The organism is Humitalea rosea (assembly GCF_003253705.1).
GTDB classification, from domain to species: domain Bacteria; phylum Pseudomonadota; class Alphaproteobacteria; order Acetobacterales; family Acetobacteraceae; genus Humitalea; species Humitalea rosea.
Genome location: NZ_QKYU01000014.1, coordinates 1 through 57,671 on the forward strand (window position 1 = coordinate 1; position 57,671 = coordinate 57,671).

47 protein-coding genes (1 of these 47 running past the window's edge) are annotated in these 57,671 nt (G+C 70.0%); 21 read left to right on the forward strand and 26 right to left on the reverse strand.

Annotated elements, in window-relative coordinates; translation table 11 throughout:
- Nucleotides 1-415: 415 nt before the first annotated feature.
- Nucleotides 416-2,986: an ATP-dependent chaperone ClpB gene (clpB, locus tag C8P66_RS12950; protein ID WP_111398699.1), complete on the reverse strand. Its 2,571-nt coding sequence runs from the start codon at nt 2,984-2,986 to the stop codon at nt 416-418.
- A 120-nt stretch (nt 2,987-3,106) separates the two neighbouring features.
- Between clpB and C8P66_RS12955 the strand changes: the two genes are divergently transcribed.
- A complete protein-coding gene (locus C8P66_RS12955; RefSeq protein ID WP_111398700.1) occupies nt 3,107-3,862 on the forward strand; it encodes an MOSC domain-containing protein in 756 nt (251 codons plus the stop codon).
- A gap of 141 nt (nt 3,863-4,003) precedes the next feature.
- On the opposite strand, the gene C8P66_RS12960 is transcribed toward C8P66_RS12955, so the two are convergent.
- From C8P66_RS12960 to C8P66_RS12995, 8 genes are all read right to left on the reverse strand, one after another.
- Complete coding sequence (locus tag C8P66_RS12960; protein ID WP_245903494.1) at nt 4,004-4,627, reverse strand: DUF4167 domain-containing protein; 624 nt, start codon at nt 4,625-4,627, stop codon at nt 4,004-4,006.
- A gap of 170 nt (nt 4,628-4,797) precedes the next feature.
- The gene (prmC, locus tag C8P66_RS12965; RefSeq protein ID WP_111398701.1) at nt 4,798-5,682 is read right to left on the reverse strand and encodes a peptide chain release factor N(5)-glutamine methyltransferase; all 885 of its coding nucleotides are present in this window, start codon (nt 5,680-5,682) and stop codon (nt 4,798-4,800) included.
- On the reverse strand, nt 5,679-6,734 hold the full coding sequence (prfA, locus tag C8P66_RS12970) for a peptide chain release factor 1 (RefSeq protein WP_111398702.1): 1,056 nt from the start codon (nt 6,732-6,734) through the stop codon (nt 5,679-5,681). The genes prmC and prfA overlap by 4 nt, the downstream gene beginning before the upstream one ends.
- Nucleotides 6,731-7,969 carry a histidine--tRNA ligase gene (gene hisS, locus C8P66_RS12975; RefSeq protein ID WP_111398703.1) on the reverse strand — a complete coding sequence of 413 codons (1,239 nt, stop codon included), beginning with the start codon at nt 7,967-7,969 and terminating at the stop codon, nt 6,731-6,733. Before hisS ends, prfA begins: the two co-directional genes overlap by 4 nt.
- A 44-nt stretch (nt 7,970-8,013) precedes the next feature.
- Nucleotides 8,014-9,138 (reverse strand): flavodoxin-dependent (E)-4-hydroxy-3-methylbut-2-enyl-diphosphate synthase, encoded by a 1,125-nt coding sequence (gene ispG, locus C8P66_RS12980; RefSeq protein WP_111398704.1) that lies wholly within the window; start codon nt 9,136-9,138, stop codon nt 8,014-8,016.
- Between the two features lie 77 nt (nt 9,139-9,215).
- Entirely contained in the window at nt 9,216-10,259 is a 1,044-nt protein-coding gene (locus C8P66_RS12985) for a helix-turn-helix domain-containing protein (protein ID WP_111398705.1), read from the reverse strand.
- A 63-nt stretch (nt 10,260-10,322) separates the two neighbouring features.
- On the reverse strand, nt 10,323-11,306 hold the full coding sequence (locus C8P66_RS12990) for an NAD(P)H-dependent flavin oxidoreductase (RefSeq protein WP_111398807.1): 984 nt from the start codon (nt 11,304-11,306) through the stop codon (nt 10,323-10,325).
- A gap of 38 nt (nt 11,307-11,344) precedes the next feature.
- Nucleotides 11,345-12,586, reverse strand: a complete 1,242-nt coding sequence (locus tag C8P66_RS12995; protein WP_111398706.1) for an aspartate kinase — start codon at nt 12,584-12,586, stop codon at nt 11,345-11,347.
- 98 nt (nt 12,587-12,684) lie between these two features.
- On the opposite strand from C8P66_RS12995, the gene ubiG reads away from it, so the two are divergent.
- Nucleotides 12,685-13,386 (forward strand): bifunctional 2-polyprenyl-6-hydroxyphenol methylase/3-demethylubiquinol 3-O-methyltransferase UbiG, encoded by a 702-nt coding sequence (ubiG, locus tag C8P66_RS13000; protein ID WP_111398707.1) that lies wholly within the window; start codon nt 12,685-12,687, stop codon nt 13,384-13,386.
- A 4-nt stretch (nt 13,387-13,390) separates the two neighbouring features.
- Here the strand turns inward: ubiG and C8P66_RS13005 are convergent, their stop codons facing one another.
- The 5 genes from C8P66_RS13005 to C8P66_RS13025 form a co-directional block, all read right to left on the reverse strand.
- Nucleotides 13,391-13,846, reverse strand: coding sequence for a DUF1178 family protein (locus C8P66_RS13005; RefSeq protein ID WP_111398708.1), 456 nt, complete (start codon nt 13,844-13,846; stop codon nt 13,391-13,393).
- A gap of 77 nt (nt 13,847-13,923) precedes the next feature.
- Nucleotides 13,924-14,178 (reverse strand): glutaredoxin 3, encoded by a 255-nt coding sequence (gene grxC, locus C8P66_RS13010; RefSeq protein WP_111398709.1) that lies wholly within the window; start codon nt 14,176-14,178, stop codon nt 13,924-13,926.
- Nucleotides 14,179-14,242: 64 nt separating this feature from the next.
- The gene (locus C8P66_RS13015) at nt 14,243-15,022 is read right to left on the reverse strand and encodes a ComF family protein (protein ID WP_245903496.1); all 780 of its coding nucleotides are present in this window, start codon (nt 15,020-15,022) and stop codon (nt 14,243-14,245) included.
- Nucleotides 15,019-16,566 (reverse strand): rhodanese-like domain-containing protein, encoded by a 1,548-nt coding sequence (locus C8P66_RS13020; protein WP_111398711.1) that lies wholly within the window; start codon nt 16,564-16,566, stop codon nt 15,019-15,021. Before C8P66_RS13020 ends, C8P66_RS13015 begins: the two co-directional genes overlap by 4 nt.
- A complete protein-coding gene (locus C8P66_RS13025; protein WP_111398712.1) occupies nt 16,563-17,150 on the reverse strand; it encodes a cysteine dioxygenase family protein in 588 nt (195 codons plus the stop codon). The genes C8P66_RS13020 and C8P66_RS13025 overlap by 4 nt, the downstream gene beginning before the upstream one ends.
- 74 nt (nt 17,151-17,224) lie before the next feature.
- Between C8P66_RS13025 and C8P66_RS13030 the strand changes: the two genes are divergently transcribed.
- Together C8P66_RS13030 and map are read left to right on the forward strand one after the other, a co-directional pair.
- Nucleotides 17,225-18,127: a class I SAM-dependent methyltransferase gene (locus tag C8P66_RS13030; protein ID WP_111398713.1), complete on the forward strand. Its 903-nt coding sequence runs from the start codon at nt 17,225-17,227 to the stop codon at nt 18,125-18,127.
- Nucleotides 18,128-18,190: 63 nt separating this feature from the next.
- On the forward strand, nt 18,191-18,994 hold the full coding sequence (map, locus tag C8P66_RS13035) for a type I methionyl aminopeptidase (RefSeq protein ID WP_111398714.1): 804 nt from the start codon (nt 18,191-18,193) through the stop codon (nt 18,992-18,994).
- Here the strand turns inward: map and C8P66_RS13040 are convergent.
- A complete protein-coding gene (locus C8P66_RS13040) occupies nt 18,985-19,731 on the reverse strand; it encodes a glycerophosphodiester phosphodiesterase family protein (protein ID WP_111398715.1) in 747 nt (248 codons plus the stop codon). The genes map and C8P66_RS13040 overlap by 10 nt on opposite strands.
- A gap of 313 nt (nt 19,732-20,044) precedes the next feature.
- Between C8P66_RS13040 and C8P66_RS13045 the strand changes: the two genes are divergently transcribed.
- From C8P66_RS13045 to C8P66_RS13055, 3 genes are all read left to right on the forward strand, one after another.
- A complete protein-coding gene (locus C8P66_RS13045) occupies nt 20,045-21,091 on the forward strand; it encodes a TRAP transporter substrate-binding protein (protein ID WP_111398716.1) in 1,047 nt (348 codons plus the stop codon).
- A gap of 10 nt (nt 21,092-21,101) precedes the next feature.
- Nucleotides 21,102-23,960: an ATP-binding protein gene (locus C8P66_RS13050; RefSeq protein WP_111398717.1), complete on the forward strand. Its 2,859-nt coding sequence runs from the start codon at nt 21,102-21,104 to the stop codon at nt 23,958-23,960.
- Between the two features lie 70 nt (nt 23,961-24,030).
- Complete coding sequence (locus C8P66_RS13055) at nt 24,031-24,792, forward strand: SDR family oxidoreductase (RefSeq protein ID WP_111398718.1); 762 nt, start codon at nt 24,031-24,033, stop codon at nt 24,790-24,792.
- A gap of 3 nt (nt 24,793-24,795) precedes the next feature.
- Here the strand turns inward: C8P66_RS13055 and C8P66_RS13060 are convergent, their stop codons facing one another.
- Genes C8P66_RS13060 through C8P66_RS13070 form a run of 3 tightly spaced genes read right to left on the reverse strand, consistent with a single transcriptional unit; the run spans nt 24,796 to nt 28,384 of the window.
- On the reverse strand, nt 24,796-26,229 hold the full coding sequence (locus C8P66_RS13060; protein ID WP_111398719.1) for a dihydroorotase: 1,434 nt from the start codon (nt 26,227-26,229) through the stop codon (nt 24,796-24,798).
- A gap of 14 nt (nt 26,230-26,243) precedes the next feature.
- Entirely contained in the window at nt 26,244-27,155 is a 912-nt protein-coding gene (locus tag C8P66_RS13065; RefSeq protein WP_111398720.1) for a nucleoside hydrolase, read from the reverse strand.
- On the reverse strand, nt 27,152-28,384 hold the full coding sequence (locus C8P66_RS13070; protein ID WP_245903498.1) for a M20 aminoacylase family protein: 1,233 nt from the start codon (nt 28,382-28,384) through the stop codon (nt 27,152-27,154). The genes C8P66_RS13065 and C8P66_RS13070 overlap by 4 nt, the downstream gene beginning before the upstream one ends.
- Nucleotides 28,385-28,433: 49 nt before the next feature.
- On the opposite strand from C8P66_RS13070, the gene C8P66_RS13075 reads away from it, so the two are divergent.
- From C8P66_RS13075 to C8P66_RS13110, 8 genes are all read left to right on the forward strand, one after another.
- Nucleotides 28,434-30,002, forward strand: coding sequence for an ABC transporter substrate-binding protein (locus tag C8P66_RS13075; RefSeq protein WP_245903500.1), 1,569 nt, complete (start codon nt 28,434-28,436; stop codon nt 30,000-30,002).
- Entirely contained in the window at nt 29,999-31,762 is a 1,764-nt protein-coding gene (locus tag C8P66_RS13080; protein ID WP_111398722.1) for an adenine deaminase C-terminal domain-containing protein, read from the forward strand. The genes C8P66_RS13075 and C8P66_RS13080 overlap by 4 nt, the downstream gene beginning before the upstream one ends.
- 34 nt (nt 31,763-31,796) lie before the next feature.
- Nucleotides 31,797-32,705 carry an NAD(P)-dependent oxidoreductase gene (locus tag C8P66_RS13085; RefSeq protein WP_111398723.1) on the forward strand — a complete coding sequence of 303 codons (909 nt, stop codon included), beginning with the start codon at nt 31,797-31,799 and terminating at the stop codon, nt 32,703-32,705.
- Between the two features lie 91 nt (nt 32,706-32,796).
- Entirely contained in the window at nt 32,797-36,120 is a 3,324-nt protein-coding gene (locus C8P66_RS13090) for a transglutaminase family protein (protein WP_111398724.1), read from the forward strand.
- Between the two features lie 102 nt (nt 36,121-36,222).
- Nucleotides 36,223-38,721: a circularly permuted type 2 ATP-grasp protein gene (locus tag C8P66_RS13095; protein WP_111398725.1), complete on the forward strand. Its 2,499-nt coding sequence runs from the start codon at nt 36,223-36,225 to the stop codon at nt 38,719-38,721.
- A complete protein-coding gene (locus C8P66_RS13100) occupies nt 38,718-39,584 on the forward strand; it encodes a transglutaminase family protein (protein WP_111398726.1) in 867 nt (288 codons plus the stop codon). The genes C8P66_RS13095 and C8P66_RS13100 overlap by 4 nt, the downstream gene beginning before the upstream one ends.
- An 82-nt stretch (nt 39,585-39,666) precedes the next feature.
- The gene (locus C8P66_RS13105; RefSeq protein WP_158537240.1) at nt 39,667-40,731 is read left to right on the forward strand and encodes a phytanoyl-CoA dioxygenase family protein; all 1,065 of its coding nucleotides are present in this window, start codon (nt 39,667-39,669) and stop codon (nt 40,729-40,731) included.
- A gap of 77 nt (nt 40,732-40,808) precedes the next feature.
- The gene (locus C8P66_RS13110; protein WP_111398809.1) at nt 40,809-42,068 is read left to right on the forward strand and encodes a sensor domain-containing phosphodiesterase; all 1,260 of its coding nucleotides are present in this window, start codon (nt 40,809-40,811) and stop codon (nt 42,066-42,068) included.
- A 15-nt stretch (nt 42,069-42,083) separates the two neighbouring features.
- Here the strand turns inward: C8P66_RS13110 and C8P66_RS13115 are convergent, their stop codons facing one another.
- Nucleotides 42,084-42,989, reverse strand: coding sequence for a LysR family transcriptional regulator (locus C8P66_RS13115; protein ID WP_111398728.1), 906 nt, complete (start codon nt 42,987-42,989; stop codon nt 42,084-42,086).
- A 113-nt stretch (nt 42,990-43,102) separates the two neighbouring features.
- On the opposite strand from C8P66_RS13115, the gene C8P66_RS13120 reads away from it, so the two are divergent.
- Genes C8P66_RS13120 through C8P66_RS13145 form a run of 6 tightly spaced genes read left to right on the forward strand, consistent with a single transcriptional unit; the run spans nt 43,103 to nt 49,978 of the window.
- Nucleotides 43,103-44,227: a mandelate racemase/muconate lactonizing enzyme family protein gene (locus C8P66_RS13120; protein ID WP_111398729.1), complete on the forward strand. Its 1,125-nt coding sequence runs from the start codon at nt 43,103-43,105 to the stop codon at nt 44,225-44,227.
- The gene (locus tag C8P66_RS13125; RefSeq protein ID WP_111398730.1) at nt 44,224-45,309 is read left to right on the forward strand and encodes a mandelate racemase/muconate lactonizing enzyme family protein; all 1,086 of its coding nucleotides are present in this window, start codon (nt 44,224-44,226) and stop codon (nt 45,307-45,309) included. The genes C8P66_RS13120 and C8P66_RS13125 overlap by 4 nt, the downstream gene beginning before the upstream one ends.
- Before the next feature lie 56 nt (nt 45,310-45,365).
- Nucleotides 45,366-46,559, forward strand: coding sequence for an ABC transporter substrate-binding protein (locus tag C8P66_RS13130; RefSeq protein WP_111398731.1), 1,194 nt, complete (start codon nt 45,366-45,368; stop codon nt 46,557-46,559).
- 26 nt (nt 46,560-46,585) lie between these two features.
- Entirely contained in the window at nt 46,586-47,446 is an 861-nt protein-coding gene (locus C8P66_RS13135; RefSeq protein WP_111398732.1) for a branched-chain amino acid ABC transporter permease, read from the forward strand.
- Nucleotides 47,447-47,502: 56 nt separating this feature from the next.
- The gene (locus tag C8P66_RS13140) at nt 47,503-49,248 is read left to right on the forward strand and encodes a branched-chain amino acid ABC transporter ATP-binding protein/permease (protein WP_211314134.1); all 1,746 of its coding nucleotides are present in this window, start codon (nt 47,503-47,505) and stop codon (nt 49,246-49,248) included.
- Nucleotides 49,229-49,978, forward strand: a complete 750-nt coding sequence (locus C8P66_RS13145; protein WP_111398734.1) for an ABC transporter ATP-binding protein — start codon at nt 49,229-49,231, stop codon at nt 49,976-49,978. The genes C8P66_RS13140 and C8P66_RS13145 overlap by 20 nt, the downstream gene beginning before the upstream one ends.
- A 7-nt stretch (nt 49,979-49,985) precedes the next feature.
- Here the strand turns inward: C8P66_RS13145 and C8P66_RS13150 are convergent, their stop codons facing one another.
- The 7 genes in view from C8P66_RS13150 to C8P66_RS13180 are tightly spaced (at most 60 nt apart) and all read right to left on the reverse strand, a layout consistent with a single transcriptional unit that may run on beyond the window.
- Nucleotides 49,986-50,306, reverse strand: coding sequence for a hypothetical protein (locus tag C8P66_RS13150; protein ID WP_111398735.1), 321 nt, complete (start codon nt 50,304-50,306; stop codon nt 49,986-49,988).
- A 60-nt stretch (nt 50,307-50,366) separates the two neighbouring features.
- Entirely contained in the window at nt 50,367-51,341 is a 975-nt protein-coding gene (locus tag C8P66_RS13155; protein WP_111398736.1) for a tripartite tricarboxylate transporter substrate binding protein, read from the reverse strand.
- The gene (locus C8P66_RS13160; protein ID WP_211314135.1) at nt 51,338-52,939 is read right to left on the reverse strand and encodes a hydantoinase B/oxoprolinase family protein; all 1,602 of its coding nucleotides are present in this window, start codon (nt 52,937-52,939) and stop codon (nt 51,338-51,340) included. The genes C8P66_RS13155 and C8P66_RS13160 overlap by 4 nt, the downstream gene beginning before the upstream one ends.
- On the reverse strand, nt 52,936-54,801 hold the full coding sequence (locus C8P66_RS13165; RefSeq protein ID WP_158537241.1) for a hydantoinase/oxoprolinase family protein: 1,866 nt from the start codon (nt 54,799-54,801) through the stop codon (nt 52,936-52,938). Before C8P66_RS13165 ends, C8P66_RS13160 begins: the two co-directional genes overlap by 4 nt.
- Nucleotides 54,798-56,039 (reverse strand): NAD(P)/FAD-dependent oxidoreductase, encoded by a 1,242-nt coding sequence (locus C8P66_RS13170; RefSeq protein WP_111398738.1) that lies wholly within the window; start codon nt 56,037-56,039, stop codon nt 54,798-54,800. The genes C8P66_RS13165 and C8P66_RS13170 overlap by 4 nt, the downstream gene beginning before the upstream one ends.
- Nucleotides 56,040-56,052: 13 nt before the next feature.
- The gene (locus tag C8P66_RS13175) at nt 56,053-56,790 is read right to left on the reverse strand and encodes an ABC transporter permease (protein ID WP_158537242.1); all 738 of its coding nucleotides are present in this window, start codon (nt 56,788-56,790) and stop codon (nt 56,053-56,055) included.
- 38 nt (nt 56,791-56,828) lie between these two features.
- Nucleotides 56,829-57,671: the 3' portion of an ABC transporter substrate-binding protein gene (locus C8P66_RS13180; protein WP_158537243.1), read on the reverse strand. 123 nt of this gene lie beyond the right edge of the window; only the last 843 of its 966 coding nucleotides appear in the window; the start codon falls outside the window, past its right edge; it ends in the stop codon at nt 56,829-56,831.

A 57,671-nucleotide genomic window follows, 5' to 3' on the forward strand; every position in this document is an offset into this window, starting at 1 on the left:
CCAACATAGAAACACCAGCCGCGCATCCCACCCCTTAATAAAGGTAGAATACATCCACCAGAACATGAACCAGTCAGCCCCAAGTCAACCCACACCAGGCCAACCAGAACTTGCAAGTTCCTTCCAGAAAACCGATCCACAAGGTCAAACAGCAATTCCGAAGCGCGCCTATACTTGGCCGGGTAGGCCGTGTCTAGCCACTCATTCGGAGACTTCCCCGACCGATTTTGCGGCGGGGGAGAGAATCTAACCGCACCAGTCGGTGGGGTCAAGTCCTTTCTTTCGCCGCCCGGTCTGGGGCGCCACCGGAGCGGAAGGTTGTGCCCTCCGCTTCGGTGAGGCGGTGTTTAGGCTGACTGTTCGATACTGTCAAATGCTTGAAACCAAGGGTTCCTGATTTCAGTCGTATGACAGCCTAGCCCAAAACGCGCAGCTCAAGCCCTTCCGTCCCGGCCCCCACTGTGACGTGGGCGCCATCGGGCAGGCTGCCTTCTAGCAGCAGCCCGGCCAAATGGTCCTGAAGGTTGCGTTGAATCACGCGTTTCAGGGGCCTCGCGCCATAAACCGGGTCATATCCGGCCTCCGCGAGCCAATTCCGCGCCGACTCGTCCAGGGTCAGGGTGATCTTGCGATCCTCCAACAGGGACCGCAGGCGGCCGAGCTGGATATCCACGATCGCACCCATCTCCTCCCGGGCCAGGCGCCGGAACAGCACGATCTCATCCAGGCGATTCAGGAATTCCGGCCTAAACCGCCCGCGCACTTGCGCCATCACCTGCCCGCGGACCAGTTCCACATCCGCCCCATCCGGCTGTGCCGCCAGAACGTCGGAGCCGAGGTTGCTGGTCAGCACGATCAGCGTGTTGCGGAAATCGACCGTTCGCCCCTGTCCATCGGTCAGCCTGCCGTCGTCCAGCACCTGCAGCAGGATGTTGAACACATCCTCATGCGCCTTCTCGACCTCGTCGAAGAGGATCACCTGATAGGGCCGGCGCCGGACCGCCTCGGTCAGCGTCCCGCCTTCCTCGTAGCCGACATAGCCCGGAGGGGCGCCGATCAGCCGGGCGACCGCGTGTTTCTCCATGAATTCGCTCATGTCGATCCGCAGCAGCGCCCGTTCGTCGTCGAACAGGAAATGCGCGATGGCCTTGGTCAGCTCGGTCTTGCCCACACCGGTCGGGCCCAGGAACAGGAAGCTGCCCATCGGCCGGTTCGGGTCCTGCAAGCCTGCCCGCGCCCGGCGGACGGCCTTGCTGACCGCCTCCAGCGCCTCCTGCTGGCCGACGACCCGCTTGCGCAGCTCATCCTCCATGCGAAGCAGCTTCGACCGCTCGCCTTCCAGCATCCGTTCCATGGGAATGCCGGTCCAGCGGCTGACGACGCCGGCGATGCTCGCCTCGGTCACCGCCTCATTCACCAGGCGGCCCTCGGTGCTGTCGGTCGCGATCTTGCGTTCCAACTGCGGGATGACGCCGTAGAGCAGCTCGGACGCCCGCCCCAGATCGCCGCGGCGCTGGGCCACCTCAACCTCGGTGCGCGCCTTGTCCAGCTCCTCCTTGGCTTTCTGGGAATCGGCCAGGGTCGCCTTCTCGGCCTGCCAACGGGTGGTCAGGGTGCCGCTGCGCTCCTCCAGATCCGCCAATTCGCGGTCCAGCTTCTCCAGCCGGTCGCGACTCGCCGAGTCTTCCTCCTTGCGAAGGGCGACCTGCTCGATCTTGAGCTGCAGCACCCGCCGATCCAGCTCGTCCAGCTCCTCGGGCTTGCTGTCCACCTGCATCCGCAGCCGGCTGGCCGCCTCATCCATCAGGTCGATGGCCTTGTCGGGCAGGAACCGGTCGGTGATGTAGCGGTTGGAGAGGGTGGCGGCAGCCACCAACGCGCTATCGGCGATCCGCACCCCGTGGTGCAGCTCGTACTTCTCCTTGATGCCGCGCAGGATGCTGATGGTATCCGCGACACTCGGCTCACCGACGTAGACCGGCTGGAAGCGGCGGGCCAAGGCCGCGTCCTTTTCCACATGCTTGCGGTATTCATCGAGGGTGGTGGCGCCGATGCAATGTAGCTCACCGCGGGCCAGCGCGGGTTTCAGCAGGTTGGAGGCATCCATGGCCCCATCCCCCTTCCCCGCCCCGATCAGCGTGTGCATCTCATCGATGAACAGGATCACCCCATCCTTGGCGCCCTCGATCTCGGTCAGCACCGCCTTCAGCCGTTCCTCGAACTCGCCGCGGTATTTGGCGCCGGCGATCAGGGAGCCGAGGTCGAGCGCCAGCACCTGCTTGCCCTTCAGCGCCTCCGGCACGTCGCCGTTCACCACGCGAATCGCGAGGCCCTCGACGATCGCGGTCTTGCCCACGCCGGGCTCGCCGATCAGGACGGGGTTGTTCTTGGTGCGGCGGGCCAGGACCTGGATGGCGCGGCGGATCTCCTCATCGCGGCCGATCACGGGGTCGAGCTTGCCCTCGCGGGCGGCGGCAGTCAGGTCGCGCGCGTATTTCTTCAGCGCGTCGAAGCTCGCTTCCGCACCGGCGCTATCCACTTTGCGGCCCTTTCGCAGGTCGGCCACCGCAGCCTCAAGGCGCTGCGGGTCGGCCCCGGCGCCCTTCAGCGCGCGCCCCGCGGTGGTGTCGGAGGCTGCCAACGCCACCAGCAGCCGGTCCTGCGCCACGAAGCTGTCACCGGCCTTCTGGGCGGATTGTTGGGCGGCATCGAGCACGCGGACCAGATCGGGCGTCACCTGCGGCTGGCCGGCGCCGGCGCCGCTCACCTTGGCGATGCGGGCAAGGTCGGTCTCGACCGCAAGGCGCGCGGCCTGCGGATCGCCGCCCGCCGTGCGGATCAGCCCAGCGGCGGCCCCTTCGGGATCATCGAGCAGCGCCTTGAGCAGATGCTCGGGCTGCAGCCTCTGATGGAATTCGCGTATGGCGATGGTGGAGGCCGCTTGCAGAAAGCCGCGCGACCGCTCGGTGAATTGCTCGATATCCATATCCGTCCCTCATGATGGAGGCGACCGGAGGTGCCGCCCCTCAGGAGGCAACGGCATCTCCACTGTCCGTGCATTGATCTGGTAACTGACTGCCCAGGCATTCAAGGGGAAACACCATTCATGCGGATCGAGCAGCTGTACCGCTACCCCGTGAAGGGGTTGACCGCCGAGGCGCTGGAGGAGGTGGTCGTGGAGGAAGGGCAGACCCTGCCGCACGACCGGCGCTTTGCCCTGGCCCAGGGGGATTCGGGCTTCGACCCCGAGGCGCCCCGGTTCCGGCCGAAGCAGAATTTCGCCTGCCTGATGGCGAATGCGAAGGTCGCACTGGTGCAGGCCGGGTTCGACCCACGCAGCGGCATCCTGGCCCTGGCGGCCCCTGGGCGCGCGCCCCTGGCCGCCCAGGCCACGACGCCCGAGGGCCGCGCCGAGATCGCCGTCTGGCTGAGCGAATTCCTGGCGGATGAGGCGCGCGGGACCATGACGTTCGTGGAAGCGCCGGGCCATGCCTTCACCGATCAGGTGAAGAAGGGCGTCTCACTGATCAACATGGCCAGCCTGCATGCGCTGGAAGCGGCGATCGGGCGGAAGCTGGACCCGCTCCGGTTCCGCGCCAACATCTACTTCACCGGCCTGCCGGCCTGGGCGGAGTTCGACTGGATTGGCAGCCGGATCCAGGCCGGGGGCGCGACCTTGGAGGTGTTCAAGCGCACCATCCGCTGCCCCGCGACGCAGGTCGATCTGGCGACCGGCACCCGTGACCTGGATATCCCGGCGCTGATGCGGCAGCACTTCGGCCATGCCGACCTGGGCGTGCATGCGACCGTGGTGGAAAGCGGCCGCATCGCGCGCGGCGATGCGATCGAACGCCTGCCCTGATGGAAGAAGCGGCCAAGCCTCAGGCTTGGCCCCAAAAACCCGAAAGAGACGGCCAAGCCTCAGGCTTGGCCCCAAAAAACCCGAAAGAGACGGCCAAGCCTCAGGCTTGGCCCCAAAAAACCCGAAAGAGACGGCCAAGCCTCAGGCTTGGCCGTGGGGCTCCATCTGCTCATCCTGATCGCCGTTGCCGCCGCTCAGGTCCTGAATCTCGATCTGGCCGTGGGACCGTTGGCCCTCATTCTGCTGCCCGTTCTGGGGCTGGCCATTCTGGGGCTGGCCGTTCTGAGGCTGGTCGTTCTGGTAACCGTCCTGGTCGCCCGGCTGCTCCGGCCCATTGCGCCAGCGGCCCTGCTGCTGCTGCGCCGCCGCCTGCTGCGGGGCGTGCTGGGTCGCGGCCTGGGCCATGGCGTTCAGGATACGGAAATAATGCTCGGCGTGCTGGAAGTAGGATTCCGCCATCACCCGATCGCCGGCACCGGTCGCGTCGCGGCCGACCTGGAGATACTTCTCGAAAAGCTGCTGCGCGGTGCCGCGCATCCGCATATCGGGGCCGCTGCTGTCGAAAACATGGTTCCGGTTGAGGGGCTGCTGTCCGCCGCCGCTCTGCCCGGCGTGACGGTAGGCGCCACCGCCAGCACCGCCGCCGCTGCCACCACCACCGCCCCCGCCGTGGCGATTTCCGCCGCGGCCGCGCATGCGCTTCATGTTCATCGTGGTCTGGTTCGCCGCTCTGTGCCCTGCCACGCCGGCGCGCATCGCGCGCATCGGGAGGGGCTTCGTTGATACCCGAGTTGGGAGAATCGTATTGGGGTCGTCAATACGGCCTGCCGGTTCGGCGAGGATGGGGCGGCTCCCGCAGGATCGAACGACCCCGATAGCCCCGGACAACAAGCCTCGCCTGCCTAGCGGGGGAATCCCCTCACCGCGACGCCACCCTATCGGCCCAGGCCTGCGTCCGCAAACGGTTTTCTCAACAAAACTGCCCTGTCGTGACCGCCTAGGTCGGCCCGCGCCTCGCCGGAGACCAGCCCGGCCGCCGTGGCGATGGCCTCCACCGCCGCGCGCTGCCCGGCGCCGAGTTCCAGCACCGCCACCCCGCCCGGCACCAGCAGGTCCGGCAGCTGCGCGCAGACGGCGCGATAGGCGACCAGCCCATCCGCCCCGCCGTCCAGCGCCGAGGCCGGTTCGTAGCGCGCGACACCGGGTTCCAGGCCGGGGATGGCCTCGGCCTCGATATAGGGCGGGTTGCAGAGGATCAGGTCGAAGCCTCCCGCCAGCGCCGCCCCCCAATCCCCGGCGAGGAAGGCGGCGCGGTCGCCGAGCCCATTGGCCACGGCATTATCCCGCGCGAGGGCGGCGACCGCAGGCACCCGGTCGATCCCGATCCCGAAGGCGCCCGGCCGTTCGGCCAGCACCGCCAGCAGCAGCGCGCCGGTGCCGGTGCCCAGATCCAGGACGCGACGGGGCTCGGGGGCCACCTCCAGCGCCAGTTCCACCAGGGATTCGCTGTCGGGGCGCGGGATCAGCGTGGCGGGGGAGACGGCGAGGTCCAGCGACCAGAACCCCTGCCGGCCGAGCAGATAGGCCATCGGCTCATCGGCCAGCCGCCGCTTCAACAGGCCGCCGAACGCCGCCACCGCCGCGTCCGGCACGGTCTGGCGTGGGTCGCGCAGCAGCGCGTCGGGGGTGGTGGCCATGGCGTGGGCGAGCAGCGCGCGGGCTTCTGCGCGCGGATTGTCCACCGCCGCCGCGCGCAAGACCTGCCCGGCCTGGCAGAGGAAGGCGCCCACCGTCCCGCCAGGGTCGGTGCAGGGGGTCACACGCCCTCGGCGGCCAGGCGGGCGGCCTCATCCTCGGCGGTCAAAGCGTCGATGATCTCGTCCAACTCGCCCAGCATGACCCGGTCGATCTTGTGCAAGGTCAGGCCGATGCGGTGGTCGGTGACGCGGCCTTGCGGGAAGTTATAGGTGCGGATGCGTTCGCTGCGGTCGCCGGTGCCGATCTGGCCGCGGCGATCGGCGGCACGGGTATCGGCCAGGCGCGACCGCTGCTGCTCGAACATCCGGGCGCGCAGGATCTTCATGGCCTTGGCGCGGTTCTTGTGCTGGCTGCGCTCCTCCTGCATCGCCACCACGATCCCGGTCGGCAGATGGGTGATGCGCACGGCGCTGTCGGTCTTGTTCACATGCTGCCCGCCGGCGCCCGAGGCGCGGTAGGTGTCGATCCGCAGATCATTGTCGTTGATCTGCACGTCCACCTCCTCGGCTTCCGGCAGCACGGCGACGGTCACGGTCGAGGTATGGATGCGCCCCTGGGTTTCGGTGGAGGGCACCCGCTGCACCCGATGCACGCCGCTTTCGAACTTCAGCTTGGCGAAAACGCCCTTGCCGCCGATTTCGGCGGTGCCGCCCTTCAGCCCGCCGAGTTCGGTCTCGTCGTATTCCAGCACCTCGAAGGTCCAGCGCCGGTTTTCGGCGTAGCGGCGATAGGCGCCGAACAGCTCCGCCGCGAACAGCCCCGCCTCATCCCCGCCCGCCGCCGGGCGGATTTCCAGGATGGCGTTGCGCTCATCGGCCAGGTCGCGCGGCAGCAGCATCAGCCGCACCTCGCGTTCCAGCGCCGGCAAGGTTTTTTCGATGTCGGCGAGGTCGGCCTCGGCCAGTTCCCGCATCTCGGGGTCGTCCAGCATCGCGCGGGCCTCGTCCCGCGCCTGTTCGGCGGCGCGCAGGGCGTTCACGCGCGCGACCAGCGGTTCGAGGTCGGACAGTTCCTTGGACAGCGTGCCCACGCGGGCGCCATCGGCGGTCTCCAGGCTCGCGCGCAATTCCTCGGCGCGCGAGACCAGCACGTCCAGCTTGTCCGCGAGGCTCATCGCAACAGCGCGGCCAGCTCCGCCAACGGCACCAGCATCTGTTCGCCGGTGGTGAGGTCCTTCAGCTGGGCATTGCCGGCGGCGACCTCATCCTCACCCAGGATGACGGCGGCGCGGGCGCCGATCCGGTTGGCGCGTTCCATGCGGCGTTTCATATTGCCCTTATAGCCGATTTCCGCCGCGATCCCCGCCGAACGCAGCAGCCGCAAGGCGGCCAGGGCCTGGGGCTCCTGCGCCTCGGTCACCGGGATCACCGCCACGGGGCGCGGGGCGGGGGGGGCTTCGGGCAGCAGCATGGACAGGCGCTCGACGCCCGCGGCCCAGCCGACGGAAGGGGTGGCGGGGCCGCCCATCTCCTCGACCAGACCATCGTAGCGGCCGCCGGCCATGACCGTGCCCTGGGCGCCGAGGCGGTCGGTCACGAATTCAAAGGCGGTGTGGCTGTAGTAGTCGAGGCCCCGCACGATCCGCGGGTTTTCCCGCCAGGGCACCGCGAAGGCGGTGAGGTAGCCGGTGACGGCGGCGTAGAAGGCGGCAGCGCTCGCGGTCAGATAGGGGTGGATGTCGGGGGCGGTGGCGACGATTTTCCGGTCGCCCTCATCCTTGCTGTCCAGGATGCGCAGCGGGTTCTTGGCGAGCCGCACCTGGCTGTCGGCCGAAAGCGCCGTGGCATGGGCGGAAAAATGCGCGACCAGAGCCTCGCGATAGGCGTCGCGGCTTTCCGCATCGCCCAAAGTGTTCACCTCCAGCACCACGCCCTCGGTCATGCCGAGCGCCTGCTGGATGTGCCAGCCACAGGCGATCACCTCGGCATCCGCCAAGGGTTCGGCCGCACCCAGGATTTCGCAGCCGATCTGGTGGAACTGGCGGTAGCGGCCCTTCTGGGGGCGCTCATAGCGGAACATCGGGCCGGCGTAGAACACTTTTCGGGGCAAATTCGCCTGGGCCAAGCCGTTGGAGACCAAAGCGCGGCAGACGCCGGCGGTGTTCTCTGGCCGCAAGGTCAGGCTGTCGCCGCCACGGTCGGTGAAGGAATACATCTCCTTGGACACCACATCCGAGGTGTCGCCGAGTCCGCGCGAAAACACGCGGGTGTCCTCGAAGATCGGGGTGGTCCATTCCTCGAAGCCGTAAAGGGCGGCGATGCGGCGGGCGGTGTCGATGACCTGGGTGTGGCGCCGCTGGTCCTCGCCGATCAGGTCGCGGGTGCCTCGGACAGGTTGGAGCTTTTCCATGGGCGGGCGTTAGCGCCGGGATGGCGCGGGGGCAAGCGGGGGGGCTACTCCGCCGCCAGCTTCTCCGCCTCCTTGGCCGCCTTCATCACCGCAGCCCGCGCCTCAACCAGCCCGACGATGTGCTCCACCATCTCCTCGGTCTTCACCGTATGGCTGGTCTTGCCCATGCCATAGACCATATGCGTCCCCGCCCCGCCGCCGGTCAGGCCGATATCGGTCATCAGCGCCTCGCCCGGCCCGTTCACCACGCAGCCGATGATCGACAGGCTGATCGGCTGGTCGATATGCGCGAGGCGCTCCTCCAGCTTTTCGACCGTGCGGATCACGTCAAACCCCTGCCTGGCGCAGGAGGGGCAGGAAATCACCCGCACCCCGCGGTGGCGGATGCCGAGCGACTTCAGCATCTCCCAGCCGACATGCACCTCTTCCGCCGGCTCCGCCGACAGCGACACGCGCAGGGTATCCCCGATGCCCGCCCAGAGCAGCGAGCCCAGCCCGATCGCGGATTTCACGGTGCCGGTGCGTTTGCCGCCCGCCTCGGTGATGCCGATGTGCAGCGGGTGGTCGCAGACCTCGGCCAGCTGCTGGTAGGCCGCGACCGCGAGGAAGACGTCGGACGCCTTCACGCTGATCTTGAACTCGTGGAAATCCAGCTCCTGCAAATGGGCGGCGTGCCACAGCGCGGATTCGACCAGCGCCTCCGGGTTCGGCTCGCCGTATTTTTCCAGCAGATGCCGCTCCAGCGAGCCCGCATTCACCCCGATGCGGATCGAGCAGCCATAATCGCGCGCCGCCTGCACCACCTCCTTCACCCGCTCCTTCGAGCCGATGTTGCCGGGATTGATGCGCAGGCAGGCGGCACCGGCGCGGGCGGCCTCGATGGCGCGGCGGTAGTGGAAATGGATGTCGGCGATGATCGGGACATTCACCTCCCGCACGATCTCCGCCAGTGCGGCGGTCGATTCCTCGGTCGGGCAGGAGACACGGACGATGTCCACGCCGGCGATCTCCGACAGCCGGATCTGGGCGATGGTCGCCGCGGCATCCTCGGTCGGCGTATTGGTCATGGTCTGGACGGTGATGGGCGCATCCCCGCCCACCGGCACTTTTCCGACCATGATCTGCCGGGACTTGCGGCGGATAATCTGCTGGTAGGGACGGTAGGACATGCGGCCTGCTCCGATCACGCGCCCCCGATATGGCACCGGCAGGCTGACAACAGAAGGCGTGGCGCCGTGTTGGCGCCTCAGCGGGCGGCGGGGCGCGCCGCCTTCAGGGTATCGGGCACCAGCGGCACATCTCGCAGCACGCCATTGCGGCCTTCGAGCGCCTGGGTCACCTGGCCATCGACGATGACCTCCAGCGCCTGCGAGCGGCCGGTGGTCAGCACCAGGCCTTCGGTCGGCGGCACCTGGAAGCTTTCGCCCGCACGCAGCACACGGTTCACGATGATCTGGCCGCTACGCGGGTCGCGCACCTGGATCCAGCACTCATCCTGCGCCTTGAGCGTGATGCGGGAGGCCAGGCTCGCCCCCACCGCGGGGGTCGCCGGCGGCGGAGCCGACGCGGCGACGGGGGCGGCGGGCGCCGGAACATTGGGGCCGGTCGGGACCAGCGTCCCGGCCGGGGCCGCGGCGGTCGAGCGCGGCGCCTGGCCAGCCGGCGTGGCACTGGCCGGCGTGGCACCGGGCGGCGTCGTTCCAGCGGGGGGTGGCGTCGCGGGGGCCGGAGGGCTGGGCGGCAGCAGCGCCGCAGTCCCGGTGGCTGGCATGCCCCCAGGGCCTGGCAGCGCCGGAAGCTGCGCGCCCTGGCGCGCCGTCTCCTCCAGCCGGGGCGGCAGGCTCGGCACGGTATCGACGGTGCGATTGGCCGAACCGCTCCACTGGTACCAGCCGACATAGGCGCCCACGACCAAAACCGCGCCGACCAGGATCACGGCCCCGGCGGGCACGCCACGCTCGGGCACCGGCTCGGGGAAGACCAGTTCGCCGCGGGGGCGGGAGGCAGCACCGGCACCGTCGCGGAACCGGCGGATCATCTCATCGGCATCCAGCCCCATTTCGCGGGCATAGCTGCGGACGAAGCCGATGGCATAGGCGGTGCCCGGCAGGTCGCGGACGCGGCCTTCTTCCAGGGCGGCGATGTAGCGCCGGTTGATTCTCAGCCGGTCGGCCATCTCCTCCAGCGAGACGCCGAGGGACTCGCGCGCATCGCGCAACTCCTCGCCGACACGGGCGGATTCGCCGGAATGAAGGTCGGGTCGCGCATTGCGCTTCATATCGATGGCCACGGGGGCTTCCCTACTCCGAGAGGGGCCCGCGGGCAAACCGCAGGATGCTGCAATGCCGCGAAATCATGCGTCCCGCGACATGAGGGCCGCAACCGCCTGGTCGATCAGCTCCGCCACGATCTCGGCGGCCGGGGCCTCACGGGTGACCATGCCGACGCTTTGCCCGGCCATGACGCTGCCGCCGTCCACATCGCCGTCGATCACGGCACGTCGGAGTGCGCCCGCCCAGAAGTGCTCGATGTCCAGCTGAGCGGCTTCCCTGGACAGCTCGCCGGACTGGAATTTCTGCAGCACGGCCGCCTGATGCGCCATGAAGCGCTTGGTCCCCTCATTCACCAGGGCCCGGACCGGGATCACCGGGAAGCGCTCGTCGATCTGCATGGTCGGCACCGCATCCCGCGCATTGCCGCGGATGAAGGCCTGCTTGAAGCGGGCATGGGCGATGCATTCGGTGGCGGTGACGAAGCGGGTGCCGAGCTGGGCGCCCGCCGCGCCCATCTCCAGATAGGCGAGGATCGCCTCGCCCCGCCCGATGCCGCCGGCGACGAAAATCGGCACGTCGCGCAGATGCGGCAAAATCTCCTGCGCCAGCACGTTCAGGGAAACGGGGCCGATATGGCCGCCGGCCTCGCTGCCCTCGATGACCAGGGCATCGGCACCGGAGCGCACGAGCTTCTTGCCGAGCGACAGCGCGGGGGTGAAGCAGATGACGCGGGCCCCGCCCTCCTTGGCCGCCTTGATCGCGGGGCCGGGCGGAATGCCGCCGGCGAAGACGATATGGGTGACCTTGGCCTCCAGGCAGACCTGCACCAGCTCCAGCAACTGCGGATGCATGGTGATCAGGTTCACGCCGAAGGGCTTTGTGGTCAGCGCCTGGGTGCCGGCGATCTCGGCGGCGAGGCGCTGCGGGTCCATGGCGCCACAGGCGATGACGCCGAAGGCCCCGGCGTTGGAAAGCGCGGCAACGAGATTGCGCTCGCTGACCCAGGACATCGCCCCGCCCAGCAAGGCATAGCGGCAGCCGAGGAAGTCCCGGCCCCGCGCCATCAGCTGGTCGAGCTTCGCGGCCGCCACAGCCCGGTCGGTCACTTGCCTTCCGCCGGGGGGGCTTCCGGGCCGTCCAGCCCATAGGCGGTGTGCAGGGCGCGCACCGCAAGCTCGGTGTATTCGGCGCCGACGAGGACGGAGGTCTTGATCTCGCTGGTCGAGATCACCTGGATGTTGATGCCCTTGGCCGCCAGCGTGCTGAACATGGTGGCGGCGACGCCGGCGTGGCTGCGCATGCCGATGCCGACGATGCTGATCTTGGCGACCGCCGGATCGGCCAGCAGGGAATCATAGCCGATGCTGGGCCGGTTCTCCTCCAGCACCTGCCGCGCGCGGGGCAGGTCGGCGCGGCCGAGGGTGAAGGTCATATCCGTGGTGCCATCGGCGCCGAGGTTCTGGACGATCATGTCCACATTCACATTGGCCTCGGCCAGCGGGCCGAACACCCGCGCGGCGATGCCGGGCTGGTCGGGCACGCGGCGCAGGGTCACCTTCGCCTCGTCGCGTGAATAGGCCACGCCGGTCACAAGCGGCTGTTCCACGATCTCGTCCTCATCCACCACCAGCGAACCCGGCAGGTCCGCGAAGCTGCTCAATACCTGAATCCGCACGCGGGCCTTCATGGCCAGTTCGACGCTGCGGGTCTGCAAGACCTTGGCGCCGACCGAGGCCAGCTCCAGCATCTCCTCATAGGCGATGCGGTCGAGCTTCTTCGCGCGCGGCACGATGCGCGGGTCGGTCGTGTAGATGCCATCGACATCCGTATAGATGTCGCAGCGATCGGCCTTCACCGCCGCCGCGATCGCGACCGCCGAGAGATCCGACCCGCCACGGCCGAGCGTGGTCACCCGCCCATCCGGCCCGACGCCCTGGAAGCCCGCGATCACCGGCACCTGGCCCGCGGCCATGGCCGCGATCAGGGCGGCGCCGTCGATCTCCTCGACCCGCGCCTTGCCATGGGCGGCATCGGTGCGGATCGGCACCTGCCAGCCGAGCCAGGACCGGCCCTGGACGCCCTGCGTCTGCAAGGCGATGGCGGTGAGGCCGATCGTCACCTGCTCGCCGGTCGCGACCACGGTGTCGTATTCGGCCTGGTCATGCAGGGGCGCGAGTTCGCCGCACCACTTCACCAATTGATTGGTCACGCCGGACATGGCGGAGACGACGACGGCGACCTCATGCCCCGCCTTCACCTCGCGCGCCACGCGGGCGGCGACGTTGCGGATACGGTCGAGATCGGCGACGGAGGTCCCGCCGAACTTCATCACGATACGGGCCATGGCGGCGGGAGGGTCTTCTCGGCTTCGGGCTGGTTGCGCGTGGCGCAGGGGCGGGACATCTACCGAGTGACACGCAGCACCGCAACCGGAGGCCCTCCATGTCGGGAACAGCAGCACCCGAGGAAATCCGCCGTTTCGATGCCCTGGCCGAGCAATGGTGGGATCCGGAGGGGCCGATGGCGCCGTTGCACCGGATGAATCCGGCCCGGATCGGCTGGATCGCCGCGCGGCTCGGCGGGCTGGAGGGCAAGCGGATCCTCGACGTCGGCTGCGGCGCCGGCCTCGCGGCCGAGGCGCTGGCGCGGCAGGGCGCCGTGGTGACGGGAATCGACGCCGCCGGCGCGGCCCTGGCCGTGGCCCGCGCCCATGCCGAGGCGGAGGGCGTGGCCGTGACCTATCAGGAGACGACCCCCGAGGCCCTGGCCGCGACCGGCGCCCGCTTCGACGCGGTGCTGGCGCTGGAGGTGATCGAGCATGTCCCCCCCGACCAGCGCCCGGCCTTCTGCGCCGCCCTCGCGGCCCTGGTGAAGCCGGGGGGCGTGGTGGTGCTCTCCACCCTCAACCGGACCAGGCGCGCCTATGCTGTGGCGATCCTGGGGGCGGAATACGTGCTGCGGCTGCTGCCACGGGGGACGCATGACTGGCGGCTGTTCGTGACACCCGCCGAGCTTGGCGCGCTGCTGCGCCATGCGGGGCTGCGGCCCTCGGGCGTGGCCGGGCTGCTGCCCGAGGGCTGCGGCCGGCGCTTCCGAACCGGGAGCGATGTCGGGGTGAACTACATGATGGCGGCGGCGGCCTGACGCCTCAGCCGTCGGCGCGCGGCACCCACGGCACCTGGCCGATCTCGATACCCTCATCGCGCAGCGCCTCGGCCTCGGCTTCGGTCGCCTCGCCGTAAATGCCGCGGGGGGGCTCGGGTTCGGCGGCGCGGGCGCGGCGGCGGGCTTCCTCGGCGAAGGCCGGACCGACGTAGTCGCAATTGGCCTCGACCTCGGCCCGAACCCGCTGCAACAGCGCGACCAGCTTGGCCGGCATCGGCCCGGGCGGCGGGGCGACGGCGGCCACCGGGGCGGCCGGAGCCACGGGTGTCGCACGCGGCTTGCCCAGCGCCGGCGCCATCAGCGCCCGCGTCACGGCATGGCTGCCGCATTCGGGGCAATCGACCAGCTTGGCCGCGGCCTGCCGCTCGAACCCCGCCGAATCGCGGAACCAGCCGTCGAAGCTGTGACCGTGGTCACAGCATAATTGATAGTGGATCATTCAGGCCTGGATCCGGACGCATGGCCGGCTCGCCATCGAGCCGTCATACCCACATGTGGGGGGTCCGCCACGCCGAGTCACCCCACGAGCAGGGCGTCGAGCTTCCCCGCGCGGTCCAGCGCCGCCAATTCGTCGGAGCCGCCGATCGACGCGCCGTCGATGAAGATCTGCGGCACGCTGGTACGGCCGGAGCGCTCCTGCGCCTCCTTGCGCAGCGCCGAGCCATTCGGCGCCTCCTTCTCCTCGAAGGCGGCACCCTTGCGGGTCAACAGTGCCCGGGCGCGGTCGCAGTAGGGGCACCAGGGCTGCGTGTACATTTCGATCTTGGCCATAGGCGCAAAATCGGCATGCCGGATCGTCCGGTCAAGACGGCCGGCCATCGAAACCCGCCCGCGCCTATCCTGCCCAGAAGCTCGGGTTGGGCACCCGCGCCGCGACCAGGGCGGAAACCCGCCCCGCCCCACCTTCCAGCAGCACCGCAGCACAGGCCGAGGCGGTGGCGCCGGAGGTCATCACATCATCGATCAGGACGATATGCTTGCCATGAAGCCTGGCCCCCGGCCGCAGCCGGAACACCTCCGCCACCAGCAGCGCCCGCTCGGCCGCCCCACGATCGGCCAAGGAGGGCGTCGCGCGCACCCGGCGCAGCAGATCCGGATGCCAGGCGACACCGCTGCCCCGCGCGATCCGCGCGGCCAACAGGGCCGACTGGTTGTAGCGGCGCTGCCGCAGCCGCGCGGGATGGAGCGGCACCGGCACCAGCAGATCGGCCGTCGCCAGTATCCGCCGCCCCGCCAGGATCATCCGCCCGGCCAGCACCCGCGCCATCTCCGGCCGGTCGCCATGCTTGAGCGGCAGCACCAGCCGCTTCACCCCTTCGTCATAGCGGAAGGCCGCGGCGGTGGCGGTGAAGGCAGGGGGGCGGCGGAGGCAGGGCTCGCAGACCAGCCCCCCCGCCGCATCCTGCCCCGCCGCCTGCCCTGCGTGGCGGAACGGCGAAGCGCAGCGCGCGCAGAGCGGCGCCCCGAGGGTCGTCAGATCCCCGACGCAGATCGAACACAGCAGGCCCTGCGTCGCCACCGCCCCGCCGCAGGCCGGGCAATGCGGCGGCAACAGCGCATCCAGCAGGAAGCGCAGCGCGCCGCCAAGGTGGCCCCGGGCCGCCTGTACGATCACCAGGCGCCGAAGCGGGCGTCACCGTCGCGGGCCACCTGGGCAGGCAGATCGACCTCCCAGCCCAGATAGGTGCGCATCGCGGCCTCCTGCCCCGAATTGCGGTCGTAGGGGCGCAGATAGGCGTCGATGCAGGCCTCGTCCGGCGGGTTGGTGCGGTCCGTCACCAGCGGCAGGCCGCAGCCCGCCGCCCCGCCGGCCAGCAGCCGCACCCGCATGCCGGGAAACAGCGCCCGCAGTTCGGCGCTAGCGTGCTCGGCCGCGACCGGATCGGCGACCACCACAAGCTCGGTCGCGAGGCTGGCGCCGAGCCGCGCCCGCACCGCGCCAAGCCGGCGGCGGACGCCCCAGACCGCACCCGGCACCGCGCCGGCGCGGGAGGCGAGGCTGCGGCCAAGCTGCACCGTCACCACCGCCCCGGCGGCATGCAGGGCCCGGAACGCCTCGGTGCCGATCGTCTCCATGGTGGGCGCGGTCGCGGGTGCGGGGGCCCGCGCGCGCGCCATCGCGCCGTCCAACACCCAGACCTCCCAGCCGCCCAGGCGCCGCAGCCAGCCGGCGGTCATGCGCGCGCGCACCCCGTCGTCATCGACCAGCACGATCCGGGCATGGCGCACCGCGACCCAGCGATCCGTCGCCTGCACCAGTTGCCCGCCGGGGGCGGAGACGCTGCCGGCGAGGTGCGCCTGCGCGAATTCCTCCGGCTCCCGCACATCCAGCACATAGGTCGTGCGTTCGAGCGCGACCGGGATGGTGGTCGCGATCCGCACGCCGTTGCGGGTGGCAAAGGCCTCGGCCGCGGCGCGGGTGGCCGCCACATCCGGCGGCGGCCCGGGCGGGAAGCGCGCGGTCTTGCCGTGGTCGGAGTGAAAGCCCGCCAGCTCCCACCCCATGGTCCCATCGCGCAGCGCCACGACCCGGTTGGGCACGCCCGCCTGGCGCAGGCTTTCGGCGCCGAGGATCGACCGCGTCCGCCCGGCGCAATTCACCACGATGGTGGCCTCGGGCGGGATCTTCAGCGCGGGCAGGCGATAGACCAGCTCGCCGCCCGGCACGTTGATGCCGCCGGGGATCGACATGGCGTGGAATTCGTCGAAGGGCCGGCTGTCCAGCACCACCAGCGGCTCGCCATCGGCCTTCATCGCAGCCAGGGTTTCTGGCGCGACATGGGGCGTGCCGTCATGGTGCTCGACCCATTCGCCAAAGGCCTTGGACGGCACATTGACCCCGGAGAACACCTCGTATCCCGCCCGCGCCCAGGCCGGGGTGCCGCCCGCCAGCAGCGACACATCGGCCGCACCCAGGCCCTGGAGTACGGCGATAAGTTGTTCCGCCTCCCCCTCCCCGCCGTCGCAGACGACGATGCGGGTGGCGAGGCGCGGCAGCAGCTGCGGCGCGCGCCATTCGGCCTGGGAGAGCGGGCATGGCACCGCCCAGAACAGATGCGCGGTGCCGAACAGCCCTTCCTCCCGCGCATCCAGGATGGCGAGTTCCTGGCCATCGGCGATCCAGGATTTCAGCGTCGCGGGCGCGATGCGGCGGATCACGACCCTGGATCCTCGGCCGCATAAGGAGAGATCGTGCTGGTGGCGAGATCGAAGCTGTGGCGATCCGTCAGCCGCTCCAGCGCCATGCCATAGAGATGCAGGTGCCGCCCCGGCCGGTCGCCGCGGGTATGCAGGCTGTGGATGTCATCGGGCATCAGCGCGATGCCCCGTCCCGGTTCGACCATGATTTCCTCCCGCAGCCGCAACACCGCGCGGCCGGCAATGACGCCATCATCGGTACGGCTATAGACGCGGTGCAATGCCTGGCCCTCAAGGGCGGCGGCGGCGAACCAGGTGCCATGGTCATGCGGCCGCGTGTCCTGGCCGGGCGCCAGGACATTCAGATAAAGCGCGAAGCCGCCGCCGAGGTCCTCCCGCAGCGAATGCAGGCGGTTGCCCTGGCCCTCCGCCGCCAGGAATTCGGCGGCCGGGAACAACGCGCGCTGCTCGGCGAGGGCCAGAAGCTCCTCCCGGATCGCGGTCAGCGACGGCCGGTTGATGCCGCTCGCCTCCACGATGGCATGTATGCGTGCCAGGGATTCGTCGACGGCAAGGACGCGCCCCGCCAGGATGTCTGCATTCACCGCGGGTGCTCCCTGATCCCCGCACAAGGCTACACCACAAGCCACCACGGCCTGAAACATGCTAGCCAGCGATCATGTCCGCCCCGTCCCCCACCCCTGCCTTTGCCGGCCCCTTCGACCGCCGCCTCCTCGCCCGCCGCCGGGCCCGCGCGGCCGTCACGGTCGGCCGCGCCGCCCCTTTGCTGGACGCGGCCGCCAGCCTGCTGCTGGACCGGCTGGACGACACCACCCGCCGCTTCACCCGGGCACTCGACCTCGGCGGGCGAGGCGCGGTGGCACCGCTGCTGCGGGCGCGGGGGATCGAATTCGTGGTCTCGGCCGATCTGGCCCCGGCCATGGCCGGCGTCGCCGGCGGCCTGCCGGTGGCGGCCGATGAGGAATGGCTCCCCTTCGCGGTCGGCAGCTTCGACCTCGTGGTCGCCAGCCTGTCGCTGCATACGGTCAACGACCTTCCGGGCGCGCTGATCCAGATCCGCCGGGCGCTGCGCCCGGATGGGCTGTTCCTGGCCAGCCTGCCGGGCCTCGGCACCTTGCAGCCGCTGCGCGAGGCGTTGGCCGCGGTCGAGGCCGATCTGCGTGGCGGGGCGGCGCCTCGCGTCTCGCCCTTCCCCACCCTCCAGGACGGAGCTGCCCTGCTGCAAAGGGCGGGCTTCGCCCTGCCGGTGGCGGATCTGGACCGGCTGGACGCGGCCTGGCGCAGCCCGCTCGGCCTGCTGCGCGACATCCAGGCGGTGGGCGAACAGGCGGCGCTGCACGCCAGGGACCGCCGGATCCCGCCGCGCGGGCTGTTTCCAGGGGCTTTGGCACGTCTGGCGGGCGATGGCCCGATCGTGGCGCCGCTGCCCCTGCTCATCCTGACCGGCTGGGCGCCGGCCCCGGACCAGCCGAAACCGGCCCGCCGAGGCAGTGCGACGGTCCGGCTTGCCGATGCCCTCGGAGTCGAGGAGCGTCGCAGCGGGGACACACCACCGCGCTGAGCGCGCTTGTGCCGGAGGCACTGACGTCTCATCTACGCGGAATTCTGGGATATAGTCGCGCGCATGGAACAGGCCGGGGCGGAAAACCGCCGCATCATTCTTCATCCCCCCGAGGATTTCGTGGGCATGCGCGCCGCCGGCAGGCTGGCGGCGCAATGCCTCGACATGATCACGCCCCATGTCGTGCCGGGCGTCACCACCGACCGGCTGGACCAGCTGTGCCATGACTTCACGCTGGCGCATGGCGCGGTGCCGGCGACGCTCGGCTATCGCGGCTACACGAAATCCTGCTGCACCAGCATCAACCACGTCGTCTGCCACGGTATCCCGGGCGACCGGATGCTGGTGGCCGGCGACATCGTGAACATCGACGTGACCGTCATCCTGGACGGCTGGCACGGCGACAGCTCACGCATGTATGCCGCGGGCGAGCCCTCGACCAAGGCGCGGCTGCTGATGGATGTCACCTATGACTCCATGATGAAGGGCATCGCGGCGATCCGCCCCGGTGCGACCCTCGGCGCGGTCGGGGCGGCGATCCAGACCTATGTGGAGCGCCACCGCTTCTCCGTCGTGCGGGATTTCTGCGGCCATGGCATCGGGCGCAGCTTCCACGCGCCGCCGAATGTGCTGCACTTCGGCCGCGCCGGCGATGGCCCGGTGCTGGCGCCGGGGATGTTCTTCACGGTGGAGCCGATGGTGAATGCCGGCCGGCCGGAGGTGAAGATCCTCGACGACGGCTGGACCGCGGTGACCCGCGACCGCAGCCTTTCGGCGCAATACGAGCACATGGTGGGCGTGACCGAGACGGGGGTGGAGATCTTCACCCTCTCGCCCGAAGGCAAGCACCGCTACCCCTACGCCTGACCGATCAGGGCGCGGCGGCCCAGCGCCAGCGCCGGGTCGTCCGTCGCGAAGGCATCGAGGCCCAGCGCCAGCGCGCGGTCGATCGTCTCGGCATGGTTGGCGCCCCAGGCGCCACAGCCGAGCCCCGCGGCCCGCATCGCCGCCACATAGGCGGCATCGGCCGCCGCGATTCCCGTCTCCGCCGCCGGCAGGCCGTGGGCCAGGGCGACGGCGGCCACACCGGCCACGCCGAGGCCCCGCAGCGTCGCGGGCTCCACCAGCCAGGCCGCGCCGGCCAGGCCGCCCGCCCGCCAGGCCGCGGCCACGGTCGGCGCATCGAAGGCGATGATCAGGCTGCGCCCCAGCATCCCGGCATCGACCAGGACCGACAGCACCCGCGGCACGATCTCCGGATAGGGCCGGCCGGTGGCATCGGGCTTGATTTCCACGCGCAGCAGCATCCGCCCCCGCGCGAACAGCGCCGCCACGGCCGCGAGGCTCGGCACGCCCAATTGCCCGGCGCCGCGGATCCGCAGCCGCGCGACCTCGGAGGCGGTCATCGCGGCGACCGGCCCGCGCCCATCGGTGGTGCGATCCGCCAGAGCATCATGAATGACCACGGGCTCTCCATCCGCGGTCAGATGGACATCGCATTCCACCTGCTCGACAGGCATGGCATAGGTATTGCTAAATGCCAGAAGAGTATTCTCGGGCCAAAGAAAGGAGCCCCCCCGATGGCTGATGATCGCCCCCGACATGATGATTGCCCTAAAAACTGAAGCCGGACACTGCCTTCAACTTGTCACGGCAGGAAGCCCCGGGCGAAAGCACGCGGAATGGTTGCAGCCGTCATCGGATGACTGTTAACTGTGCACAGGCTCGGTTTGGCGCTGTCCACCGGACCATTGAGGGTTTTGATGCCCGATCAAATCGAAATTCCGGAGCCATATCATCCCATGGTCATTGCCTGACATGACCTTCGAAACTGATGCCGCTCCCGCGCGCCAAACTGATTGTGCGCCTGCCCGCCAGCCGCGCAACTGGATTCATGCGATACAGCAACAAATTCTCATGGCGCTGCTGCTGGCGGTGACCGCAGGTGCGGCGATGGCGCAGGCGCCTGCCCCCTCGGCCGATCCGCCCGATCCGATCCGCCTGCGCGTGATGGGCGGGCTTGCCGATGTGTCACAGTACACGCGCTTCGAAGAACCTTTCTGGCGCAGCCGTGTGGTGGAACTGACCGGCGGCCGCATCACGGCGGAAATCGGCCCCTTCGATCGCGCCGGCTTCCGCGCGCAGCAGATGCTGCAACTGATGCGGCTGGGCGTCGTGCCCTTCGGCACCGCCTTGCTGGCCATAATCGCGACGGATGAGCCCGAGTTCAGCATCCCCGACCTGACCGTGCTGAGCCCCGACATGGCCAGCCTGCGCCGGACCATGGCGCTGTTCCGGCCGCGTCTGCAGGAGCGCCTGCGGGAGGATTACTCGGTCGAATTGCTCGCCGTTTATACGTATCCGGCGCAGGTCATCTGGTGCAACCGCGCCTTCGGCGGGCTGTCGGACATGGCGGGGCGCCGGGTTCGCGCCTCCTCCGTGGGCCAGGCGGAAGTCTTCGCCGCCCTCGGCGCCACGCCCGTCATCATCCCCTTCGCCGAGATCGTCGGCGCCATCCGCTCCGGCGTGGTCGAATGCGCCGTCACCGGCACGCTGTCGGGCATGGCGATCGGGCTGCATCAGGTAACGACCCATATCTCACCGATCGCGCTGAACTGGGGCGTGTCGGTGTTCGGCGCGAATGTCTCCGCCTGGGAAGCCCTGCCTGAGGCGGATCGGACCATCATCCGTGCCGGTCTTGCCGATCTGGAGGCCGCCATCTGGGAAGGTGCTGAACGCGACACCGGCGATGGCATCGCCTGTGCGACCGGGCAGCCAAGCTGCCAGGGCTCGGTACGGGGCAGGCTGACCCTGGTGCCCGCCGCCCCCTCCGATGAAGCCCGCCGCCGTGCCTTGCTGACCGATGTCGTCCTTCCCGGCTGGGTCAGTCGATGCGGCATCGATTGCGTCGAGTCCTGGAACAAGTACATGGCGCCCACCCTCGGCCTAACAGCCCGGGAATAGGACTTCTTCGATGATCCAGCCGCGCCGTACCCAATTTTACGTCATAGGCGCGGCCGTCCTGCTTCTGCTGGCCCAGTCGATCGGCACCTATTACCTGATGCGTCAGGCGCGCGACGCAGCGCTGGCGACGGCGGAGGAATCCGTCCTGCGCGTCGCCCGCGGCGTCGAAGCCTCGGTCAACCGCAACTTCGTGCAGGTCGATGCGATGCTGACCGGTCTGCCGGCGATGCTGGCGCCGCTGATTCGCGACGGGCGGCTCGATCCCTCGAGCGTCTCGCGCGTGCTGCGTGAACTGATCAACCAGAACTTCGCCTATCGCGACGTCGTTCTTGTCGGTGAGAACGGGCTGCCGGTCGCGACCGCTTTGCCGGTCTCCCGACGCCGGCCGCTGCCACTGGCCGCGGATGGGCCGCTCTTCAGCGTGGCACAGCGTTCGGGATCGGTGATGATCGGCGGGCCGGTGCGGAACCCCGCCACCGGGGAATGGGCGATCTTCCTCGCCCGGCGGATCAACCTGACCGGTTTCGGGCCGTTGCTCGCGGCGGCCGAGGTTCCGGTGTCGCTGCTCTCCTCGCTGCTCGCTTCGACCGCGGGCGATGCGACCGGCTTCCGGATGGTCATCGAGCGTGAGGACGGCACCGTCCTCGCCTCCTCCCCGCATGACGAGACCCATATCGGCCGACGGCTGAGCGAGACCGCCGCCAGTCTCGCGGCCCCGGGCGGACGGGTGGAATCCGTCATTGGCCGTTTCGACAACGAGCCGGTGCTGATGGCGACCCGCCAGACGCTCTACCCGAGCCTGATGATCTCCACCTCGGTGCGCGAAGCCGCGGTGCTGGCCGACTGGCGCGAGGACGCCAAGCGCGGCGCCCTGGTTTCGGCCGGCTTCGGCGCGCTGGTCCTGGCGCTGACCGTCGCGGTGCTGCTTGGCCTGCGCCAGCGCGACCGGGCGGATGCCGAACGGACCCGTTGGCGCACCATGCTCGACAATGCGCTCGAGAGCATGGAGGGCGGCTTCGTCATCTGGGACCATGAGGACCGCCTGGTCGCCTGCAACAGCCGCTACCGCGAAATGTATGCGATGTCGGCCGCCTTCATCACGCCGGGCGCGACCTTTGAGGAGATCATGCGCGGCGGCGCCCGCGTCGGGCAGTATCCCCAGGCGGGCGAGGATCTGGACGCCTTCCTGGCGGATATGGACGCCTGGCATCGCGGCAATTTCCCGCCGATGGAACGGCTGCTGCCGGATGGCCGCTGGGTGATGATCACCGAGCGGACCACGCCCGACGGCGGCGTGGTCGGCATCCGCACCGACATCACCGCGCTGAAGCGCGCCATGGCCGAGGTCGCCGAGGCCGCCGAGGCCAAGGGCCGCTTCCTCTCGCGCATGTCGCACGAACTGCGGACACCGCTGAACGGCATACTGGGCTTCGGCCAGATCCTGCTGGCAGACCAGACGCTATCGACGGAGCAGCGCCGGCAGGTGGAGATCCTGCTCTCGGCCGGACGTCACCTGCTTGAGCTGGTGAACGGGCTGCTGGACCTATCCAAGATCGACGCCGGCAAGCTGGAGTTGGAGCCGCGCCCGGCCATGCTGCGCCCGCTGCTGGATGGCTGCTCGGCGCTGCTCTCCCCGGAGATCGCGCGCAAGCGGCAGACGCTGCGGCTGGATGTCGCGGGCGGGCTGCCACAATCCATCATCACCGACCCGACGCGGCTGCGGCAGTTGCTGCTGAACCTGCTGTCCAACGCCGTGAAGTTCACCCCCGAGGGCGGGGCGGTCATCCTGCGCGCCCTGCATCGCGGCAACACCATCCGCTTCGAAGTGCAGGACAGCGGCCCCGGTGTGCCGGCCGAAAAGCGGCATTTGCTGTTCAGCGACTTCGTGCAACTGGCCGATCGCTCGGCCGAGGCCGCCGGCACCGGGCTCGGGCTGTCCATCTCCGCCCGCCTCGTGAGCCTGATGGGTGGCCGCATCGGCTGCGACTCCGCCCCGGGCGGCGGTGCGATCTTCTGGGTCGAGCTGCCGCTGGCGGCCGCCGAGCCGATGGCGCAGTCGCGTGCCTTGCCCGTTCCGGCCTCAGAGCCGACGGAGCCGGTGGTCGGCGCCCATGTCCTGGTCGTGGATGATCTGGCCGCCAACCGTCTGGTGGCACAGGCGATGCTCTCGGCGGCCGGACACCGGGTCGCCTCCGCCGCCGATGGCGCCGAGGCTTTGGCGATGGTCGAGGCCGGCGACTACGATATTGTGCTGATGGATCTGCAGATGCCGGTCATGGACGGGATGGAATCCACCCGCCGCATCCGCGCGCTGCCCGCCCCCAAGGGGAATATCCCCATCCTGGCCGTTACCGCCTCGGCCTTGCCGGACCAGGTCGCGGCCTGCCGGGAGGCGGGCATGGATGGCCACCTCTCCAAGCCCGTGGATCGCGACGGGCTGGTGCGGGAGGTCTCGCGCCTGCTCTCCCAGCCCCGCGTGCCACGCGCCATCATCTCCAATGCTGAGCCGATGCTGCTGGACGAAACGGTACTGGCGGCCTTGTCGGCCGATCTCGGCGGCTCGGGCGGCAGCATCATCGCCGAATTCATCGCCGAGATGCGGGAGGTCACGGCGATGATGCGCTCGGCCAGCGATGCCACCACGCTGCGGGCGCTGTCGCACCGGCTCGTCGGCGCGGCGCGGACCCTCGGGGCACGGCGCCTGGCCATGACGGCCGAGCGGTTGCAGTCCGTGCAGCGCGTCGGCGGGGACTCGACCAGCCCCTTGCAGCGCCTGCTGGAGACGGCCGCCGCGACGCTGCCGCTGCTGGAGGCTTGGCTTGCCGCGCATCAGCGCATGGCACGCACGCGGATGGGTGCGGCGGAATAGCCCCCGTCCCCGTGGACAGCGCCGCGGTGCCCCCGCACCATGGCGGCCGAAACAATCGGGGGAACACCAGATGAGCAAGGCAATGATCGGCACGGCGGTCGTCACCGGCGCCGGAACCGGCATCGGGCGCGCAGCCGCCCTCTCTCTCCTGGGGGCCGGCTGGACGGTGGCGCTGCTCGGGCGCCGCTTGGAGCCGCTGCTGGAAACCCAGGGCCTCGCCGGCAGCGCCAGCGACCACGCTTTTCCGCTGACCGCGGATGTCGGCGATGTGGCTGGCGTCAAGGCCGCCTTCGCCGAGGTCCAGTCCCGCTTCGGCCGGCTCGACCTGCTGTTCAACAATGCGGGGCGCGGCGCGCCGCCGGTCGAATTCGACGAGATCACCGATGAGGATTGGCTCGGCACCGTCGCGGCCAATCTGAACGGGGCGTTTTTCTGCGCCCGCGCCGCCTTCGGCATCATGCGCCGGCAGGACCCGAAGGGTGGGCGGATCATCAACAACGGCTCGATCAGCGCCCATGCGCCGCGGCCGTTCAGCGCGCCCTATACCGCGACCAAGCATGCGATCACCGGCCTCACCAAGTCGATTTTCCTCGACGGCCGCGCGCATGACATCGTCGCGGGACAGATCGACATCGGCAATGCGGCGACGCCGATGACCGAACGCATGACCAAGGGCGTGCCCCAGGCCAACGGCACCCGCATGGTCGAGGAGCGCATGGATGTCGCCAAGGTCGGCGAGGCGGTGCTGCACATGGCCTCGCTGCCGCTGGAAGCGAACATCCTGACCATGACGATCATGGCCTCCAAGATGCCTTTTGTCGGGCGCGGCTGAGCCTCAGAAGGGCATGGCACCGGGGCGCAGGATCGCCTCGGTCGTGGTGGCGAGGTTGCGGGGCGCGGGGGCCGGCATCGCGGGGCGCTCCATGCGGCCCCAGCCGGCGGCCTCCGCGACCACGCCATCCTCCATCACCACCCGGCCGCGCACGATGGTCGCGACCGGCAGGCCGATGGTCCGCATGCCGTCATAAGGGGTGAAGCGGCTGCGCTCGCTGTGCAGCGCGCCAGCCTGGATGGTCCCGCGCGCGGCGAGGTCGATGATGGCCAGATCGCCATCGGCCCCCGGCTGCACCACGCCCTTGCGCGGATAGAGGCCGAAGGCCCGCGCCGGCGCGGCCGAGGCCGAGCGCACGTATTGCTCCAGGGTGAACCGCCCCTCCGCCACCAGGGTCAGCATCAGCCGCATCGAGGTCTCGACGCCCGGGAAGCCGCAGGCATTGTCCCAGATCGAGGGGCGCGAGATTTCCGCCATCGCATGCGGCGCATGGTCGGTGGCGAGGATGTCGATGATGCCGTCACGCAGCGCGGCCAGCAGCGTCTCGCGCTGCGCGCCCTCGCGGATCGGCGGGTTCAGCCGCCCGATACCGGCTTGGGCACCGGTCAGATCCTCGGCCGCCAGCAACAGATATTGCGGGCAGGTCTCCACGGTGATGGGAACGCCGCGCGCCTTCGCGTCGCGGATGATGGGTACCGAGCGGGCGCAGGATTCATGCACGATATGGATGCGCGCCCCGGTCCATTCCGACAGCACGATGGAGCGGTTCAGGCTCTCCAGCGCGACGATATCCGCCCGCGCGCACCAATGCGCGTAGTCGTCGTCGCGCCCGGCCGCCTGCATCCGCTTCTCGCGCCAGAACAGCATGGGCGAGTTCTCGGCGTGGATGGAACAGCGCAGGCCGAGGCGGGCCAGCATCTCGAACCCCTCCAGCACCGCACCATCATTCGGCGCCGGCAGATTGCCGGTGGTGTTGCCGTAGAACAGCTTGAACCCGATCACCCCGGCGGCGGCGAGGTCCGGGATCGCCTCCAGCGCGCGTTCGTCCAGCAGGCCGTAGAGCCCGTAATTCACCACCGCCTGCCGCTCGGCGGCCTCGCGCTTGATCGCCAGCGCCTCCAGGCTCCAGGTCGGCGGGTCGGTGTTGGGCATGTCGAAGATGGTGGTCACGCCGCCGGCCGCGGCGGCGCGGGTGCCGGTGCGCCAGTCCTCCTTATGCGTCATGCCCGGTTCGCGGATATGCACATGGGTGTCGATGGCGCCCGGAATCACATGGCGGCCTTGGGCCGACAGCACGCGCGTCGCGCGCGGTGCCAGCGCCGGATGGCCGACGAAGACGATCACCCCATCCTTCACCGCCACATCGGCGACGAAGCGCCCGGTCTCGTTCACAACGGTCCCACCGGTGATCAGCAGATCGGCGATGAAAGGCTCCATGCGGGCAGGCTCCGTCAGGGCAGTTGGGAAAGGGCTTGGCCCAGCATGGCGAAGAAGCCATCGGCGTCCAGGGCCTCGGCCAGCAGCACGTTGGGTGTCGCGCCGGTGCGGCCCCAGCGGTCGATATGCGTGCGGCCGCGCGCGGCGCCATCGCCGCTGTCCACCCGCACGGCCGCATCGCGGAAGCCGAACAGCCCGGGCTCCAGCACCGCCGCCACGGCACAAGGGTCATGCAAGGCAAAGCCGCGCCCGGAAAACCGGCGGGAGGGCGGCACCGCGCCCAGGATCGCCGCCGCCGCCCGCGCGCAAACCCCCGTGCGCGGCAGCGCCGCCAGCCGTGCCGGGGTGACCAACGCCTGCGCCGTCAGGTCCAGCGTGACCAGCGTCACCGGGGCATCGACGGCCAGCAGCATCGCCAGCGCCTCGGGGTCCATGGCGGCATTGTATTCGGCCGAGGGCGTCCAATTCCCCTCCCCCCAGGCGCCCGCCATCACCGAGATGGAGGCCAACCGCCCCGCCAGTGCGGGCTCCGTCGCCAGAGCCAGCGCGAGATTGGCCGAGGGCGCCAGCGCGATGGCATGGACCGAACGGGGTGCGGCATCGCGCAGCACCGCGCGGATGGCGTCGGCCGCGATGCCGGGCGTGGCCGGCGGCCCCTCGGGCAGCACCACGCCGCCGAGACCATCGGCGCCATGCACCGCCGCCTCGTCGCGATGCGCGCCGATCAGCGGATGCGCCGCACCGGCCACCACCGGCACCGCCTGCCCGGTCATGCCCACCAGCGCCCGCGCATTCGCCAGCGTCCGCGCCAGCGGGACATTGCCGCCGGAGACAGTGACCAGCCGCACCTCCATCATCGCCAAGGCCAGGAACAGCGCGATCGCGTCATCGGTGCCGGGATCGCAGTCGATGATTGCCGGAATCACCCGAGTTCGGTCTCCACCACCGAACACCACCAGGCCGCGCCATGCGCCAGCGCGGCATCGACGAAATCGAAATGCGGATTGTGGTGCTGCCCATCCGGATGCGGGGGATCGCCAGTGCCGAGCCAGGCATAGGCGCCCGGCCGTGCCAGCAGCATTTCGGAAAAATCCTCGCCGGCGGTGATCGGCGGATGGTCGTCGCGCGCCTCGCCCATGGCGGCGAGGGCGGCGCGATAGGCCAAGGCCGCCTGCGCCGGATGGTTCACCGTGGGGGAGAGGCGGCGGATATAGCGGTAGTCGGCCACCAGCCCATGCATCGCGGCGATGCCATGGGCCAATTCGCCGATGCGGCGTTCCAACAGGTCGCGCTCCAGCGGCGCCAGGGCGCGGGCGGTGCCGGCAAGATGCACCTCGGAGGGGATGACATTCGGCGCCCGCGGATTGCCAGCAGCGATGTGCCCGACCGAGGCGACGGCGGTGCGCAGCGGATCGACCTCGCGCGCGACAATGCTGTGCAGGGCTGCGATGAATTGCGCCGCGGCCAGGGTCGCATCGGTGCCCTGATGCGGCTTGGCACCATGGCTGCCGCGGCCGGTGAAACTCGCCTGCCAGGTGTCGCTGCTGGCCAGCACCGGGCCCTTGGGCACGGCCACGATGCCAAGCGGCAGGCCAGGCAGGTTGTGCAGACCATAGACGGCATCGACAGGGAAGCGGTCGAACAGCCCGTCCTCCAGCATCGCCTTGGCACCACCCAGGCTTTCCTCGGCCGGCTGGAAGATCAGATGCACGGTGCCGGCGAAGGCGTCGCGATTGGCAGCGAGGAAGGTCGCGGCGCCCAGCAGCATCGCGGTATGCCCGTCATGCCCGCAGGCATGCATCTTTCCGGGCACCGTGCTGGCGTAGGCCGCGCCGGTCACCTCGGTCATCGCCAGCGCGTCCATGTCCGCCCGCAGCCCGATCGCGCGGTTGCCGGCCCTGCCGCGGAGCGGCTCGACCATACCGGCGCCGCGGAGCGGCTCGACCATACCGGTGCCGCGGATGGTGCCGACAACGCCGGTGCCGGCGATGCCGGTCGTGACCTCGATCCCGGCGGCCTCCAGCTCGCGCGCGACGAGGGCCGCCGTGCGGTGCTCCTCGAAGCCCAGTTCGGGATGGGCATGGATGTCCCGCCGCCAGGCGGTCATGGCGGGAACCAGGGGGCCGAGGGCCTCGGGCGAGCTACGTTGCGACATGGGCGGGATGCTGCCAGTTTTACCGGGATTCCGCGAGAGATCCCCCCACATGCGCCGCGCCCTCCTGCTTGCGACCCTGGCCCTGGCATCCGCGCCGGTGCAGGCCCCCTTGCAGGCCCAGACCCTGCGTATCGGCATCGAGGCGACGACCACCAGCCTCGACCCGCATTTCGCCAGCATCATCACCAATTTCGCCTTCGCGCGGCATTGGTTCCAGCCGCTGGTGCAGCAGGATGCCGGCCAGGTGCTGCGCCCGGCCATCGCCACATCATGGCGCGTGGTCGATCCGCTGACCTGGGAATTCACGCTGGACCCGAAGGCGACCTTCTCCGACGGCACGCCGGTGCGGCCCGAGGATGTCGCCTTCAGCATCTTCCGCGCCGGGGATGTGCCGAATTCGCCCTCCTCGCTCCGCGCCTATACCCGCCCGGTGAAGTCGGTCGAGAAATCCGGCCCGCACACCATCCTCATCCGCACCACGGCGCCGACGCCGCTGCTCGCGAACTACCTCTCGCTGGTGATGATCGTGAGCGAGCGGGTCGGCGACGCCGCGACCACCGCCGACTACAATTCCGGCCGCGCCATGGTGGGCAGCGGCCCGTTCCGCCATGTCTCCTGGCACCCCGGCGGCGTGGCGGTGATGGAGCGCCGGGAGGATTTCAACGGCCCCGCCCCCGCCTTCGCCCGCGTCGAATTCCGCCCGATCCCCAATGCCGGCGCCCGCACCGCGGCACTCCAGGCCGGTGACGTCGATCTGATCGAGATCGTGCCCTCCGACCAATACGCCCAGCTCAAGGCCGATCCGCGCTTCACCGTGGCCGAAAGCCCGTCGAACCGCCTGATCTATTTGACCCTGGACAGCGACCGCGAAACCACCCCCTTCGTCCATGCCCGCGACGGCGGGCCGCTGGCCAACCCCTTGCGCGACCGCCGGGTGCGCCGGGCACTGTCGCTGGCGATCAATCGCGACGCGCTGGCGCGCAATGTGATGCAGGGCCAGGCGCTGCCCTCGGGCGACCTGGGCCCGCCGGGGTATTTCGGCACCTCGCCCGACCTCACCCCCGATCCCTATGACCCCGCCGAATCCCGCCGCCTGCTGGCCGAGGCCGGGCTGCCGCAGGGCTTCGCCGTGCAGGTGAACGGCCCCAACGACCGCTATGTGAATGATGAGAAGGTCGTGCAGGCCATCGCGCAGTTCTGGACCCGTGTCGGGCTCGTCACCACCGTCCAGACCAAGCCGCGCGGCCTTTGGCTCTCCGAGGCAGCACAGCTGCGCTACTCGGTGAACCTCGCCGGCTTCTCGCCCAATCCGGAAGTGCTCGGGATGCTGGAAACCCAGATCCATAGCTGGGACACAACGCTCGGCCTCGGCACCGCCAATCGCGGGCGGTTCTCCAATGCCGCCATCGATGCGGTGATCGAACAGGCGCGCGCGACGATGGATGACGCGGAGCGTTCGCGGCTGACGCAGCAGGCGACGCGCATGGCGCTGCGCGACGAGACGGCGCTGATCCCGCTGTATTTCCAGGTGAACACCTGGGCGATGCGCGCGGGCATCACCTATGAGGCACGCACCGATGAGATGACGCTGGCGATGAGCGCCGGCCGCAGGCCGTGAGCCGCGCGCGGCTGGTCGCGGCGGCGCAGGGCGAGGCGCCCTTCGACCGGCTGCTGACGGGCGGCACCATCGCCGATGTCGCGACCGGCGAATTGCGCGCCGCCGATATCGGCATCCTCGACGGGCTGATCGCCAGCCTGCATCCGCCGGGCTCGCGGCAGGATGCGGCGGCGATCGACGACATGACCGGGCTGGTGCTGGCGCCGGGCTTCATCGACAGCCATCTGCACTACGAATCCTCGCTGATGGCGCCGGCGGATTATGCCTCCGTCGTCGCGCCCGCCGGCACCACAACCGGCGTCTGGGACCCGCATGAGCTGGCCAATGTCGCGGGGCTGGCGGGTGTGGCCTGGGCGCGGGATGCGGCGCGGGGGGTGCCGTTCCGCACGCTGATCGCCGCCCCCTCCTGCGTGCCCTCCGCCCCCGGTCTCGAAGTCGCCGGGGCCGAGATCGGGCCGGCGGAGATGGCCGAGATGCTGGGATGGGAGGGCGTCTGCGGCATCGCCGAAGTCATGGACATGGCCGGCGTGCTCGCGGCCAGCCCGCGCATGGCGGGGATCGTCGCGGCCGGGATGGCGGCGGGGCGCAACATCAATGGCCATGCGCGCGGGCTTTCGGGCGCCGGCTTGCAGGCCTATGTCGCCGCCGGCGTCACCTCGGACCATGAGATCACCTCGGCCGAGGATGCGCTGCAAAAACTGCGCGCCGGGCTGACGGTCGAACTGCGCGGCAGCCACGACACTCTGTTGCCCGAGGTGGTGGCGGCGATCATGGCGCTGCCGGTGTTCCCGGTGACGCTGGTGCTCTGCACCGATGACGTCTTTCCCGACGAGTTGGTGGCCAAGGGCGGGCTGCGGGACACCGTCGCCCGCGTCATCGCCCGCGGCATGCCGCCGATGCTGGCGATCCGCTGCGCCACGCTGCATGCGGCGCTGCGGCTGAAGCGGGATGACATTGGGCTGCTGGCGCCGGGGCGGGCGGCGGATATCGTGGCGCTGTCCGATCTGGCGACGGTTGCGGTCGCGCGCTGCTATGTCGCGGGCCAACCGGCCGCCACCCAGGCGCCGCGCCCGCCGCCGGGGTTGCGGCAGAGCATGCATCTCGCCCCGCTGGCCGCCGATGCGCTGGCGCTGCGGCCGCGCGGTGTGCCGTCGGGCCGGGTGCGGCTGCCGGTCGTCGCCGGCGCGCGCTTCACGACCTGGGGCGAGGCGGAGGCCGAGGTGTGCGACGGTATCGCCGCCCCGCCACCGGGCCATTCGCTGCTGGCCTCGGTGCATCGCCATGGCCGTGCCGATGCGGTGCCGCGCGTGGCGCTGATCTCCGGCTGGGGCGAGATCGCCGGCGCCGTCGCCACCACCATCGCCCATGACAGCCACAACCTGCTGGTTTTCGGCCGCGACCCGGCGCTGATGGCCGGCGCCGCCAATGCGCTGATCGCGGCCGGGGGCGGGATGGCGGTCATGGAACCGGATGGGCGGCTGACCCTGCTGCCGCTGCCCATCGCCGGGCTGCTGGCGGAAACCCCGGCGGCCGAGACGGCCCGCGCCTTCGCCGATTTGCGCGCCGCCGCTGACCGGGTCATCGCCTGGCAGCCGCCCTATGCGGTGTTCCGCGGGCTCACGGGGGTGTCGCTGGCCTGCAACCCGGGGCCGCATCTGACCGATCGCGGCATCGCCGATATCGCGCGTGGCGGTGTCACCGATCCGGCAGAGCCGCTTGGATGGCCGCTCAAAGCTCAAAGGGATAACAACTGTGCCTGACCAACCCCCCGCCCGCGGAATCCTTCTCTGCCCCATGCCGGCCGACAAGGCCTCGATGCATGCAGCCTTCCTCGAACTGGCCGGGGACCGGCCGATCGCGCTTTGGCCCGACCTGCCGGAGCCCGAGAAGATCGGCTGCATCGTCGCCTTCCGCGCCCCCACCGGCGCCTTCGCGCGGCTGACGAACCTGCGGCTGATCCATGGCACCGGCGCCGGGGTGAACCACATGCTGGCCGACCCGACGCTGCCCCGGCACCTGCCCTTCGCCCGCGTCGTTGCCGATGAGGTGACGCAGGGCATGGCGCAGCACTGCCTGCACGCCATCCTGCGGGAGCTGCGCGAGCACCGCATGTACGACGGCTTCCAGCGCGAGAAGCACTGGCAGCGCATGCCCCAGATCGACGCCGCCACCTGGCCGGTCGGGATCATGGGCCTCGGCGCGCTGGGCGTGGGCCTGGCCGAGCACCTCGCCCGCCTCGGCTTCGCCGTGCGCGGCTGGTCGCGCAGCGCGCGGCAGTTGCCTGGTGTGGAGACCTTCGCCGGACCGGACCAAAAGCACGCCTTCCTCGCCGGCTGCCGCGCCGTGGTGGTGCTGCTGCCGCTGACCGCCGAGACCACCGGCGTGCTCGATGCCGCCGCCTTGGCCGCTTTGCCGCGGGGCGCCGTCGTCGTCGCGGCGGGCCGCGGTGGGCAGGTGGATGAGGCCGCCCTGCTGGCGGCGCTGGACGCCGGTCAGATCGGCCACGCGCATCTGGATGTGATGGTGACCGAACCGCTGCCGCAGGACAGCCCGATCTGGACCCATCCCGGCATCACCGTGACGCCGCATATCGCCGCCGCCCCCAATGGCAAGGCGCTGGCGCGGCTGGTGCTGGAGAACTTCGACCGCCTCGAAAATGGGCGGGAGTTGCTGTTTCCGGTCGATCTCGCGCGCGGCTACTGAGCCAAAGGCAGCGGTCGGCAAACTGAGGGCTTAGCGGCGGGCGTCCGGGTCGCTATGCATTACGATAACCAATGATCGACCGGGATGCCCGATGCCATTGCATGTCGCGCTGACGCATAAGACCTCCTATCGCTACGACCGGGCGATCAACCTCGGGCCACAGACCATCCGTCTGCGGCCCGCGCCGCATGCGCGAACGCCGATCATTTCCTACAGCCTGTCGATCTCGCCCAAGCCGCATTTCCTGAACTGGCAGCAGGACCCGCAGGGCAATTTCCTCGCCCGCGTGGTTTTCCCGGAGCGGGTCACGCATTTCGATGTGACCGTGGATCTCGTCGCCGACATGGCGACCATCAACCCCTTCGACTTCTTCCTGGAGCCGGAGGCCGAGACCTTCCCCTTCACCTACGACCCGGTGCTGGAGCAGGAACTCGCCCCCTTCCGCCGCGCGGCACCCGCCGGCCCGCATCTGCAGAAGCTGATCGACGCGGTCCCGCGCGGTGGGGCGCCGCGGACCGTGGACATGCTGGTGGCCCTGAACCGCATGGTGCAGGAGGGGGTCGCCTATATCGTCCGCCTGGAACCCGGCGTCTGGACGCCGGAGGAAACGCTGGGCGGGGCACAAGGCTCCTGCCGTGACAGCGCCTGGGTGCTGGTGCAGCTGCTGCGCCATTTGGGCTACGCCGCGCGGTTCTGCTCGGGCTACCTGATCCAGCTCGTCGCCGATGAAAAGCCGCTGGAAGGCCCGGAAGGCCCGACCAGCGATTTCACCGATCTGCATGCCTGGGCGGAGGTCTACCTCCCCGGCGCCGGCTGGGTCGGGCTGGACGCGACTTCGGGGCTGATGACGGGCGAGGGCCATATCCCGCTCGCCTCCACCCCCGAGCCCCTGTCCGCCGCCCCGATCAGCGGGCTGATGGATGAGGCGGAGGTCGAATTCGGCTTCGAGATGTCGGTCACCCGCATCCGCGAAACGCCGCGCACGACCAAGCCCTATACCGAGAAGACCTGGGCTGAGATCCAGGCGGCCGGCCGCCAGGTGGATGCGGCACTGGAGCGTTCCTCCGTCCGCATGACCATGGGCGGGGAGCCGACCTTTGTCTCCGCCACCGACATGGAAGGGGCGGAGTGGAACACCGACGCGATGGGCCCGACCAAGCGGCGCATGGCCGGGCGGCTGATGCGCCGGCTGGCGCCGCTCTGGGCGCCGGGGGCGGTGCTGCATCACGGGATGGGCAAGCTCTACCCGGGCGAGCAACTGCCGCGCTGGACGCTGTCGGCGCATTGGCGCCTGGATGGCGAGCCGGTCTGGACCGACCCCGCGCTGCTCGCCTCCGACGACGACAAAGGCACCGCGACGCCCGAGGATGCCGCGCGCTTCGCGGCGCTGCTGGCGGAACGGCTGCAGGTCGATCCCGCGCTGGTCATCCCGGCGCATGAGGACATCCACTACTACCTCTGGCGCGAGCACCGCCTGCCCGCGAATGTGGTCGTGGAGGACGCCAAGCTGCGCGATCCGCTGGAACGCGCCCGGCTCGCGCGGGTCTTCGGCCAGGGGCTGGCCGCTTCGGTGGGCTCGGTGCTGCCGCTGCGGCGGGTCAAGGAAGCCGGCCAGCGGCGCTGGCAGTCGGGGCACTGGTTCTTCCGTGACGCCGAGGGTGAGGCCTCGCCGATGTTCCTGGTGCCGGGCGACAGCCCGATCGGGCTGCGCCTGCCGCTCGACAGCCTGCCCTGGGCCAAGGACGAGAGCCTGGCGAAGGAAGCCGACCAGCCGCACGACCCCTTCGCGCCCGAGGAACCGCTGCCCAGCCAGCAGATGATCCGCGACCGCGTCGCGGTGCCCGGGCTGTCGCCCGCCTTCCGCCCCGTTGCGCAGGACCTGCCCGAAGTCGGCGAGGAGGATCTGGAAGCGGTCCGCACCGCGCTGGCGGTGGAGCCGCGCGACGGGCTGATCCACATCTTCGCGCCCCCGTTGCAGGCGGCCGAGGACTGGCTGGAACTGGTCGCGGCGATCGAGGCCACCGCCGCCGAGATGGGCCAGAAGATCTTCCTCGAAGGCTATCTGCCGCCGGGCGACGATCGGATGCAGGATTTCTCCGTCACCCCGGACCCGGGCGTGATCGAGGTGAACATCCACCCCATGGCCAGCTTCGCCGAGCAGGTGGAACGCACTGAGCAGCTTTATGAGGAAGCGCGGCAGGTCGGCCTGGCGACCCAAAAATTCATGATGGACGGCCGCCATGTCGGCACCGGCGGCGGCAACCACGTGGTCATGGGCGGGGCGACGGTCGCCGACAGCCCCTTCCTGCGCCGGCCGGATCTGCTGAAGTCGCTGGTCGGGTTTTTCCAGAACCACCCCTCGCTGTCCTTCCTCTTCTCCGGCCTGTTCATCGGCCCCACCAGCCAGCATCCCCGCGTGGATGAGGCGCGGATGGACACGCTGAACGAGCTGGAGATCGCCTTTTCCCGCATCCAGCCGGGCCAGGAAGCCCCGCCCTGGGCGGTGGACCGGCTGTTCCGGCATTTGCTGGCCGACATGACCGGCAATACCCACCGCACCGAATTCTGCATCGACAAGATGTACAGCCCGGATGGTCCCGGCGGCCGGCGCGGCCTCGTGGAGTTCCGCGCCTTCGAGATGCCGCCCCATGCCCAGATGTCGGCGGCGCAGATGCTGCTGATGCGCTCGGCGGTGGCGAGTTTCTGGCACAAGCCCTGGGATCGCAAACTGGTCCGCTGGGGCACGCGGCTGCATGACGAGTTCCTGCTGCCGCACTACTGCATGGCCGATCTCGCCGATGCGCTGGATGAATTCGGCGCCGCCGGCTTCCCGATGGACCCGGCCTGGTTCGCCCCCCATGCCGAATTCCGCTTTCCCCTGGTCGGCGAGACCACGATTCGGGACGTGCATCTGGAACTCCGCCACGCGCTGGAGCCCTGGCATGTGCTGCCGGAGGAAAATACCGCGACCGGCACCGTCCGCTACGTGGACAGCAGCGCCGAGCGGCTGCAGATCAAGGCCCGCGGCCTGGTGCCGGAACGGCATGTGCTGGCCGTAAACGGGTTGGCCGTACCGCTCTCCGCCACCGAGACGGCGGGGGAATTCGTCGCGGGAGTGCGCTTCAAGGCCTGGTCCCCGCCGTCCTCGCTGCATCCGACCATCAAGGCGCAGACGCCGCTGGTGTTCGATCTGTTCGATCGCTGGACCGGGCGCTCGCTCGGCGGGATGGCTCACCATGTCGTGCATCCGGGCGGGCGGAACTACGACACCTTCCCGGTAAATGCGAACGAGGCAGAGGCGAGGCGGCGTTCGCGCTTCCTGCCCTTCGGCCATACGCCGGGGCCGATGCCGGAACCACGGGTCGTCACCGGGCGGGACCAGCCCAGAACCCTCGACCTGCGACGCGGAGCGTGACAGTTTCCGCGATGTGACGCCAAAGACAACTGGAGCCCGCCCCACGGCGCCGCGACCCGCCGATAATGCCTGCCTTCAGGTCCGGCGCGTGACGTTCGGCGCATGACGTCCGGCACCGACGAGATGGTGGATGGGCGCGGCCGAATCCGGCCGCATTGGCAGGGGCTGATCGGCGCCCTGGCCGATCTGCCCGGCGATGGCCTGTCCGAACGCGCCCGCCGGCTCGATGCCGGCTTCGCCGCCGATGGCATCGGCAGCCTGCTGCCGGGGGCCGAGGCCGCCTGGCGCTGCGACCCGGTGCCGCTGCCGATCTCAGGCGCGGAATTCGCCACATTGTCTTCCGGTCTGGCCCAGCGCGCGACGCTGCTGGAGGCCGTTCTGGACGATCTCTACGGCCCGCAGGAGCTGCTGGCCGAAGGGCTGATCCCGCCCAGCCTGATCTTCGCCAACCCCGGTTTCCTGCGGCCCTGCCGCGCCAGCCTGCCCGATATGCGCGCGCGCGCGCCCTTGATGGGCGCCTATGCCGCCGATCTGATGCGCGGGGATGATGGCCGGTGGATGGTGGTCTGCGACCGCACCAGCCGCCCGGCCGGCTTCGGCCTGGTGCTGGAGAACCGCCGCCAGGTGGCCCGGGCGATGCCCGAATCGCTGCGCGCCTCGCCACCGCGGCCGCTGCGCGCTTTCTTCGATGCCTGGCAGGACAGCCTGACCACCCTCGGCCAGCATGCCGGCGGCAATCCCGCCATCGCCATCCTGACCCCGGGCACGCGCCACCCCTTCTGGTTCGAGCATCTGCTGCTGGCCCGTGAACTTGGCTGCGCCTTGGTCGAGGGCGGCGATCTGACGGTCCGCAACGGCGCCTTGTTCATCAAGACCCTGGCCGGTTTGCAGCCGGTCGATGTGCTGATCCGGCGGCTGGATGGGCGCCGGATGGACCCGGTGGAGTTCGGCGCCACCGGCAGCCGCGGCGTGCCGGGCCTGCTTGATGCCGCGCGGCATGGCGCGGTGCGGATCGTGAACGATCCCGGCACCGGCGTCATGGAGGCGCCCGCCTGGGCGACCGTGATGGCGGCGTTGGCACCGCGCCTGCTCGGCACCGAGTTGCTGCTGCCGCAGGCCGAAACCCTGGCCCTCTCCGATCCGCGGACCGCCGCCCGCATCCTCGCCGATCTGCAGGAGGCGCCGGAGCGCTGGCTGTTGCGCCCGGCGCTCGACGGCAATGCGGCGGCGACCGATCCCGCGGCACTCGATTTGGCGGAACGCGCGCGATTCTCGCGCCAGGTCGCGGAGGATCCGGCGAAATGGGTCGCGACCCGGACGCCCGGCGGATCTGTGGCGCCGGTCGTGGCGGCGGGGCGCTTGCAACCCCGGCCGGTGCAGTTGCGGATGTTCCTCGTGCATGACGGCGTGGGCTGGCGTTGCCTGCCCGGGGGCATGGCCCGCGTGCTCCGCGAGGGTGAAACCCTGGGCGGCCGCCTGCCCGGCACCGGCCTCGCGAAGGATGTCTGGGTGCTGACCGAGGACCGTGCCGATATCCGTGGCCCCGCCATCACTTCCGGCCCGCCGATCGCGGTGCGCCGCACCGCCGGTGACCTGCCCTCCCGCACCGCCGACAATCTGTTCTGGCTCGGGCGCTATGTGGAGCGGCTCGAAAGCTCGGCACGGCTGTTGCGGCTGGCTGCCTCGCGCGGCGCCCGGGGTGACCCGAGCCCGCGGGAGCTTGCGGATCTGGCCGCCGTCGCGCGCTGCCTGATCGGCGCCAAGCTGCTCTCGCCCGAGGATGCGCCGAGCGGCGCCGGCCCCGGCCCCATGTTGACCGCGATCAGCCGCGCCGCGCGCGAGGGCGGCCCGCTCGCCCATCGCGCCGCCGAGGTCGCCCGGCTGACCGAGGCCGTGCGCGACCGCCTGACCGGCGAGATGTATGCGACCTTCAGCCAGCCGCTGCGCCACGCCATGGCCGATCTGCGCGCCGCCCGGGGGCTGGACGCCCTGGAGGAGGGGCTCGGCACGCTGCTGCGGCTCTGCGCCGCCGTCGCCGGCACCGCAGCCGAGAACATGGTGCGCGGCGGCGGGTTCCTGTTCCTCGACCTCGGGCGGCGGATGGAACGCGCCTCCGCCACCAGCATGGTCCTGGCCGAAGCGTTGAAGGAGCCGCCCTCACGGCAGGAGACCGCGCTGCGCCTGGCGCTGGACCTCTGCGACAGCGTGATCACCTATCGCAGCCGGTATCTCACCACCCTGCAGGCCGCGCCGGTGCTGGATCTGGTGCTGGCCGACCCGGGCAATCCGCGCGGCATCGCTTTCCAATGCGCCGAGATCCGCGCCCGCCTGTCCAGCATCAGCGATGGCACCGAGGTGGAGCTGGTGCGCGCCGCCCGCGCCTTGCAGACCGAGGTCGAGGCCATGGCCGCCGGCATCGTGGATGCCCCCGACCAGGCGGTGGCCGCCGCCGCCTTGCCGCCGCGGCTGGAAGCGTTGCGGGCCGCGATCGGGGCGCTCTCGGACAGCGTCACCCGGCGCTACTTCGCCTTGCTGCCGGCGGTGCAGACCATCGGCTCGCCGCTGGCGCCGGTGGACCGGCCCTTGATGGGGGCCGCATGACCTCCCGCTGGCGGCTGCGCCATGCAACGACCTACACCTATGCCCGGCCGGTCGATATGGCGACACATATGCTGCATCTGACCCCGCGCGAGATGCCCGGGCAGAAGGTGCTGTCCGCCACCATCCGGTCGGTGCCGGAGGCCGCGCGGATCACCACGGGCACCGACCATTTCGGCAATGTGGTGAGCTGGCTGTTCCTCGACCGTCCGCATGAGCGCTTCGAGGTGATCAGCGAAGCCGAGGTCGAGTCCGGCTTCCCGCCGCCGCCGGCGGCGGAGACGACCCCACCCTGGGAAAGGGTCGTGGCCGAGGCCGCGGGCGAGGTCGCCGAATTCCTGTTCGAAAGCCCGCTGGTCCCCATCGTGCCCGCGGCACGGGCCTTCGCCGCCCAGTCCTTCCCCCCGGGGCGGCCGGTGCTGGAGGGGCTGCTGGAGGTGATGTCGCGCATCCGGCGCGAGTTCACCTATCGCCCGGGGGTGACGGGAATCTCGACCTCGGTCGAGCATGTGATGACCACCAGGGCGGGGGTCTGCCAGGATTTCTCGCACGCGATGATTTCGGGGCTGCGCGGGCTCGGCCTGCCGGCACGCTATGTCTCCGGCTACATCCGCACCTACACGCCACCAGGGCGGGTCCGGATGCGGGGCGCCGACCAGTCCCATGCCTGGGTCGGCGCCTGGATGGGGCCCGAGCACGGCTGGGTCGATCTGGACCCGACGAATGACTGCGTGGTCTCCACCGAGCATGTCGTGCTGGGCTGGGGCCGCGATTTTTCCGATGTCTCTCCGCTGCGGGGCGTGATTCTGGGGGGCGGGCGGCATACGCTGCATGTCGGCGTGGACCTCGAACCGGCGGAGAGTTGAAGCCGCGGCGGTTGATTGCCCGGCCGTAATTTCGCATGACTGGGGCCGGGCATTTCGCCCGGCGATGATCGGGCGGGGTGCGATGAGAGGCTGGGCCAGATGGCTTTGGGCACCACTCCACGCGATCGGGGTCGCCACCAGCGCCAAATCCTTCCGCGACAATATCGTCATCGGCAGTCCCTGGCTGAACCGGATGGGGCTGCATGTGGCGCGGCGGCGGCTGGCGGCGCGGATGGGCCAACGCCGGCGGGCACAGTTGGCGCCGCTGTTGTCCGAGCAGGACCGCGCGGATTTCGCGCGCGATGGCTATCTGGTGAAGCGCGATTTCCTGCCGCCTGAGGTTTTCGCCGCAATGCGTGCCGAGGTGCTGTCGCTGGAGGCCCCGGCGCGGGAATTCATCGACGGCTATTCCTTCACCCGGCTGTTCCCGCTGGATGCCATGACCCTGCCGGGGATGCCGGTGACGGCCTCGGTGCTGTCCAGTCCGCGCTATTTGAACCTGCTGGCCTATGTCGGCTCGTTCCGGCGGTTTCCGCGGCTGTCGATCCAGACCGTGTTCAGCCGCTTCCGCGAGGATGTGCCGGACGTTCAGAGCCACTACCATTCCGACACCTTCCACCCGACCGTGAAATCCTGGTTCTTCCTGACCGAGGTCGAGGCGGATGCGGCCGCCTTCACCTATGTGCCGGGCTCGCATGAGGCGAACCGGCGGCGCCTGGCCTGGGAACGCCGGGTCTCGCTGACGGCCCGCGATGGGCGGGACCGGCTGACCGCCGAAGGCTCGCTGCGGATTTCCGAGGATGAGCTTGCGCGGCTCGGCTATCCGGCGCCGCGCAAGCTGGCGGCGGCCCCGAACACGCTGATCGTCGCCGACACCAGCGGCTTCCACCGCCGGGGCGTGAGCGAGGGGCGCGCCTGCCGCATCTCGATCTGGGCCTATAGCCGCAGCAATCCCTTCCTGCCCTTCGCCGGCGGCATCGGGTTCGGCGTGCCCGCGCTGCGCGGGCGGGCCGCGCGCGCGGTCTGGGCGCTGCAGGAATGGCTGCGAAAGGGCCGCCCAGGCGGCGGCTGGCACTGGGCCGGGATACGCCGGCCCGAGACCCCGCCGATGGACGCCGCGGCGAACCGCCCCCGCATAGGCGGCTGACTGACCGTTGTGAAACGCTCGATGCATCCAAGGTATGTTTCGGACGTATAGCGATGGTCAGACAGGGAATGCATCAGATGGCCGAGGCCGCTCAATTGCCGGGACTGCACGGTTTGATCTCGGCAGGTGACGCGTCCGGCGGGGACTCCGCGGCGACGATCCGGCGCGCCCTGAACGCGGTGCGGTCCCATCTGGGGATGGAAGTCGCCTATGTCTCCGAATTCGTGGACAACCGCTCGGTGTTCCGGGAGGTCGATGCCCCGGGGCAGGAGGCCCGTATCAAGGTCGGGGATTCCCATTCACTCGACGACGTCTATTGCCGCCATATCCTGGAGGGGCGCCTGCCGGAGCTGATCCCGGATACGGCAGCCGAGCCCCTCGCGCTGTCCCTGCCGATCACCGGCGCGGTCCCGATCGGCGCGCATATGAGCGTGCCGATCCGCCTGCCCAATGGCCGGCTCTACGGCATGTTCTGCTGCCTCGGCTTCCTGGCCGATGCCTCGCTCAACAAGCGGGACCTGCAGATGATGAAGGTCTTCGCCGAGATGACGGCCTTCGAGATCGGCCGCGAGGCCGATGCCGCCGATCGTGCCGCGGCCAAGCGCGCCCGCGTGACCGCGGTGATGGAGCAGGATCAGCTCACGATCGCCTATCAGCCGATCTGGGATATCGAGACGGGGCGTCCGGTCGGTTTGGAATGCCTCTCCCGCTTCAGCGCCACGCCGATCCGCCCCCCCGATATCTGGTTCGCCGAGGCCGCCGAGGCAGGCTTGGGGATCGAGCTGGAAGTCTTTGCCATCCGCAAGGCGCTGGCCGCTTTGCCGAGCCTGCCCGACGACGTCTATGTCGCCGTCAACGCCTCGCCGGAGACGATGCTGAGCGAACCCTTCCTCGCGGCGCTGGACGGCATGCCGATGGACCGCATCGTGCTGGAGATCACCGAGCACGCCCGGATCAGCGACTACAAGGCACTCTCCGCCGTGCTGACGCCGCTGCGGCACCGGGGCGCGCGGCTCGCGGTGGATGATACCGGCTCGGGCTACTCCGGCCTGCACCATATCCTCCAGCTCCGGCCAGACATCATCAAGCTCGATCGCGGGCTGATCCAGGGCATCGATGGCGACACGGCCCGCCAGGCGCTTGCCTCGGCGCTGATGGGCTTCGCGCGGGAAACCGATGGGGTGATCATCGCCGAAGGGGTCGAGACGCCCGAGGAGCTGGCGACGCTGCGTGCCCTGGGGGTGGGGCTGGTGCAGGGCTACCTGCTGGGACGGCCCTTGCCGCTCGACCGCACCCAGGCCCTGTTCGCGCAGGCGGCCGAGGCGCGCCGAGCCTGAGCCGGCCCGTCGCGATCACCCCCGGGCCGCAGCCTCCAGCGTCGCGGCCCGCCGGCGCACCGCCGCGAGCAGCATCAGCGCCGGGCGTGACAGATTGCCCTCACGCGGAATGAGCGCCTGGGCCTGCACCTCGCTCCGCGGGGTGAGGGCAAGGCGGACCACCCCCTGGTGGTTTTCCATCAAAAGGAAGGGGTCGATCACCGCGACCCCGACGCCGGCCCGAACCAGCGCGAGGGCGGTCGAGGACTGGTTGACCTCCAGCGAGATCCGCCGCGGCACGCCGGCTTCCTGGAAGCTCTGCTCCACCAGCCGGCCCAGCGGCAGGCTGCGGCTGAAGGAAATCAGCGGATAGGGGGCAAGGTCGCCCGGCCCCACCGCCCCCCGCCCGGCCAGCGGATGGCCGGGCGGCACGACGCAGATCAGCGCCTCGGTGCAGAGCGGAACCAGGCGCGCATCGGCCTCGGCGATCGGGGTCAGCACCAGGCCGAAATCGACGCCCCCCTGCGTCACCGCATCGACCGTGGCGAGGTTGTCCATGGTCTGGACGGTGATCTGGATGCGCGGCCGGGCGCGGCGGAAGGCGGCGATGGCGCCGGGCAGCAGGTTGTCCGCCAGGGTGGGCGTGGCCGCGATCACGACCGAGCCCACGCTGGTGTCGCGGATGTCGCCGACCAGGCGATCGATACGCTCCAGCCCGGAGAAGACCCGTTCGATATCCTCCAGGAAGATCCGCAGCTCCGGCGTCGGCTGCAGCCGCCCCTGGCCACGGATGAACAGCGGAAACCCGGCCGCGGCCATACAGTCGCGCAGCATCATGCTGACCGCCGGCTGCGATACGCCGAGATCGGCCGCGGCGGGGGTGACGGCGCCATGGCGGGCGACGGCGCGAATCACCTCAAGCTGTCGGAAGCTCAATTCCATCAGTTGAACTTACATCCAATCGATAATTTTTGGGTTGATCTTATTTTCATACGGCCCCAGGCTCCAGCCACTCCGCACAGATTCAGAAGGCGGGGACAGGTAATGGGACGTCCATGCGCATTACATCCATCGAGAGTTCCATCGTGGCGCTGCCCTTCACGATGGGGGGGCCGCAGCCCCTGTTCGCGGGCCAGCCATGGGACCGGCTTGAGATCCTGCTGGTCCGGGTCGAGACCGAGGATGGGCTGGTCGGCTGGGGCGAGGCCTTCGGCCATGCCGCCATTGCCTCCACCAAGGCCGCGTTGGACAGCATCGTGGCGCCCCTGGTGGTCGGCCGCGATGCCGGCGACATCAATGCGCTGACGCGTCTGGTGCTGCATGGCACGCATCTGCTCGGGCGGAACGGCCCCTTCGTCTATGCCTGGTCGGGGATCGAGATCGCACTGTGGGATCTGCTCGGCAAGCGCAGCGGGCAGCCGATCTGGCGCCTGCTCGGCGGCAGCACCCCAGGCCCGCTGCCGGCCTATTCCAGCCTGCTCTCCTATGGCGGGGATCTCGATCTGGTCACGCGCAACACCGCCGCCGCCCGGGCGCAGGGCTTTCGCGACATCAAGCTGCATGAGGTGACGCGCGAGGCGGTGCTGGCCGCCCAGGCCGCCGCCCCGGATGCCGCCATCATGCTGGACGTGAACTGCGCCTGGACACCGCCCATCGCCCGCGAGATGGCCGAGAGCCTCGCCGACACCGGCCTCGCCTGGCTGGAGGAGCCGGTCTGGCCGCCCGAGGATGCGGAGGGCCTGGCCAGCCTGCGGATGTATGGCATCCCGCTGACGGCGGGGGAGAACACCGCCGGCCTGTTCGGCTTCCGCACGCTGATGCAGGCCGGCGCCATCGACAAAGCCCAGCCCAGCGTCACCAAGATCGGCGGCATCGGTGAGATGGTTCAGGTCTTTGCCCTGGCCCGCGCCCATGGCGTCGAGGTGGTGCCGCATTGCCCCTATTTCGGCCCCGGCTTCATCGCCACCCTGCATATCGCCGCCGCCTTGGCCGAACGCCCCTTGATCGAGGTGCTGTGGATGGAGATGGAGGCCAATCCCTTCGACCCCTGGGTGCGCGCCAAGGATGGCAAGGTCGCGGTGCCGACCGGGCCCGGCCTTGGCTGTGACCCCGATCCCGCGGTGCTCGCGCGCTACACCAGGGCCCCGCCCACCCGCACCGAGGCGAGGGCCGCGGCATGAAGGTCACCTCCGTCGAGACCACCCCGCTCGTCATCACCTTGCCTGAACCGATCGGCAGCGCCCTCGGCCAGCTTGCGAGCTTCGGCTGCATCCTCGTCACGCTTCGCACGGATGAAGGCATCACCGGCGAGAATCTGATCTTCACCCTCAACGACCGCCGTACCAAGGTGCTGCGCCAGATGGTGGATGATCTCTCCGACATGATCATCGGCCGGGATGCCGGGCACATCGCCGGCTTCTGGGCGCGCGCCTGGACCGACATCAACTTCCTGGGCCACAAGGGCGTGTCGGTGGTCGGCATCTCGGCGATCGATGGCGCGCTGTGGGATGCGCTCGGCAAGGCCACCGGGCAGCCGATCTACCGCCTGCTCGGCGGCGCGAAGGATCGGGTGCCGGCCTATCACAGTGGCGGGCTCTGGCTGTCGCGCTCGGTGGATGAACTGGTGACGGAGGCACACTCCTTCGTCGGCCAGGGCTTCCGCGCGATGAAGATGCGCCTCGGCAGCGCCGATCCGAAGGTGGACGCCGCCCGGGTCCGTGCCGTGCGCGACGCGATCGGGCCGGACATCGCGCTGATGGCCGATGCCAACCAGGGCCAGACCGAGGCCCAGGCCATCCGCCTCGGCCGCATGCTGGAGGAATTCAACCTCACCTGGTTCGAGGAGCCGCTGCCCGCCTGGGACCTGGACGGCCTGGCGCGGGTGGCCGAGGCGCTCGACACGCCGATCGCGAGCGGGGAGACGGAATACACCCGCTACGGCTTCCGCCGGATGCTGGAGCTGCGCTCGGCCGATATCCTGATGCCCGATCTGCAACGGGTCGGCGGCGTCAGCGAATTCATGCGGGTGGGCCATATGGCCGAGGCGCATGATGTCGCGGTGTCGAGCCATCTGTTCCCGGAGACCAGCATCCAGGTGCTCGGTGCGCTGTCGAACAGCATCTACCTCGAATACATGCCATGGTTTTCCCCGCTCTACTCAGAGCCGCTCAGCTTCGAGGCCGGGAATGCGCTGGTGCCGGAACGTCCCGGCTGGGGCTTCACCTTCAACCAGGACTACGTCCGGCACCTGAAGGGCCAATAAACCCGGCGCCGCCACGACGGATCGCCGGAGCAATCACTAAACAGGAGGACGACACCATGAAGATCACACGCCGCGGTTTGACCCTGGGCGGGGCCGGTTTGGCCACTGCCTCCGGCCTCGGGCTGTCCGCCCCAGCCCTCGCGCAGAGCGAGCCCATCCGCATCGGCTGGCTCGCCGCGCTGACCGGCCCCAGCTCTGCCCCCGCCATCGGCTTCGACCGCGGCATCCGCCATGCGACGGATGCGATCAACGCCGCCGGCGGCATTGGTGGCCGCCAGATCGAGCTGGTGGTCCGCGACACCCAGGGCGATCCGACCAAGGCCGTGAACGCGGCGCAGGAAATGATCAGCCGCGCCCGCGTGCATGCCATCTGGGGCCCCACCAACTCCGGTGAATCGCTGGCCACCACGCCGATCATCGGCCGCGCGAAGATGCCGAACCTGCATCCCTGCTTCGTGGACACGCTGATCGATCCGGCGCGCTATCCCAACGCCTTCCGCATGGCGCCCTCCAACAGCCAGATCGATGACGCCGTCAGCGATTACGGCGTGAACATCCTGAAGCTGAAGAAGTTCGCCGTGGTCGGCGACACCACCGGCTATGGCACCACCACGGTCAACAGCTCCTCCGCCGCCTTCGCCAAGCGCAATGCGGAAGTGGTCTATCGCGGCCAGATCGATGCGACGCAGCCCGACCTGACCCCCGACATGCTGCGCATGCGCAATGCGGGCGCGGAGGCGATCACGATCTGGACCGTCTCCCCCGGCCTCATCTCCCGCATCATGAACGTCCGCGCCACCATGGGCTGGGACGTGCCGCTGATCGGCCATCCGGCGATGGGTTCGGGCGAGGTCGGCCAGCTGATCGCCAAGCCGCAGAACTGGGAGAAGACCTACATCCTGGGCTTCAAGAACTGCAGCTACGGCCCCGACGGCAAGCTGCCGGGCCATGTGCAGACCTTCGTGGACAGCATCCAGGGCAAGATCAACCTGGACGACAGCACCCTGTGGTGGATCGTATGCGGCGTCGACGCCATCAACGTCATCGCCTCCGCGGTGCGGGAATCCGGTGGCACCGATCCGTTGAAGATGATCGACTTCTGGAACAAGCAGAATCCGTATCCGGGGCTCTACGCCAGCTACACCTGGACGCCGCAGCAGCATAACGGCCTGCCGCAGAGCGATCTCGTCATGTCGGAAGCCAATTCGCAGCGTCAGGGCGCCTACAAGCTCGCGCCCGGCTACGTCTGATCGACTGAAAAGGGACGCCCGGGGCCATGCTGCCTGCCATCCTCCTGTCAGGCCTCGCGGTCGGCGCCGTTTATGCGCTGATCGGAGTGACCTACAATGTCATGTTCTCGGCGTCCCGCGTCATGAGCTTCACCGCCGGGCAATTGGGTATGCTCGGCGGCGTGCTCGGGGCCGCCTTCATCGGCGTCCTCGGGCTGCCATCGATCGTTGGTTTCGTACTCACCCTCGCGGGCTGTGCCCTCGTGGGTGTGGCGACCGAGATCATCGCCGTTCGCCCCGTGCTGAAAAGCCTGGAGCAGCACCTGTACGTGCTCTCAACCCTGGCGCTGGCGCTGCTGATCCAGCAGTTCACCGCCATCAACTGGAGCACCGAACCGCAGCCCTTCCCCACCCTCCTGGGGTTCCGGGACGGCGGTGTGGGGGATGAGAAGTTCTGGCTTCCGATCGCGGCCTGCGCCGCGACGGTGGTCGGACTGGAATTGCTGTATCGCCGCACCCTGATCGGCCGCGCCTTCCTCGCCATCGCCGAGGACAACTTCGCTGCCCGCGCCCTCGGCCTGCCGGAGCGCAACCTGCGGATGGCAAGCTATGCGCTCGCCGGCGTCATCGGCGGCCTCGCGGGCTTCGCCTCGGGGCAGTTGCTGCTGGCCTTCTTCGCCAATGGCGCAATGCTGAACTTCTACGGCTTCGTGCCGGTCGCCCTCGGCGGCCTCGGCAACAATCGCGGCGCCATCATCAGCGGCCTCGGCCTCGGCGTGTTTCAGCAGGCGGCGAATTTCACCGTCGGCGGCGTCTTTGCCTCGGTCGCGGTGTTCAGCGTCTTCATCATCGTGCTGCTGGTGGCACCGCAGGGCCTGTTCGGCGCCCCGGCGCAGCGCCGGGTATGAGCGCCGTGACCAACGCCCCCGCCCGGCCGGCAGCGGCCAAGCGCGGAAGCATGGGTATGCTCCGCCAGCTCCTGCCCTTCCTTGGCATCCTTGCCGCGGCGCTGATCCTGCCCGCGGTCAGCAATGACTACTGGACCCTGATCGCGACGCGTGCCGCGATCTATTGGGTACTGGTCTCGGGCCTCAACCTCGTGGTCGGCTTCGCGGGGCAGCTTGCGATCGGCTGGGTCGCGATGCTGACCCTCGGCGCCTATACGACCAGCGTGCTGGTGTTGGGCAATGTCACCACCCCCTTCCCGGCCTTCGTCGCCTTGGCCATCGCCTCGGCGGTCGGTGCGGTGTTCGGCTTCATCGTCGGGCTGCCGGCCCTGCGCCTGCGGACCTTCTACTTCGCGATGACGACGCTCGGCTTCGCCACCATCGTGACGCAGATCGCGCTGGCCTGGCAGGATGTCACCGGCGGCGGCATCGGCGTCCCCGGTCCGGTGCTGCCGGCACCGTTCGACACCATCATCGGCTTCTATCTGTTCTGCCTGGGCGTTGCGGTGTTCTGCACCTGGATCACCGCGAATGTGGCCCATAGCCGCTTCGGTCGGTCGCTGGTCGCGATCCGCGATGCGGATGTGGCGGCGGAATCGGCGGGCATCTCCAAGCCCCTGCTGCTGGGCTCGGTGTTCCTCTTCGCCGGGGCCTGCGCGGGCTTCGCGGGCGGGCTCTTCGCCACGCTGCAATCCTACATCAGCCCCGAGGCCTTCACCTTCGAACTGTCGGTGATGTTCTTCATCTCGATCCTGATCGGCGGGCGCGGGTCGATCCTCGGGCCGCTGATCGCGACCATCGTGCTGACCTGGCTGCCGGAATTCGCGGCACCGCTGGTGGTGTGGTCCACCTTCCTCTACGCGGCGCTGCTTCTGCTGATCGTGCTGGCCGTGCCGGGCGGGATCGCCTCGCTGCTGGACTTCCGCAGCCGGCGGAAGATCGAGGCGGATCGCACCATCATCCCCCGCCCCGAACTGCTGCCCGAGATCCTCGGCGATCGCACCACCCCGGGCGCCATCACGCTCAAGAACGTGGTGCTCAGCTTCGGTGGGGTGCGGGCCATCGACGGGTTGGATCTGGCGATCGAACCGGGCCAGGTGCATGGGCTGATCGGGCCGAACGGCTCGGGCAAGACCACCACGCTCAACGTCATCTGCGGCTTCTACAGGCCGGAGGCCGGCAGCGTGACCTTGGGGACCAAGCCCCTCGCCGTGGGCGCGCCGCATACCCGCGCCGCCGAAGGCATCGCCCGCACCTTCCAGACGCCGCGTCTGATCGGTGAAGCCTCCGTGTTGCAGAACGTCATGGTTGGCGGCGCGATCCGTGGGCAGGGCAGCTTCGTCGAATCCCTGCTGAGCCTGCCGCGCCATCGGCGCGACGAGGCGATGTTGCGGCACGACGCGATGCTGGCGCTGAACATCGTCGGCCTCGGCGGCTTGGCCGAGGTTCGCGCGGATCGTTTGCAGCACAGCGAACTCCGCTTCCTGGAAATCGCCCGCGCCCTGATGCTGCGCCCGCGCTTCCTGTTGCTGGACGAACCCGCCGCCGGCCTGTCGGTGGAGGAGATCCGCTGCCTCGGGCTGCTGATCCGCGCGATCAGCCGCCAGGGCACCGGGGTGCTGCTCGTCGAGCACCATGCCGATCTGATTTTCGACATTTGTGATCACGTCACGGTGCTGAACCTCGGTCGCGAGCTCGCGGCCGGCACACCGGCCGAGATCCGCGTGCATTCGGAGGTGGTCAGTGCCTATCTCGGTTCCTGAAACCCTGCTCGAGGTCAGCGGGATCGAGGCCGGCTACGGCAAGATCGCCGTGCTCCATGGCATCGACATGCGGATCGCCCCCGGCGAGGTGGTCTCCCTGCTCGGCCCCAATGGTGCGGGCAAGACCACGCTGCTGCGCGCCATCGCGGGGCTGCTGCCCTGGACGGCGGGCAGCGTGCGCTTCGATGGCCGCGACATGCGGGATGCGGGGCCGCGGGAATCCGCGCGCGCCGGGCTCGTGCATGTGATCGAGGGCCATCGCGTCTTCACCCAGATCAGCGTGACCGACAATCTGCTGCTCGCGGCCTATGACCTGCCACGGCGCGAGCGCGCGGCGCGGATCGAGGAGGTCCTCGAAACCTTCCCCGAGATCGCCGCCAAGCGCCACGACAAGGGGGGCGCCTTGAGCGGCGGCCAGCAGCAGATGCTGGCGGTGGCCCAGGGGCTGATCCGGCGCCCGCGGCTGCTGATGCTGGATGAGCCCTCGGCCGGGCTGTCGCCCGTGCTGGTGGATCGTGTGCTGGCCGTGGTCAGTGACCTGCGCGCGGCCGGCACCGCCGTGCTGCTGGTGGAACAGCTGATCGAGAAGGCGCTGGCGGTCTCCGATCGCGTCTATGCGATGGCGCAAGGGCGGATCGTGCTGGAAGCGAAGGCCAATGAGGCCGACCTGCCGCACCGGCTGGAACGGGCCTACTTCGGCCAGGACGTTCCGACCGCGCTGCACGCCTGAAGCAGGATCAAATCTTGCCGGTCATCTTCGCGAAGACCATGCGATCCTTGTTGTCCTGCATCAGCATGGTGAAGCCCGTGATGGTCTCGAGGCCGAGACCACGCGGGAGCCCGGTATCGGGGTCGGCGACGATCTTGCCATAGGCCTCGCCGGACATTTTCTCCCATTTTCCGGCGGGCTTCTTCACCTCGATATTCACGACCGTGGCCTTGAGCACCATGCGCACGATCGCCTCCTTGGGCGCGCGTGGCTTGGTCAGGCAGGGGTTGCCGCCGATCATCTGCCAGCCATTGGCCAGCGCCCAGCCGGTCAGTTCGTCCTTGTCCATGTCCAGGCCTTCCGGTTGGGAGGCCTGTCATATGGACCGGGACCGCACGAAGCAACCAGGTCAGTTCAACGTCACATTCCCGGCCCGCACCACCTCGCCCCAGCGCTTCGTCTCCGCCGCCACGAAGGCGGTGAAATCGGCGGGCGTGGTCGCCTCGATGATGAAGCCCTGGGAAGCGAAGCTGTCGCGGATCTCGGGCGCGAGCATGGCGGCCTTCACCTCGGTGTACAGCTTCTCGACGATCTCGGGCGGCGTGCCGGCCGGTGCGAACAACCCTTGCCAGGAGGCCGCCTCGAAGCCCGGCAGCCCGGCCTCGTCCATGGTCGGCACCTCGGGCAACAGGGGATGGCGGGTCATCGAGGTCACCGCCAGCGGGCGGATGGTGCCGGCGCGGTTCTGCGGCAGCATGACCAGGAAGTCGCCGAAGCTGGAGGCCACCTGCCCGCCCATCAGATCGGTCAGCGCCTGGGCCGAGCCGCGATAGGGCACGTGGATCAGGCTCACCCCCGCCATCTGCTCGAACAACACCCCGGTCAGATGCATCGAGGTGCCATTGCCCGGCGTCGCATAGGTGAGGGTGCCCGGTGCCGCCTTGGCCGCCGCGATGTAGCCGGCCAGGTCCCGCACCGGCATCGCCGGGTTCACCACCAGCACCAGCGGCGCGGACACGAGCCGGGAGATCGGCGCGAAGGAGGTCACCGGATCATAGGCGAGGTTGCGGAACAGGCTGCCGGCGATCGCGTTGCTGCCGGTCACGCCCATCAGCAAGGTCAGCCCGTCAGGCGGCGATTTGGCCACGTGATCCGACCCCGTGGTGCCGCCGGCGCCGGCCTTGTTCTCGACCAGAACGGTCTGCCCCAGGCTGGTGGTGAGCCGCTCGGCCAGCCGCCGGGCAAGCGAATCAGTGCTGCCGCCCGGCGGGAAGGGCACCACGATGCGGATCGGCCGCGCCGGCCAGGGCTGCGCCAGTGCCGGCGTGGCAAGGCCGATGGCGGCAAGGGCGCCCAGCGCGCGGCGGGTGAGGACAGGCGTCATGTCGATTCTCCTTGGGGTGTCCGGGGGCGGCCCCAACCGCCGCCACCCGCCGTTTCGATGATGAAGAGCTGGCCCGCCTCCCAGGGGATGCGGGCCTTGGACGGCAAGTGCCGCACGCCGCCGTCCGGCGTGATGATGCGGGCCGCGGCTGGGGCCCCCGCCCCGCCCCCCTGCGCGCCCGGCGCGCCGGAGAGGTGCCGCTCGCCGCGATAGGAGATCTCGGCGTGGCCGGAGAGCAGGCGATAGACCCGGCGCACCCCCTCCCCGCCCGGATGCAGCCCGCTGCCGCCCGATCCGGCGCGACAGGCGATCTCCTCGACGCGGACGGGGCCGGCGCGTTCCAGCATCTCGGCGGGTAGGTTGCGGGCGTTGGAGACATCGGCCGAAAGCGCGGGCAGCCCCGGCCCCAGCGGCCCGCCACCAGCACCGCCGGCCAGGATCTCGGTGAACATCCAGGGCGTGCCCGCCTCGTCACGCCCACCGAAGGACAGCACCACCGCGACCCCGGCATTGGGCGCCGGCACCGGCACCGGGGAGAGCCGCGCATGGGCGGCAAACAGCGCGTTGCAGGCGAGCTTGACCGTGGCCGTGCGCGCATTCACCGCCGCCGGGAAGCGCGGATTGACGACGCTGCCCTCCGGCAAGGTCAGGTCGAGCAGCTCCAGCAGCCCGTGATTGGCGGGCGCCTCCGGCGCGATCCGCCGCAGCAGCGCGAAACAGGCGGCGAGCAGGCCGGACGGGGCCGCGTTGACCGGCCCCTCGGTCTGCGGCGCCGACCCGGTGAAATCGACCGCGAGCCGTGGCCCCGGCAGGCGGCGCAGGGTCACGCGCAGCGGCACCGGCGTCGCGCTGCGGCCATCGCCCTCCAGCGCATCCTCGGCGCTGGCCTCCGCCTCCGGCAGGGTGTCGAGGGCGCTGGCCAACGTGTCTCGCGCCTCGTCGAGCAAGGACTGCCCGGCGGCGGCGAAGGCATCCGCCCCCATCGCCCCGGCCATGGCGGCGAGTTCGCGCGCGGCCAGCGACACCGCCGCCCATTGCGCCGCAAGATCGCCGGCCAGCATGCCCGGCGTGCGGCTATTGGCGGCCAGGATGGTGGCGATGCCGGCATCCTCCACCCCGCCCCGGCGCCAGAGCAGCGGGGGCAGCCGCAACCCCTCCTGGAAGATGTCCTTGGCATCCGGCGGCACCGAGCCCGGCGCGATGCCGCCGACATCCTGGTGGTGCAGGATGGTCGCGGCGATGGCGATGACGCGCCCCTCGGCGATGGCCGGGCGGGCGACGATCAGATCGGGCAGATGCGTGCCGCCGGACCAGGGGTCGTTGGTCAGCAGCCCATCGCCCTCGGCCAGGTTTTTTGCCGGGAAGGCGGCGAGCAGCCCGGCGATGGCCGGGATCATGCCGCCCAGCAACAAGGGCAGCGAATGCGCCTGGGCCAGCACCCGGCCATCCGGCAGGAACAAGGCGGCGGCGCAATCCATCCCCTCCCGCGCGACCGGCGAGAGGGCCGCGGCGAGCAGGCTGTCCTGCATGCGATCGGCCAGGCCCTCCAGCGCCAGGCGGTGGATGTCGCGCTCCGCGGCGGCCTGGAGGCTGGTCAACCCACCGCCTCCAGCAGCAAGGCGCCATCGGCACGGGGGGTCGCCATCCAGCCGGGCGGCACCCGGATGGTGGCGTCGATACCATCGAGAAGCAGCGGGCCGGCGGCCGGGGCATTCAGCGCATGGCGCGGCAGGGCGCCGGGGCGTGCGGCCGCCACCGTGACGGGCAAGCGGCCCGGCGAGGGCCCGAGCACGGCCCGCGCCAGGCTGCGCAAGGCCAGGATGCGCCGGGCGCCACCGGGCGCATGGCCACGGCGGGCCGCATGTTCGGCATCGAAACGGGCGGCCAGGGTCTCGATGGCCTCCCCCGGCCGCCAGGGAATGGGCAGGGTCTCGGACTGGCCGGCATAGGCCATTTCCAACACGTGCCGCGCTTCGGCCGCGATGCCCCAGGTGGCGAGCTTTTGCGTCAGCGCCGCGGCCTGCGTCGCCGCCGGCGCCAGCAACTCGGCGATGGCGTCGAGCGGCAGGTCGCAGGGTTGTTCCAGCCCCGCCCCCGCGGGCGCCATCGCGAGCCCGGTCGCCGAAAGCAGCCCCGGTGCCGGCGGCACCAGCACGCGCCGCGTCCCCATCCGCGCGGCGATCGCCGCCGCATGCAGCGGCCCGGCGCCGCCGCCCGCGACCAGCACGGCCCGCACCGGATCGATGCCACGCCGCAGCGCGATGCGGCGCGCCTGTTCGGCAATGCTGGCCTCGGCCAGAGCCAGGGCCGGCAGCCCATCGGCCGTGCCGAAGACCGCATGCAGCGCCGCGCGCGCCGCCGCGACATCCAGCGCAAGGCCCGAGAGCGTCTCCGGCAACCAGCCCGCCGCCAGCGCCGCATCGGTCAGCGTCGCGGTGTCGCCGCCGCAACAGGCCGGCCGCGCGGCGGGGCCGAGGCGAATGCGCCCCCCCTCCAGACGCAGCGTGGTGCCGCCGCCAAGCGGCAGGCTTTCGATGTCGAGCGAGGGGCAGCGCAGCCGCAGATCGCCGATGCCGATCTCCCGCGCCGGCAGTGGCCGGCCCGATCGGACCAGGCTGATCTCCGTCGTGGTGCCGCCCATGTCGAGGCCGATGGCATCGCCCTCGGCCCAGGCGGCGACCGCCAGCACCCCGGCGGCGGGGCCGGACATGGCAAGACCCAGCGGCTGTGCCAGCGCCTCGGCCAGCGGCGCCACGGCGCCCTCGGCGCGCAGGACCCAGGGGGCGGTGTCGAAGCCCGCCAGCGCCTCCGCCAGCAGCGGTTTCAGCGCGGCATCGGCCAGTGTCGCCAGCATGCGCTCGAATTCACGCAACCCCGGATCGACGCGATGCGAGAGAGAAAGGCGCAGGTCGGGCCGTGCGATGGCAATGGCCTCGGCCACCGCAAGCTCATGCAGGGGGTTCAGCGGGGAGAACAACAGGCAGATCGCAACGGCTGCGCCCTGCGGCAGCCGCGACAGCCGGTCCAGCGCCACGGTGCCGAGCGGCACCGCCTCCTCTCCCTTCGGCCCGATGCGGCCCGCGACCTCGATCCGCCAGCCGCGCGGCGCGAGCCAGGGCGGCGTCGGCGGCGGCGGATACAGCGCATCCGGGTTGCGCCGCGACTGCCGCCCAAGCTCGGGCACGTCGCAGAACCCCTGCGTGGTGACGAGCGCGACCGGGGATGCCGTGCCGCTGGCCAAAGCATTGGTCGCAAGGGTGGTCGAAAGCCGCAGCCGCGCCACCTCGGCTGCCGCGATGCCCATCTCCCCGAGCAGCGCCGCGATCAGCGACGGCAGCGCCATGCCCGGCGGATGCGCCCGCTTGAGCAGCAGCGGCGCGCGCCCCGGCGCATGCGCCACGACATCGACGAAGCTGCCGCCCACATCACAGGCGATGTCATAGGCAGCCGCGATGCTCACGCCGCGAACCGCGTCGGCGCGAAGGGCGCGAGGTCGATCTGCGGCGCGCGGCCGGCGACCAGATTGGCAATCTCGCGCCCGGTGCTGGCGGCACCGCACATGCCGATATGGCCATGGCCGAAGGCGAACCAGGCATTGTCGACACGCGGCGCGCGGCCGATCACCGGCAGGCTGTCGGGCAGGCAGGGTCGGTGGCCCATCCACTCGCTGGTGCGGGACACGTCCAGATGCGGGAACATCGCCTTGCCATGCTGCAACAGCACCTGTGCGCGGCGAAAATCCGGCGCCGCGCGCAGCCCGGCGAATTCGACCGAGCCCGCAAGCCGCAGACCCATGCTCATGGGATTCACCATGAGGTTGTGCTCGACCGCCATCACCGTGTGGCGTAGCGCGAGATTGTTGCTCTGGACGGTGACGTGATAGCCGCGTTGCGTTTCCAGTGGGATCGACGGGCCGAGCCTGTCGGCGATCCGGGCTGACCAGGCGCCGCCGGCCAGCACCACGCCGTCACAGGCCATGGTCTCGCCGCCGTCCAGCACCAGGCCGGTGACGCTTCCCCCCGCCTGGCGGAAGCCGGTGACGCGCCGGCGGACGACCGTCGCACCATCGCGCTCGCATTGGGCAAAGATCGCACGGGTCAGTGCGGCGGGATCGAGGGTGGAACCATTCTCGGGCGCCAATATCCCGAAGCGGAACTGCCCTTTCAGATCCGGTTCCAGCGCGACCAGCTCCTCTTCAGCCACATCGCGCATGGTGACGCCGAGGGAGCGCCGCAGCCCCATCCCCCAGGCCCATTGCCGTGCCGCCTCCTGCCCCGAATAGACATAGAGGCAGCCGCTGCGCGTCATCAGCGCCGTGGCGCCGGCGCGTTGCAACAAGGGTTCGTAGCACTCGAAGATCGGCGTCAGCAGGCCACGCAGGGCGGTTGCGATCCGCACCACCTCATCGCGTGAGGAATGCTTCAGGAAGCGCAGCAGCCAGGGGGCGGCAACGGGCGCATACCACCAGCGCACCGCCAGCGGCCCCAAGGGGTCGAGCAGCCATTGCGGCACCTTCTTCCACATCCCCGGCATGCCAACGGGAAGGCAGGCGGAGGGCGAAAGCGAACCGGCATTGCCGAAGGAGGTCGCCTCTGCCGGCCCCAAGGGATCGACGAAGCTGACCCGGTGCCCATCGCGCTGCAGCCAGGCTGCCGTGGCCGTGCCGACGATGCCATTGCCGATGACCGCGATATGCATGCCCTGTCGCCCCTCAGCCATCGGCCTGTCGTCCCATCGCGAACCACCAATGGATGGTTCGGTGCTCCATCACCAGGAAGGCGCGATTCAGCCCATAGCCGAGCACCGCCAGCACCAGCACGGTCGCGTAGATCTCCGGCGCCCGGCCAGCGAACTGCATCATCACCAGGTAGTGGCCGATGCCCTGTTCGCCCGCGATCATCTCGGCCACCACTGCCACCACCAGCGCGAGCGCCAACGACACGCGAAACCCGGCGAGGATGTAGGGCAGCACCGCCGGCAGCGTGATCCGCAGCGCCCGGCGCAACGGCCCGATGCCGAAAGTGCGGCCCATGGCCAGGGTATCGGCCTCCACCGCGGCGACGCCCTGCATGGTATTGGTCAGCACCGGGAAGAACACGGTCAGCGCCACCACCGTCACCTTCATGGTGTTGTCGAGCCCGAGGAAGAGCACCAGCGGCGGGATCACCGCCGGGATCGGGATCGGGCGCACCAGCTCCACCATCGGGCCGAACAGCCGCGCCGTCATCGGCAGCGTCGCGAAGAGCATCCCCACGACCACGCCGGCAGCCCCGCCCGCGGCGAGCCCCGCCGCCATCCGCCACAAGGTGCCGCCGACCAGCAGGGGCAGTTCGCCGGTCAGCGTGTCATGCGCCAGCGCCACCAGCACATCGGTCAGCGGCGGCCAGTTCGGCGTATGCATCCAATCCAGCCGCGCCGAGACCTCCCACAGCAACAGCAGGCACGCCACCAGGACAACGCCGGAGGAAGGCCGTGCCGAAAGCCGCATCAGACCGCGGCGGTGCGGAAGATGAGCGAGGAGGTCGCGGGATAGGTCCCGGTCATGCCGAAATGCTTCATGCTGACCAGCAGATCGTCGAGCTCGCCCGGCGTGACGCCCTTGGGATAGGCCGGAAGCGCAACCTGGCGCAGACGCTCGATCGGCACGCGGGAGAAGCCCGCGATCAGTTCCAGCAGCACCGGATCGGTCAGCCGTGCATTCACCCAATCGACGCCGCGATGCAGCGCGCGGCCGAAGCGATCGAAGACTTCGCCATGCGCGTTCAGTTCATCCTTCATCGCGACATATTGCGCATTGGTACCGCCGGGCGCGGTTTCGCTGATCGGCCAGCCGATCCGCTCCAGCGTGTCGCCATGGGTCGCCAGCGCCCCGGCGACGAAGGGTTCGCTCAGGATCGCCGCATCGATCCGCCCGCCGGCCAGCGCATCGGCCATCTGCGGGAAGGGCACCTCGACGGTGGTGACGCGGTGCCAGTCGCCGCCGGTCTTCTCGACCCAGGCCATGCCGCGCAGCCAGACAATGTTGTTGCGGGTGTTGGAGGCGATGCGCTTGCCCTCCAGATCCTTGCCCGACCGGATACCGGACCCCTTCTTCGCCATCACGGCGAAGATGTCGGGCGGGGTCATCGCCCCGCGCGAGGCGCCGGAGACGAAGCGGAAATCCAGCCCCTCACGCACGCCAAGCAGGATCGAGACGGTGTTGGAGAAGGTGACCTGGAACTGCCCGGCGATCAGCCCGGGCAGGCCTGTCGCCCCGCCCGTGGTGGTGGAGGTGTCGATCTCGATGCCTTCGGCGGCGAAATAGCCTTCGCGGATCGCCGCATGCAGCGG

Coding starts and splice junctions, on each gene's coding strand:
- C8P66_RS12995 (WP_111398706.1), bottom strand. CDS start 12,586: ATGGCCCGTATCGTGATGAAGTTCGGCGGGACCTCCGTCGCCGATCTC.
- C8P66_RS13055 (WP_111398718.1), top strand. CDS start 24,031: ATGAGCAAGGCAATGATCGGCACGGCGGTCGTCACCGGCGCCGGAACC.
- C8P66_RS13005 (WP_111398708.1), bottom strand. CDS start 13,846: ATGATCCACTATCAATTATGCTGTGACCACGGTCACAGCTTCGACGGC.
- C8P66_RS13130 (WP_111398731.1), top strand. CDS start 45,366: ATGAAGATCACACGCCGCGGTTTGACCCTGGGCGGGGCCGGTTTGGCC.
- grxC (WP_111398709.1), bottom strand. CDS start 14,178: ATGGCCAAGATCGAAATGTACACGCAGCCCTGGTGCCCCTACTGCGAC.
- C8P66_RS13155 (WP_111398736.1), bottom strand. CDS start 51,341: ATGACGCCTGTCCTCACCCGCCGCGCGCTGGGCGCCCTTGCCGCCATC.
- C8P66_RS12990 (WP_111398807.1), bottom strand. CDS start 11,306: ATGGCGCGGGGCCGGGACTTCCTCGGCTGCCGCTATGCCTTGCTGGGC.
- ubiG (WP_111398707.1), top strand. CDS start 12,685: ATGTCGGGAACAGCAGCACCCGAGGAAATCCGCCGTTTCGATGCCCTG.
- C8P66_RS13050 (WP_111398717.1), top strand. CDS start 21,102: ATGATCCAGCCGCGCCGTACCCAATTTTACGTCATAGGCGCGGCCGTC.
- C8P66_RS13105 (WP_158537240.1), top strand. CDS start 39,667: ATGAGAGGCTGGGCCAGATGGCTTTGGGCACCACTCCACGCGATCGGG.
- C8P66_RS13070 (WP_245903498.1), bottom strand. CDS start 28,384: ATGTCGCAACGTAGCTCGCCCGAGGCCCTCGGCCCCCTGGTTCCCGCC.
- C8P66_RS13150 (WP_111398735.1), bottom strand. CDS start 50,306: ATGGACAAGGACGAACTGACCGGCTGGGCGCTGGCCAATGGCTGGCAG.
- C8P66_RS13125 (WP_111398730.1), top strand. CDS start 44,224: ATGAAGGTCACCTCCGTCGAGACCACCCCGCTCGTCATCACCTTGCCT.
- C8P66_RS13040 (WP_111398715.1), bottom strand. CDS start 19,731: ATGTCGGGGGCGATCATCAGCCATCGGGGGGGCTCCTTTCTTTGGCCC.
- C8P66_RS13045 (WP_111398716.1), top strand. CDS start 20,045: ATGGCGCTGCTGCTGGCGGTGACCGCAGGTGCGGCGATGGCGCAGGCG.
- hisS (WP_111398703.1), bottom strand. CDS start 7,969: ATGGAAAAGCTCCAACCTGTCCGAGGCACCCGCGACCTGATCGGCGAG.
- C8P66_RS13115 (WP_111398728.1), bottom strand. CDS start 42,989: ATGGAATTGAGCTTCCGACAGCTTGAGGTGATTCGCGCCGTCGCCCGC.
- C8P66_RS13030 (WP_111398713.1), top strand. CDS start 17,225: ATGTCCGCCCCGTCCCCCACCCCTGCCTTTGCCGGCCCCTTCGACCGC.
- C8P66_RS13090 (WP_111398724.1), top strand. CDS start 32,797: ATGCCATTGCATGTCGCGCTGACGCATAAGACCTCCTATCGCTACGAC.
- map (WP_111398714.1), top strand. CDS start 18,191: ATGGAACAGGCCGGGGCGGAAAACCGCCGCATCATTCTTCATCCCCCC.
- prfA (WP_111398702.1), bottom strand. CDS start 6,734: ATGAGCCTCGCGGACAAGCTGGACGTGCTGGTCTCGCGCGCCGAGGAA.
- C8P66_RS13100 (WP_111398726.1), top strand. CDS start 38,718: ATGACCTCCCGCTGGCGGCTGCGCCATGCAACGACCTACACCTATGCC.
- C8P66_RS13095 (WP_111398725.1), top strand. CDS start 36,223: ATGACGTCCGGCACCGACGAGATGGTGGATGGGCGCGGCCGAATCCGG.
- C8P66_RS12960 (WP_245903494.1), bottom strand. CDS start 4,627: ATGCGCGCGATGCGCGCCGGCGTGGCAGGGCACAGAGCGGCGAACCAG.
- C8P66_RS13060 (WP_111398719.1), bottom strand. CDS start 26,229: ATGGAGCCTTTCATCGCCGATCTGCTGATCACCGGTGGGACCGTTGTG.
- C8P66_RS13140 (WP_211314134.1), top strand. CDS start 47,503: ATGCTCCGCCAGCTCCTGCCCTTCCTTGGCATCCTTGCCGCGGCGCTG.
- clpB (WP_111398699.1), bottom strand. CDS start 2,986: ATGGATATCGAGCAATTCACCGAGCGGTCGCGCGGCTTTCTGCAAGCG.
- C8P66_RS13075 (WP_245903500.1), top strand. CDS start 28,434: ATGCGCCGCGCCCTCCTGCTTGCGACCCTGGCCCTGGCATCCGCGCCG.
- C8P66_RS13135 (WP_111398732.1), top strand. CDS start 46,586: ATGCTGCCTGCCATCCTCCTGTCAGGCCTCGCGGTCGGCGCCGTTTAT.
- C8P66_RS13110 (WP_111398809.1), top strand. CDS start 40,809: ATGGCCGAGGCCGCTCAATTGCCGGGACTGCACGGTTTGATCTCGGCA.
- C8P66_RS12955 (WP_111398700.1), top strand. CDS start 3,107: ATGCGGATCGAGCAGCTGTACCGCTACCCCGTGAAGGGGTTGACCGCC.
- C8P66_RS13170 (WP_111398738.1), bottom strand. CDS start 56,039: ATGCATATCGCGGTCATCGGCAATGGCATCGTCGGCACGGCCACGGCA.
- C8P66_RS13120 (WP_111398729.1), top strand. CDS start 43,103: ATGCGCATTACATCCATCGAGAGTTCCATCGTGGCGCTGCCCTTCACG.
- C8P66_RS13085 (WP_111398723.1), top strand. CDS start 31,797: ATGCCGGCCGACAAGGCCTCGATGCATGCAGCCTTCCTCGAACTGGCC.
- ispG (WP_111398704.1), bottom strand. CDS start 9,138: ATGTCCTACCGTCCCTACCAGCAGATTATCCGCCGCAAGTCCCGGCAG.